This is a genomic window from Colwellia ponticola, assembly GCF_005885605.1.
Classification (GTDB): Bacteria; Pseudomonadota; Gammaproteobacteria; order Enterobacterales; family Alteromonadaceae; genus Colwellia; species Colwellia ponticola.
Window position 1 is genome coordinate 1 of record NZ_SZVP01000016.1, and the last position, 57,671, is coordinate 57,671.

At 37.2% G+C, this 57,671-nt stretch carries 49 protein-coding genes (1 of these 49 running past the window's edge); 24 read left to right on the forward strand and 25 right to left on the reverse strand.

Translation table 11 applies throughout. From position 1 onward, the window contains the following. Positions 1–949: 949 nt before the first annotated feature. From FCS21_RS13650 to zipA, 3 genes are all read right to left on the reverse strand, one after another. Positions 950–2,887 (reverse strand): BRCT domain-containing protein, encoded by a 1,938-nt coding sequence (locus tag FCS21_RS13650; protein WP_138624103.1) that lies wholly within the window; start codon positions 2,885–2,887, stop codon positions 950–952. Positions 2,888–3,158: 271 nt separating this feature from the next. After that, the gene (locus FCS21_RS17590; RefSeq protein ID WP_138624104.1) at positions 3,159–3,263 is read right to left on the reverse strand and encodes a hypothetical protein; all 105 of its coding nucleotides are present in this window, start codon (positions 3,261–3,263) and stop codon (positions 3,159–3,161) included. Positions 3,264–3,570: 307 nt separating this feature from the next. Continuing rightward, positions 3,571–4,686 carry a cell division protein ZipA gene (gene zipA, locus FCS21_RS13660; protein WP_138624105.1) on the reverse strand — a complete coding sequence of 372 codons (1,116 nt, stop codon included), beginning with the start codon at positions 4,684–4,686 and terminating at the stop codon, positions 3,571–3,573. 234 nt (positions 4,687–4,920) lie between these two features. Between zipA and cysZ the strand changes: the two genes are divergently transcribed. Further along, the gene (cysZ, locus tag FCS21_RS13665) at positions 4,921–5,682 is read left to right on the forward strand and encodes a sulfate transporter CysZ (RefSeq protein ID WP_138624106.1); all 762 of its coding nucleotides are present in this window, start codon (positions 4,921–4,923) and stop codon (positions 5,680–5,682) included. A gap of 77 nt (positions 5,683–5,759) precedes the next feature. Then, positions 5,760–6,212, forward strand: a complete 453-nt coding sequence (locus FCS21_RS13670) for a hypothetical protein (RefSeq protein ID WP_246047258.1) — start codon at positions 5,760–5,762, stop codon at positions 6,210–6,212. A 99-nt stretch (positions 6,213–6,311) separates the two neighbouring features. Here FCS21_RS13670 and FCS21_RS13675 read toward each other — a convergent pair whose 3' ends face one another. Together FCS21_RS13675 and FCS21_RS13680 are read right to left on the reverse strand one after the other, a co-directional pair. Next, positions 6,312–8,207: a M1 family metallopeptidase gene (locus FCS21_RS13675; protein ID WP_138624107.1), complete on the reverse strand. Its 1,896-nt coding sequence runs from the start codon at positions 8,205–8,207 to the stop codon at positions 6,312–6,314. Between the two features lie 245 nt (positions 8,208–8,452). Next, entirely contained in the window at positions 8,453–9,349 is an 897-nt protein-coding gene (locus FCS21_RS13680) for a flagellar protein MotY (protein ID WP_138624108.1), read from the reverse strand. Positions 9,350–9,748: 399 nt separating this feature from the next. Here FCS21_RS13680 and rnt point away from each other — a divergent pair, with 399 nt between their 5' ends. Next, positions 9,749–10,465 (forward strand): ribonuclease T, encoded by a 717-nt coding sequence (rnt, locus tag FCS21_RS13685; protein ID WP_138624109.1) that lies wholly within the window; start codon positions 9,749–9,751, stop codon positions 10,463–10,465. Positions 10,466–10,577: 112 nt separating this feature from the next. On the opposite strand, the gene FCS21_RS13690 is transcribed toward rnt, so the two are convergent. Together FCS21_RS13690 and FCS21_RS13695 are read right to left on the reverse strand one after the other, a co-directional pair. Further along, on the reverse strand, positions 10,578–11,183 hold the full coding sequence (locus tag FCS21_RS13690) for a peroxiredoxin (RefSeq protein WP_138624110.1): 606 nt from the start codon (positions 11,181–11,183) through the stop codon (positions 10,578–10,580). A 119-nt stretch (positions 11,184–11,302) separates the two neighbouring features. Next, positions 11,303–11,653, reverse strand: a complete 351-nt coding sequence (locus FCS21_RS13695; protein ID WP_138624111.1) for a Grx4 family monothiol glutaredoxin — start codon at positions 11,651–11,653, stop codon at positions 11,303–11,305. Between the two features lie 325 nt (positions 11,654–11,978). Here FCS21_RS13695 and sodB point away from each other — a divergent pair, with 325 nt between their 5' ends. Then, positions 11,979–12,560, forward strand: a complete 582-nt coding sequence (sodB, locus tag FCS21_RS13700; protein ID WP_138624112.1) for a superoxide dismutase [Fe] — start codon at positions 11,979–11,981, stop codon at positions 12,558–12,560. A 516-nt stretch (positions 12,561–13,076) separates the two neighbouring features. Here sodB and lolE read toward each other — a convergent pair. Genes lolE through FCS21_RS13715 form a run of 3 tightly spaced genes read right to left on the reverse strand, consistent with a single transcriptional unit; the run spans position 13,077 to position 16,440 of the window. Beyond that, positions 13,077–14,345 carry a lipoprotein-releasing ABC transporter permease subunit LolE gene (lolE, locus tag FCS21_RS13705; RefSeq protein WP_138624113.1) on the reverse strand — a complete coding sequence of 423 codons (1,269 nt, stop codon included), beginning with the start codon at positions 14,343–14,345 and terminating at the stop codon, positions 13,077–13,079. After that, positions 14,338–15,114 carry a lipoprotein-releasing ABC transporter ATP-binding protein LolD gene (gene lolD / locus FCS21_RS13710; protein ID WP_138624114.1) on the reverse strand — a complete coding sequence of 259 codons (777 nt, stop codon included), beginning with the start codon at positions 15,112–15,114 and terminating at the stop codon, positions 14,338–14,340. The genes lolE and lolD overlap by 8 nt, the downstream gene beginning before the upstream one ends. Positions 15,115–15,126: 12 nt before the next feature. After that, positions 15,127–16,440 carry an ABC transporter permease gene (locus FCS21_RS13715; protein WP_138624115.1) on the reverse strand — a complete coding sequence of 438 codons (1,314 nt, stop codon included), beginning with the start codon at positions 16,438–16,440 and terminating at the stop codon, positions 15,127–15,129. Between the two features lie 228 nt (positions 16,441–16,668). Here FCS21_RS13715 and FCS21_RS13720 point away from each other — a divergent pair, with 228 nt between their 5' ends. Together FCS21_RS13720 and can are read left to right on the forward strand one after the other, a co-directional pair. After that, on the forward strand, positions 16,669–17,289 hold the full coding sequence (locus FCS21_RS13720; RefSeq protein WP_138624116.1) for a PilZ domain-containing protein: 621 nt from the start codon (positions 16,669–16,671) through the stop codon (positions 17,287–17,289). Positions 17,290–17,523: 234 nt separating this feature from the next. Further along, positions 17,524–18,123 carry a carbonate dehydratase gene (gene can, locus FCS21_RS13725; protein ID WP_138624117.1) on the forward strand — a complete coding sequence of 200 codons (600 nt, stop codon included), beginning with the start codon at positions 17,524–17,526 and terminating at the stop codon, positions 18,121–18,123. Positions 18,124–18,300: 177 nt separating this feature from the next. Here can and hppD read toward each other — a convergent pair whose 3' ends face one another. Next, entirely contained in the window at positions 18,301–19,395 is a 1,095-nt protein-coding gene (gene hppD / locus FCS21_RS13730; protein ID WP_138624118.1) for a 4-hydroxyphenylpyruvate dioxygenase, read from the reverse strand. A 655-nt stretch (positions 19,396–20,050) separates the two neighbouring features. Here hppD and FCS21_RS13735 point away from each other — a divergent pair. The 3 genes from FCS21_RS13735 to FCS21_RS13745 are packed head-to-tail and all read left to right on the forward strand — an operon-like array spanning position 20,051 to position 24,868. Beyond that, the gene (locus FCS21_RS13735) at positions 20,051–21,985 is read left to right on the forward strand and encodes a PrkA family serine protein kinase (RefSeq protein WP_138624119.1); all 1,935 of its coding nucleotides are present in this window, start codon (positions 20,051–20,053) and stop codon (positions 21,983–21,985) included. 55 nt (positions 21,986–22,040) lie between these two features. Further along, positions 22,041–23,318, forward strand: coding sequence for a YeaH/YhbH family protein (locus FCS21_RS13740; RefSeq protein ID WP_138624120.1), 1,278 nt, complete (start codon positions 22,041–22,043; stop codon positions 23,316–23,318). Positions 23,319–23,332: 14 nt separating this feature from the next. Then, positions 23,333–24,868, forward strand: a complete 1,536-nt coding sequence (locus tag FCS21_RS13745; RefSeq protein WP_138624121.1) for a SpoVR family protein — start codon at positions 23,333–23,335, stop codon at positions 24,866–24,868. Positions 24,869–24,947: 79 nt separating this feature from the next. On the opposite strand, the gene fadR is transcribed toward FCS21_RS13745, so the two are convergent. After that, a complete protein-coding gene (gene fadR, locus FCS21_RS13750) occupies positions 24,948–25,661 on the reverse strand; it encodes a fatty acid metabolism transcriptional regulator FadR (protein ID WP_138624122.1) in 714 nt (237 codons plus the stop codon). A gap of 536 nt (positions 25,662–26,197) precedes the next feature. Between fadR and nhaD the strand changes: the two genes are divergently transcribed. Both nhaD and dsbB read left to right on the forward strand, forming a co-directional pair. Then, complete coding sequence (nhaD, locus tag FCS21_RS13755; RefSeq protein ID WP_138624123.1) at positions 26,198–27,598, forward strand: sodium:proton antiporter NhaD; 1,401 nt, start codon at positions 26,198–26,200, stop codon at positions 27,596–27,598. Between the two features lie 133 nt (positions 27,599–27,731). Then, positions 27,732–28,250 (forward strand): disulfide bond formation protein DsbB, encoded by a 519-nt coding sequence (gene dsbB, locus FCS21_RS13760; RefSeq protein WP_138624124.1) that lies wholly within the window; start codon positions 27,732–27,734, stop codon positions 28,248–28,250. Between the two features lie 141 nt (positions 28,251–28,391). On the opposite strand, the gene FCS21_RS13765 is transcribed toward dsbB, so the two are convergent. The 7 genes from FCS21_RS13765 to FCS21_RS13795 all read right to left on the reverse strand — a co-directional run bounded on the left by FCS21_RS13765 (position 28,392) and on the right by FCS21_RS13795 (position 34,369). Next, on the reverse strand, positions 28,392–28,913 hold the full coding sequence (locus tag FCS21_RS13765) for a YcgN family cysteine cluster protein (RefSeq protein ID WP_138624125.1): 522 nt from the start codon (positions 28,911–28,913) through the stop codon (positions 28,392–28,394). Between the two features lie 70 nt (positions 28,914–28,983). After that, positions 28,984–30,009, reverse strand: a complete 1,026-nt coding sequence (locus tag FCS21_RS13770) for a lytic murein transglycosylase (RefSeq protein WP_371287245.1) — start codon at positions 30,007–30,009, stop codon at positions 28,984–28,986. A gap of 29 nt (positions 30,010–30,038) precedes the next feature. Then, positions 30,039–30,320, reverse strand: a complete 282-nt coding sequence (locus FCS21_RS13775; RefSeq protein WP_113667299.1) for a YcgL domain-containing protein — start codon at positions 30,318–30,320, stop codon at positions 30,039–30,041. Positions 30,321–30,422: 102 nt separating this feature from the next. Beyond that, a complete protein-coding gene (rnd, locus tag FCS21_RS13780; RefSeq protein ID WP_138624127.1) occupies positions 30,423–31,562 on the reverse strand; it encodes a ribonuclease D in 1,140 nt (379 codons plus the stop codon). Positions 31,563–31,581: 19 nt separating this feature from the next. Continuing rightward, the gene (rluB, locus tag FCS21_RS13785) at positions 31,582–32,649 is read right to left on the reverse strand and encodes a 23S rRNA pseudouridine(2605) synthase RluB (protein ID WP_138624128.1); all 1,068 of its coding nucleotides are present in this window, start codon (positions 32,647–32,649) and stop codon (positions 31,582–31,584) included. Between the two features lie 117 nt (positions 32,650–32,766). Beyond that, positions 32,767–33,387 carry an L-threonylcarbamoyladenylate synthase gene (locus FCS21_RS13790; protein ID WP_138624129.1) on the reverse strand — a complete coding sequence of 207 codons (621 nt, stop codon included), beginning with the start codon at positions 33,385–33,387 and terminating at the stop codon, positions 32,767–32,769. A gap of 76 nt (positions 33,388–33,463) precedes the next feature. Then, positions 33,464–34,369: a PHP domain-containing protein gene (locus tag FCS21_RS13795; protein WP_138624130.1), complete on the reverse strand. Its 906-nt coding sequence runs from the start codon at positions 34,367–34,369 to the stop codon at positions 33,464–33,466. 586 nt (positions 34,370–34,955) lie between these two features. Between FCS21_RS13795 and FCS21_RS13800 the strand changes: the two genes are divergently transcribed. From FCS21_RS13800 to trpA, 6 genes are all read left to right on the forward strand, one after another. Beyond that, entirely contained in the window at positions 34,956–36,659 is a 1,704-nt protein-coding gene (locus tag FCS21_RS13800; protein ID WP_138624131.1) for an anthranilate synthase component 1, read from the forward strand. Further along, on the forward strand, positions 36,652–37,317 hold the full coding sequence (locus FCS21_RS13805; RefSeq protein WP_138624132.1) for an aminodeoxychorismate/anthranilate synthase component II: 666 nt from the start codon (positions 36,652–36,654) through the stop codon (positions 37,315–37,317). Before FCS21_RS13800 ends, FCS21_RS13805 begins: the two co-directional genes overlap by 8 nt. Positions 37,318–37,381: 64 nt before the next feature. After that, the gene (gene trpD / locus FCS21_RS13810) at positions 37,382–38,473 is read left to right on the forward strand and encodes an anthranilate phosphoribosyltransferase (RefSeq protein WP_371287246.1); all 1,092 of its coding nucleotides are present in this window, start codon (positions 37,382–37,384) and stop codon (positions 38,471–38,473) included. Positions 38,474–38,493: 20 nt separating this feature from the next. Continuing rightward, positions 38,494–39,963, forward strand: coding sequence for a bifunctional indole-3-glycerol-phosphate synthase TrpC/phosphoribosylanthranilate isomerase TrpF (gene trpCF / locus FCS21_RS13815; RefSeq protein ID WP_138624176.1), 1,470 nt, complete (start codon positions 38,494–38,496; stop codon positions 39,961–39,963). A 1-nt stretch (position 39,964) separates the two neighbouring features. Next, positions 39,965–41,242 (forward strand): tryptophan synthase subunit beta, encoded by a 1,278-nt coding sequence (gene trpB / locus FCS21_RS13820; RefSeq protein ID WP_138624133.1) that lies wholly within the window; start codon positions 39,965–39,967, stop codon positions 41,240–41,242. After that, positions 41,242–42,090 (forward strand): tryptophan synthase subunit alpha, encoded by an 849-nt coding sequence (gene trpA / locus FCS21_RS13825; RefSeq protein WP_138624134.1) that lies wholly within the window; start codon positions 41,242–41,244, stop codon positions 42,088–42,090. Before trpB ends, trpA begins: the two co-directional genes overlap by 1 nt. Positions 42,091–43,028: 938 nt before the next feature. Here trpA and FCS21_RS13830 read toward each other — a convergent pair. Beyond that, on the reverse strand, positions 43,029–46,070 hold the full coding sequence (locus FCS21_RS13830; protein WP_171035714.1) for an EAL domain-containing protein: 3,042 nt from the start codon (positions 46,068–46,070) through the stop codon (positions 43,029–43,031). A gap of 452 nt (positions 46,071–46,522) precedes the next feature. Further along, positions 46,523–46,909: a DUF3192 domain-containing protein gene (locus tag FCS21_RS13835; RefSeq protein ID WP_246047260.1), complete on the reverse strand. Its 387-nt coding sequence runs from the start codon at positions 46,907–46,909 to the stop codon at positions 46,523–46,525. Between the two features lie 192 nt (positions 46,910–47,101). On the opposite strand from FCS21_RS13835, the gene FCS21_RS13840 reads away from it, so the two are divergent. Continuing rightward, positions 47,102–47,479 (forward strand): hypothetical protein, encoded by a 378-nt coding sequence (locus FCS21_RS13840; protein WP_138624136.1) that lies wholly within the window; start codon positions 47,102–47,104, stop codon positions 47,477–47,479. Positions 47,480–47,500: 21 nt separating this feature from the next. Here FCS21_RS13840 and syd read toward each other — a convergent pair whose 3' ends face one another. Then, positions 47,501–48,100, reverse strand: a complete 600-nt coding sequence (syd, locus tag FCS21_RS13845; RefSeq protein WP_138624137.1) for a SecY-interacting protein — start codon at positions 48,098–48,100, stop codon at positions 47,501–47,503. A 53-nt stretch (positions 48,101–48,153) separates the two neighbouring features. Here syd and queF point away from each other — a divergent pair, with 53 nt between their 5' ends. The 6 genes from queF (at position 48,154) to FCS21_RS13875 (ending at position 55,186) form a co-directional block, all read left to right on the forward strand. Further along, the gene (queF, locus tag FCS21_RS13850; RefSeq protein WP_138624138.1) at positions 48,154–49,014 is read left to right on the forward strand and encodes an NADPH-dependent 7-cyano-7-deazaguanine reductase QueF; all 861 of its coding nucleotides are present in this window, start codon (positions 48,154–48,156) and stop codon (positions 49,012–49,014) included. Positions 49,015–49,491: 477 nt separating this feature from the next. Then, positions 49,492–51,138, forward strand: a complete 1,647-nt coding sequence (locus tag FCS21_RS13855) for a GGDEF domain-containing protein (RefSeq protein ID WP_138624139.1) — start codon at positions 49,492–49,494, stop codon at positions 51,136–51,138. Positions 51,139–51,247: 109 nt separating this feature from the next. Continuing rightward, positions 51,248–52,594: a nucleotide 5'-monophosphate nucleosidase PpnN gene (gene ppnN / locus FCS21_RS13860; RefSeq protein ID WP_138624140.1), complete on the forward strand. Its 1,347-nt coding sequence runs from the start codon at positions 51,248–51,250 to the stop codon at positions 52,592–52,594. Positions 52,595–52,596: 2 nt separating this feature from the next. Continuing rightward, positions 52,597–53,460, forward strand: a complete 864-nt coding sequence (xni, locus tag FCS21_RS13865) for a flap endonuclease Xni (protein WP_138624141.1) — start codon at positions 52,597–52,599, stop codon at positions 53,458–53,460. 2 nt (positions 53,461–53,462) lie between these two features. Next, entirely contained in the window at positions 53,463–53,858 is a 396-nt protein-coding gene (locus FCS21_RS13870; protein ID WP_138624142.1) for a DUF3192 domain-containing protein, read from the forward strand. Positions 53,859–54,178: 320 nt separating this feature from the next. Further along, complete coding sequence (locus FCS21_RS13875) at positions 54,179–55,186, forward strand: isocitrate dehydrogenase (RefSeq protein ID WP_138624143.1); 1,008 nt, start codon at positions 54,179–54,181, stop codon at positions 55,184–55,186. A 149-nt stretch (positions 55,187–55,335) separates the two neighbouring features. Here the strand turns inward: FCS21_RS13875 and rlmM are convergent, their stop codons facing one another. From rlmM to FCS21_RS13890, 3 genes are all read right to left on the reverse strand, one after another. Continuing rightward, complete coding sequence (gene rlmM, locus FCS21_RS13880; RefSeq protein WP_138624144.1) at positions 55,336–56,445, reverse strand: 23S rRNA (cytidine(2498)-2'-O)-methyltransferase RlmM; 1,110 nt, start codon at positions 56,443–56,445, stop codon at positions 55,336–55,338. Positions 56,446–56,569: 124 nt separating this feature from the next. After that, complete coding sequence (locus tag FCS21_RS13885; RefSeq protein WP_138624145.1) at positions 56,570–56,998, reverse strand: DUF423 domain-containing protein; 429 nt, start codon at positions 56,996–56,998, stop codon at positions 56,570–56,572. 51 nt (positions 56,999–57,049) lie between these two features. After that, on the reverse strand, positions 57,050–57,671 hold the 3' portion of the coding sequence (locus FCS21_RS13890) for an alpha/beta family hydrolase (RefSeq protein WP_138624146.1). 86 nt of this gene lie beyond the right edge of the window; the window shows 622 of its 708 coding nt (coding positions 87–708); the start codon falls outside the window, past its right edge; it ends in the stop codon at positions 57,050–57,052.

The following is a 57,671-nucleotide window of genomic DNA, read 5'->3' on the forward strand; positions in this document are numbered from 1 at the left end:
CGAAGGTGAAAGCTACCGTAAAAAACAAGCAATGAAACTAAATTCAAATACCGGCCAAGTTAATTGACGCTGACCGGACAAGTTAGTTGACGTCTGATACAATGCTGAGGTATGATATCTAAATAGTGAGCTGGCTAAAACAAGCAGTGGGAAGCTAAAGGCAAGCATTTTCCTTCCCCTTATTTGGGCACTTTTATGGATAATAGCCCTATAAATTAAGTATAACTTTAACCGAGTTCGGGTAATGTGAGACCAAGCTTTGGCTGCAGCCAAAGCCTTTTATACAGTAGCTCGATTAAGCCTAGGCTCCTCTATTGAGAGAGCGGTAACAAGTTAGACTGCTGTATAAAACTCCAAGCATTAAACTCGCTATAAAAACCTATACTGCCTATTTTTTGCCTCATAAACGGCAACGGATAAAGCTTGTTTATTTTTATCAGATAATTTAACACCTTGTGTATGATGTATATATTTTGTGAGCTAATATTTTGGTATTTATACAACATGCAGATTGGGTTTTATAATCGAACGTTTGACTGAGACGCTATTTCTCATTACGTCAGAGTTTTTGTTGTTTATGTTATGGGAGTTTGCTTTTAATGATGTAAGTAACATCACTTCAATTGATTAGAATGAGCACCGCGTTTGAGCCGCTCATGCATTTATTAAAGCGAATATCGAATGTCTGCAATTCCCTGTGAGTTCAATTAGTGGATGCAACGCTGTCCTTAATATTGTATACAGTGAATTGCCACCTATTAGGTATACTCACCCTAATCATATTTTTGAAGTCTATGTCAGCAGCACAGATTTTAGTCTCTGCTTAGGTAAAATAACCAATTTATCTTGTGTGACAAATGTTTGCAATTTGCTCATATCCATCTATCAGATTAAACCTCAAGCTATTAACAGCAGATATGAGCTACGACACATTAGAGCGAAAGTTAATTCACCCTATCAAATTTAGGTACTCTTGCTCTGTGAGAACTTTCACACCTTTATCTTTAGCTGCGTTAATTTTTGTCTCTCCAACTTTTTCACCTGTAACTAAGTAGGTAGTTTTACCCGTTACCGATTTGGCAACTTTAGCTCCTAGGGATTTAGCATATTTTTCCATATCTCCTCTAGAGCCTTGTTGCATCGAACCTGTAAATACAACAACTGAACCTGTCATTGCAGAAGATGAATTATCTTTCTCTGATCCCTTAGGGGTCTCTGCTAAATTAAAACCAAGTTCATAAACTTTAAAGAACTCTTCTTTAATATTTACTAGGCCCTCGACAATAGCTTCGGCACTTAGCTGAGCAAATCCATCTATTTTAACCATCTCTTCTGCGGTCAGCTCAAATAACTGAGTGATTGAATGGTGTTGAAGAAGCTTTTCACAATTACCACCACCTAACCTACTAACACCAAAAGCAGATAAGAAACGCCAATCTTCTATTTCAATTTCTCGACTCGCTTTGAGTTGGTCAAATAAGTTTTGAGATGTTTTATCTCCAAATCCATAACCTGCAAATTGATGTACTTTTATAGAGTAGATTTGATGAATATGTTTAATACCAAAGTTACTTAACTTTTCAATAACCTTAGGCCCAAAACCATCATTGTTACCTAATGTTTTGAAAAAGTGGATTAAAGTATTCTCTGTTTGAGCAGGACAGTCACTTTTATTCGGGCAAATGAGGTGATCTGATTCCCATAACAAGTGAGAATGACAACTTGGACATGAATCTGGTAGTTGAGGCTCAACCTTCTTAATCACTTTCTCAATCTTTGGAATAACTAAGCCACTTCTAACAAGCTGTACAACAGCTCCAGGACCGACTCCGTTTGTTTTAACCATATTATAATGATGTACTGTTACTCGGCTTATAGTGGCGCCACTTAGTTTAGTAGGAACCAATTCAGCAACAGGAGAGATACGCCCTGTTCTGGACGTTTGAGGAATAATATTTAACACTTCAACTTCAGCTGAGTCTTCATTTACTTTAAAAGCGATCTGCCATCTGTGATTTTTTCTTGTAGCGCCCATATGCTCTTTTAGAGTTGTATGAGTTGCTTCAAGAATAACGCCATCAATATCAAAATCTACAGCGCTCCACATTTCTTCTACGATTGTCTCAAAGTTTGAAATGATTTCAGAAAAGTGTGCCGTCTTATTTTTTATTAATGCAAAAGGATAAAAAACACATGCCCCATCGTCTATAGCCTTCTGTACATTTTTATCTACTTTTTTTTCTGCGATGATTGCTGCTTGAATGTTTCGTGAATTTTCAAAAATATCACTCAGCACTGTATCGAAGTAACTTTTCTTAATGACGATTTCACCGGGCCCTAAGCCTCGTTCACCATTGTCAGCAACTTTTAATCCTCTATCAAAGGCTCTTGTAATATCCTGCCCCCTGTAGCCATCTCCTCTGGTATACAAAGTTGTTCCATCATCAAATGCCGCATAGCCATCAAGTTTAGGAGTTACTCTTAACTCTATTTCCTCTTCTGGAATGTTAATCTCTTGCGCCGCCTTCAATATCCTTTTTAACCACTTTTCGATATCTTCTTTTGAATAAGCCTTCTCTGTTGAAAGCATTCTTTGTGGTAGCTCTACCGTTTTGGCTTCTGCCAGCACTTCAGGTTCAACTTGATTAAGGTATGGATGAAGATGATTTATATCTCTTAACATAGAAATATATAAATCATATTGTTCATCGGTTATGACTTGAACACCTGCTCGATAAAGAGCATTTGATGCTTTTAAAAGTTGAACTAATTTTTCTGAATCTAACTTGGGTTGATTAAAAAGACTCATTAACTCGTTTGGGTTAATTTCTTTATCGAACTTAATGAGGACTTCTAATTGCTCATTATTTAAATTGACTGTTAACATTTGACGGTTCCTATATGAGGTTAAGTAAACGACTTTTACTCCTCATTGGTATTAATTTATTTCGTACTTTAAAGTAACGCTTAATTTAGAGTAGTTTTATTTGTAAGTTCTTTGTATGCTCACTGACAAGATAAACAGAGTTTCGTATGATTCAGGGAAAAATTTTACCATCGCCACGTGTAGCCGCTTGTACTAAAGTAGCTTGCTCCTATCGTCAACTCACCGCTAAATAAAAAGACATTACCCAATGAGCGCACGGGTTGTTGATGCGTCACTTAAGTAACGATTTTAACGCTTCTCTTCCGACCTTTTGACTGGGAGACCCAAGCGTTTTAAGTGCCGGATTGGCTGTTTCTAACTCGATTAGTGCGTTCATTACTCGATCATATTACACATTAGGAATACTGGCAGATCTAGTACGTAATATTCATAATTATACTGATTAAATAACTGTTCTATTTGGGTAATTTTTTCTTTGGCGGTAGACATAAAATAATTCACTAAGCGTTAATAATAGACAAGCTATTAATAGGTGACATATAAAAAGCTGGAAATAGAAACGGGCAATAGCCCGTTTAATATATAAGATAACAATTATAAAGTAGTTTCTATAAAGTCAAAATATAAAGTGGAGGCGACATATTAACATTAACTGTGGTGATTACAGGCGTTATTAGCGTTAATTAGTTGGCTAACGCAATGCGACTTTTTCGATCAAATTCTCGTATTTTACTTAAGTAGTGTTGCTCGGTTTGTTTAGTCATAATATTACGTTTATCATCGAGAATTTGAGCATTAAACTCTTGTGCTAATTGCTTCGCCGCATTAAGCATGTTGTCAAAAACAACTAAAGGCTCTCCTTCATTGGGCAAGGTCATAAATAAAGTAACACCACGAGTAGCAAACGTCTCCATAGTATCTAAATCAAATGAGCCTGGATTCATTATATTTGCCAAACTAAAAGTGACTTTGCCGTTGCCAGCACTATCTTCATGGCGATGGAAAATATTCATATCCCCATATTTTAAGCCTAGGGTTAATAAACTAGGTAATAATGCTGCGCCAAGCATTTGTTGATTAGCAGGCATCACAACAGATAAAGCGACCACATCGGGCTCTGGTTTACTGGTGTTTTTTTCTGCAGCTACAACCTGTGTGCTATTAGATTTATCGAAATCAGTGCCTGTTGGTTCAGATGTTACCGAGGTGCTATTAGCTACCGCTTTTTCTGGTACGCTGCTTACTTTGCTACTTGGCGTTTGTGCCGGCTTATGTTGGGTAACAGGTTGTTCGTATAAAGGTTCTATGTAAGCGCGTTTTTTAGCCGTTGCTGTTAACTCATCACCTAAAGCACCTTGGGAGCTGTGCTTGTCGTTAAACCAGTTTGTTTCAAGAGTACTATCTAACACTGGCTCTGCACTGTTATCATGTTGTTCAATATCGAGTTTTGCCCTGTGCTTAGTGATATCACTTAATACATCATTTTTGATGAGTATTTGGCTTTTAGAGAGATCATCGGGTAATTCAATACCGGTACGTAAAATATGTTCGGCAACAGCCGCATCGTCAAGACTCGATTGCGACTCTTGACTACTTGGTTTCACCTTTACTTGACCTACGCCGTCTTGATCAAAGCCATTGCCATCAAAATCTCTAGTAATGGGATCCGATTTATCCTTTGATGTTTTTAACTTATAAGGATTTTTTTGTTTTCTAATTATCCATAAACCATGAATGAATATTGCAGTAATGACAATGGCACTAAGTATAATTAAGACGTTTCTAAAGTTTTCTTCCATTTTCTAGCCTATTTACTTTACTGATTGCAAGGGTGCAAGGGACTGGTGTTTTTGTGGTAAAGTGGTCTGCTAAAAACCAACAGTCTCTGTTTTCATGCGACTATCATCGCGATATATTAACAGGAAAGACTACCAGAAATGAGCAAGATTTGTAACAAGTTAATGTTTAAAAGCACGAAAAAAACTTTTATACTCTCACGAATAATATCAGTTACTTAGGAATACTTTATCGCCATGGAAAAACCCGCTAAACAAGTTAACTATAGTGCTATTAATCACAGTGGTGCTAGCTACTTTATGAAAGGCTTTAGCCTGATAAGGCGTAAAGGTATACGTCGTTTTGTTTTTATACCTTTAACAATCAATGTTTTATTGTTTAGTTTTGCTTTTTATTATATCTATTTAGAATTATCTAATTACATGACAAGCATTATGTCATGGCTACCAAGTTGGCTTGATTGGTTAAATGTAGTGTTATGGCCTTTAGCAGTATTAACTATTTTAGTTATTTTCTCTTTTCTGTTCAGTACTGTAGCGAATTGGCTAGCGGCGCCCTTTAATGGATTGTTATCTGAAAAAATGGAGGCTATTTTATCCGGTCAAAAAGCGCCATCAGGTGATATGCTAGATATTATTAAAGATATTCCTAGAACGCTTAGTAGAGAGTGGCAAAAGCTAAGTTATTACCTGCCACGTGCAATAGGCTTTTTTATTCTCTTATGGATTTTACCTGTTATTGGTCAAGTCATTTGGTTTCTTTTTGTTGCCTGGATGATGGCAATACAATACAAAGATTTTCCTTTTGATAATCATAAAATTCCTTTTGCCCAGATGAAAGCTATACTAAAACAAAATCAAAGTGTTAGTTATAGCTTTGGTATCACAGTAGCACTATTTTCAATGATCCCTATTGTTAACTTGGTGGTTATGCCAGTTGCTATTTGTGGCGCTACTGCGCTATGGGTTGACTATTATCAAGATAAAGTAGATGTATAGTCTATTAGTTATTGTAGCGATAACACCTGCTATAACATACTACATAGCGAAAGTAATCGTAAACGGAAGTGACTAAAATGAAACTAAGACAAACGATTCAATATTTATTATTTAGTATGGTAACTATCGGTGTTAGTGCCTGCTCTTCGACACAAAAGGCTGAAGAGCAAACGCCCTTAGTATTAGTCGACCCACCGATAATTGTAGAGCCAGAACAAGAACAAGAAAGTGTTAGTCCCCCAATAAATAATGGGCTGATTCATCTCCCCGTAGTAGACGATGCGCAAATATTTGCAGAGTTTAGTGATGCATTACCCGCTATAGTAAATTATTTTACTCGATTAACTGAAGCTGAGATCATAGACTTTTATCAACAAGAGTTTGGCTCTGCTTATTCCCAAGAGCGCAAACGCGATAGATTAACGTTAAAATACCAAAAGAATGATGAAAAAATACGCGTGGTAATTTCACCACAAAATAGAAAGCGTCAAGTAGATGTGATGATTGAAAGCAATACTTTATTACCTTAGTGTAAAACATTCAAAAGTGATAACAGACAAAAAAGGGCGTAATGTTAAAAACATTACGCCCTTTTAATTGACTATTTCATGACCAAACACATCGCAGTTTTATTTCAAAATACTATCAATAGTACCTTGTGCTAAACCATGATAACCAGGTCGTGCTTGTTGATATACCTTAATAGCCCAAGCTTTACTGTCTTCGTTTTGAGCAAGCTCTTTATATAAAGGCACAATGAGTTTACGACGGCCAATATTAGTTAAATATTGAGCCATTGCAGGGTAAACGTCTTTGTAACCTACACGTACCGACAATAAGTACCAAGCATGAGCAATTTCAGCATTATGGCTATTTGTTAAGTTAAACGCTTTATCTAAATTGACCATACGTTGATAAGTGGTATCTAGCGGTAAGTTATTAATGAAATGCAACCATTCGTGCAATGTCCATTTCGTTGTAGGTAATTGCGCTAGCGTTAATTCGTTAGCAATAAGTTGCTTTATTTGCTTATCAATCACAGTAAAAGCATTAGAGGTAGGTTGCGGCGCATAACTTGGCAAACCTGGATTAAAGATCCATTCATTTATTTCACTATCACTAACAATATTTGGGTACTTATCGATTAGATTAGCTTTTAAGTAGCTAATAAAGTTATCAGTACCTAAGCTTTGAAATGCATGGCTGTCAAAATAGGCTAAAACAAACGCATCAAAACGTTCACGACCAAATTTTTCTTCTAGATAAAGTAAAAATAACTGCCCTTTAACATAAGGGACTCCAGAGAACGCATCATCAGGATCTCGACCTTTTAGATCAATGTAAAGCTGAGTATCACCTGCATCAAGTTCACGCATTTCAGCATTAAGATCTTGTGCGCCTAATGCTTGTTCCATTACTGCTCGGTCTCGACCAAAAACAGCTTCCATAATACGGTTTTCAACATAACTGGTAAAACCTTCGTTTAACCATAAATCACGCCAGCTTTCATTGGTAACTAAATTACCTGACCAGGAATGAGCAAGCTCATGGGCAATTAAGTTAACTAAGCTTTTATCACCGGCAACAACGGTTGGCGTGATAAATGAAAGACGTGGATTTTCCATGCCACCAAAAGGAAAGCTCGGTGGCAACATGAGTAAGTCATAACGACCCCAGCGATATTTTCCATACATTTCTTCCGCTTTATCAATCATCGCTTGCGTATCATCAAATTCAGCAACGGCGGCATCTAAAATGTAAGATTCAGCATAAATGCCAGTTTGGTGACTCATGGCTTTAAACTGCAAATCGCCAACACCGATAGCAATTAAATAAGGGGGGATAGCTTGCGGCATTGAAAAGAAGTAATCGCCATCACGAGCAGTACCTGGTTCATTATTGGCACTCATTACCGCTAATAAGTCTTTATCGGTTGTTATGCGCGCAGTGTAAGTGACTCGCACGCTTGGTGTATCTTGAATCGGGATCCAAGAACGCGCATGAATAGCTTGGTTTTGACTGAATAAGAAAGGTTTCTCTTTACCAGCAGTTTGCTCGGCAGATAACCACTGCAAGCCTGAAGCTTGTTCGGTTGAATGATAATAAACTCGTACTTTTTCAGCATTAAAGGGGGTGTTGATAGTTAATTTACTACCTAAAACATCATCACGCTTAGCTAAATCATAACTTACTTTTATCCACTGTCCTTGTTTGTTTTTCGCCATAATGCTGTGAATAACAAGGTCACGCGTATCAAGAATTAAGGGCGCTTTGTGATGAGTTAACCAGTTAAGTGATAACTCAGCAAAACCAGTTAATGATTTTTTATCAAAATCAACCTTTAAATCAAGATAGAGATGAGTCGCTTTTACTTGGTCATAATTAGCATACGTTGTCTCATCGGTTAACTTAGCTGTTTTGTGCTGAGCAGTTAACTGGTGTCCAGTGTTATGTGCCCAAGTAACAGGCGCTACCGATACAGCAAAAGCGCTGAGCAGTAGACAAAGTGTTGAAATGTTTCTCATTCGATTTTATACCTTAAAATTAAATAGTCGTACTTATGATGATTACTCATTACTGATTATTTCTACGGGTTAGTTCTACTGATTGTGGTAAGTTGAGCACAAATAAAAAGACCTGTAGATTACTGTGAATCAACAGGCCTGTTCAATAGGTTAACTAATATTTATTTAATTTGTTATAGCATTAATAGCAACTATTATTTACAGCACTTTAATTAAGTCTTTTAAGTGCTGTATTTATAAATAGGCTATTGCTTTTGCATTTGAATAACCACTCGTCGGTTTTTCCCTCTACCAAGGGTTGTGTCATTAGAGGCAATATGACGTTTTTCACCATAACCTTTTGCTTCAATTCGACTTACATCAATACCATTTTGTACAAAATAATCTCTTATTTTTTCTGCACGTCGCTCAGATAGTTTTAAGTTAGACCAACGGCCACCGTAACTATCTGAATAAGCATCAACCAAGACTAGTTCTAAATCGGGATCTAAGCTTAAATATTCGCGGATCATTTCAATACGCCTTTGCGATGCTTTAGTAAACTTATCACTGCTTGATTGATAATTAAGCACGGTATAGGAAATATCCTCAAAGCTGTAATTTAATAAATTACCCACACAACCAACAAAGTCTCGATAGGCCTTTTTAAAACGGGCAGTAGATAGCCCAACCGATATTTTATCTTGTTCGCTATACCAGTCATTATAATAAAAGGTTGGGCTCATACCCTGCTCTAATTCATTTAACATAGTCCAAGCGACTTTCTTAGGTAAGCTAGGATTAAACTGCTTATGTAATTTCATATTTGCTAAGGTACGTGAACCACTACCGGGTTGCCAATTAGGTGCAACGCTGCGTACTTCAGCTAATGAATAATTATCAGGCAATAACATCATATCTAACTCAAATTCCATATTTAACTTGCGATTAGCTTTTGCTGAAAAACGCGCTTCGCCATAACGAGGGATTTGGTGTGACAAGGTACACTGTAGGCGTGAAGCATTAGAAAGTTGCCAGTTTGAGGTATGAATATCTGCGCTATATTGACGAATTCCCGCTTGAACATCACTGACAGACAAACTAGTCATTAAGCCAGCTATGACAATAAAATAAGTACTCACTGATAAGACTATTTTTTTCATAATATTATTGCACAATATTGATTGATAGCAGTAACAGGACTAATCGCGCTTATATATGACGCTTATGTTAACGTTTGCCTGTATAGGATATTTATAGTATCGCCCTAAATTAAAATAACTTTAGCATTTTATCGATGAAATATCGATTTTCATCTTGATTATAGGCTTATACCTATTTGATTAAATTTCTTATACGCTCCGATCTCCGCTTAATAACAAGGTAAAGGCTTACATGCGGCGTTATTTATTTTAACAAGGCCACTACACGGGGTTAGCTCAGTAGGAAAGAATTTAATCGACTTGCTATTATTAACGTATAAGTAACTTTCACTATCGTTTTTAAATAGACTTTCTGCGATAATCACCGCTATTACTCATCCCTTTATTACTTAGTGACCAATGTCTGACTCCAGTGCTATAGATACCCAGAAAAATCCCCCGCTTACTGCTGAAAAAATTAACCATGATTTTTCTCAACGATTTCGCGGATATTTCCCCGTTGTTATAGATGTAGAAACAGGTGGTTTTAATGCTCAAACGGACGCGTTACTTGAGCTTGCCGCATCGGTACTGCATTTAAATGAAGACACGGGTGATTTCTCTATTGATGAAACAATACAATTTAATATTGAGCCGTTTGAAGGTGCTAACCTTGAACCTAAAGCGCTAGAGTTTACCGGTATAGACCCAACCAACCCATTACGTGGCGCGGTAGATGAAAGTGAAGCTTTAAAGAAGCTTTTTAAACTGGTTCGAAAGAAAATGAAAGCAGCGGGTTGTCAACGCGCAATTATTGTTGCTCATAATGCCTCTTTTGATTTAGGCTTTTTAAATGCGGCTACTGAGCGCTGTAATATAAAACGCAGTCCGTTTCATAGTTTTGTTAGTTTCGATACTACCACGCTTGCTGGTCTTGCTTTAGGGCAAACGGTGTTAGCTAAAGCATGTGTTGCCGCTAACATAGACTTTAATAATAGCGAGGCTCATAGTGCCTTGTATGATACTGAGAAAACAGCTGAGCTATTTTGTTACATCGTTAATCAATGGCGCTCTTTGGGTGGTTGGCCGCTAGCTAATACTGAAACAGAAGAAATAATAGAAAGTAATGAAAAGTAGATGTAGCAAAACAATCGAATTTCTCGCTATATTTTAAAGATAAAAAAACCGCTAAATAGCGGTTTTTTTTTATCTTCTAAGTTAAACAGCTAACTTAGATTAATAGCGACAATTATAACTTGTCTGCGTTGTCACTAAGGTAAGAAGCAACACCTTCTGGTGATGCAGTCATGCCTTTATCGCCTTTATTCCAACCCGCTGGACAAACTTCGCCGTGGTCTTGGTGGAATTGTAGTGCGTCAACCATACGTAACATTTCATCTACATCACGACCTAGTGGTAAGTCGTTGATTACTTGATGACGTACATTGCCTTCTTCGTCGATCAAGAATGAACCACGAAATGCAACGCCCGCTTCTGGATGCTCAACATCGTATGCTTTACAAATTTCATGTTTAGTGTCAGCAACTAAAGTGTATTGTACTGGACCAATACCACCTTGATTTACTGGGGTGTTACGCCATGCGTTATGTGAAAATTGTGAATCGATAGAAACACCAATAACTTCAACGCCACGGTTTTTAAATTCTTCCATACGGTGATCAAAAGCTAAAAGCTCAGATGGACAAACAAAAGTAAAATCTAATGGGTAGAAAAATACTACAGCTTTTTTACCTTTAATTGCTTGGCTTAATGTAAAGCTATCTACAATCTCACCGTTACCTAACACTGCTGCTGCTGTGAAATCTGGTGCTTGACGACCAACTAATACGCTCATTTTATGCTCCGTTATCTATATTAATATATTAAAAAATTTATTTACCTATCTACATCAATGGTGACAGATATTAAAATATCAATCAGTTAAGTGATATTTATTATACTTTAGCTAATTTACTATGCTTGTGCTGAACTGTCTTGTGCTGAGGCATTTTTTGCCGCTGCTGCTTTAACCAAGGTTTGTAACTCACCTTGTTGAAACATTTCCATAATAATATCACAGCCACCAACTAACTCGCCTTCAACCCAAAGTTGTGGGAAAGTCGGCCAATCAGCGTACTTAGGTAATTCGGCACGAATATCAGGGTTTTGTAAAATATCAACATAAGCAAATTTTTCTTCACAAGAAATTAATGCTTGTGATGCTTGTGATGAAAAACCACAACTAGGTAATTTAGGAGACCCTTTCATATATAGCAAGATTGTATTTTCGCTAATTTGTTCTTTAATGCGTTCAATTGTATCCATAGTACCCTCTATTAATTAATGCTTATTCTATTGTGTTGTTCTACTTAAGCGAAGTACGCTAGCGCCTTGGGCTATCCGTTAGCTATTTCATCTTCTTAACTGTTACATATGGAGATAAAAAATAAATTATCAACTCTTTTTAATACAACATAATGGAATAAGTACTATTATCTAAAACAGCTTAACTATTGATTTTAAAATGTATAGCCTTGATAATCAGCTACTCAATACCAATATACAAATAATACTTGAGTATTTTACTCAAGTTTATATGAAAAAACACCCATTTTTGGTGAAAATTTACAATTACAACTAGGAGAGCATAATGTCAATCGAATTACCTGCATTACCTTACGAGCAAAATGCATTAGAACCACATATTTCAGCTGAAACATTATCATTTCATTACGGCAAGCACCACAACACTTACGTGGTAAAACTGAATGGTTTGATTGGCGGTACAGAATTTGAAAATAAAAGCCTAGAAGAGATTGTTAAAACGTCTTCTGCTGGTATTTTCAACAATGCTGCACAAATCTGGAACCATACTTTTTACTGGAACAGCCTTAGTCCAAACGGTGGCGGTGAGCCAACGGGTGATTTACTAGCCGCTATTAATAGCAGCTTTGGTTCTTTTGCTGAGTTTAAAGCTAAATTTACAGATAGCGCTATCAATAACTTTGGCTCTAGCTGGACTTGGTTAGTAAAAAATGCTGACGGTAGCTTAGCAATTGTAAATACTTCAAATGCAGCAACACCATTAACTGACGAAGGTGTTACACCACTAATTACTGTAGATTTATGGGAACATGCTTACTACATTGATTACCGCAACGTAAGACCTGATTACCTTAACGGTTTTTGGGAATTAGCTAACTGGGATTTTGCACAAGCAAACTTTAGCTAATAAAACCCACTCGGTATAATATTAAACCGAGTAAGTTACCTATAAACCTAACAAAGGATAGTATTCTTTGTTAGGTTTTTTTATGACTACTTTTTAGGAAAAGCGTAACGCATTAGCCATAAAGCCTTTGTGTCGAGGATACAAGATAGAATATAAGATTTTTAGGAGGCGAAAGGTAATTGTTAATAACACGCTAATTCGGATAAGTTTTTCTAATGCGAAAGCTATACTTTTTCTAGCTTGTCGAGCTAATAAAATCACCTTATTATAACGAGGTACTCTGAATTAACCCGATGATTTTGCTCTTTCTCCAGAAGCGCTATCATTAACTAGACTACGCTGAAATGATAGAATGTTATCTTTTCTCTCTGGCATGTTTTGGGAATTTATCTTCCTTACTTCAACTTATTATTAAAGTTGGCCCGCACTCAGTCTGCGGGCTTTTTTTTGCTTTTACTTTCATTAATTAATCGACAAAATTTAGTGTCGGCTATAGTCTCAACCAAGGAGTTAGGGCTATAACTGACCTAGCACTTTCGCAGGTTCTATTTTAGTGGCTCGCCATGCAGGATATAAAGTCGCTAGCAGACTCATTATTAATGCGGTAATAACCGTGGCATAAACATCGCTTACCTGCAGTACACTAGGTAAGTAATCTATAAAATACACATCACCAGATAAAAAGGTAATACCCATTAATTGCTCTACCCAACTGATAATAGCGGTAAGGTTTAGCGCTAAATAAACGCCGCACAAAGCCCCCAACAAACTGCCAACAATACCATTAACCAAGCCCTGCACAATAAAAGCTAACATTATAGTTGTTGAGCTTGCGCCCATGGTTTTTAAAATAGCAATGTCGCCTTGCTTTTCATTAACCGCCATAATTAATGTTGAAACAATATTAAAACTAGCCACCGCTATCACTAACACTAAAACAATAAACATCACCATACGTACTAATTGAATATCATTAAATAAATGTCCTTGGGTGCGAGTCCAGTTATTAATATAAACGTAGTGATCAAAACTATAGGCGACTTGCCGAGCAATTTTAGCGGCTGAAAAAACATCATTAACACTGAGCCGAATGCTTTGTGTTTCGTTGGTTTGATAACCCATAACATCACTAGCTAGCGATAAAGGAATATACGCTAATGTCTCATCAATAGTGCCTCCAAACTTAAAAATTCCAACCACTTCAACTTGCTGCGTGATAGGCGCTGAAAATAGTTTTTTTACATCATGGCTTTGTTGTGGCGGCGGTAATAATAGCTGTATTTTATCACCAAGCTTTACCGAGAGTTTTTTAGCTACACCACTGCCAATAACAATGGTAGGTTTACTTAACTTTTGACTAGCTAATCCCTGCCACTTGCCCGCAATAATATAATCACTAATACTGGAGACTTGCTGTTCAAGCTGGGCATCTACGCCACGCACCTCTACAGCTTTTAGTTTTAAACCTTGTTGTAGCATACCGGTTAATTTAATCACTGGTGCTGCGCTAATAACGTTTGGCTCTGCTTTTAACTTTTGAATACTTTGTTGCCAATTTTTTATCGGCTCATTAACACTAATTAGCTCAACATGGGGCACAATAGAGAGCAATTTTTGAGATAACTCTCGCTCAAAGCCGTTCATCGCGCTCAGCACGACAATAAGCACCGTTACTCCTAAGCCAATACCAATAGTAGATGAAGCGGAAATAAACGCGGAGAAACCATTACCATGTCGACTACGCACATAGCGCCAGCCTAAAAAAACACTTAATGGTTTAAACATCTAGCTTACTACCTAGTACCGAAGAGTCATCACCATAAGTTGCTGTAAAGTGCTGAGTCGCCTCTCTTTTATCACCTTCGCCACTCTTATCTGCCAAAGGTAACAACTTTCCTTGTACCAATTTAACCTGTCTGTCCATACGGTTAGCTAAAACTAAATCGTGGGTAACAATAACAAAACTCGTATTCGCGCTTTTATTTAAGCTACGGATCAATTGATAAATTTGCTCTGCAGTATCACTATCTAAATTACCGGTTGGCTCATCAGCTAAAACCAATGAGGGTTTAGTCACTAAAGCACGGGCAATAGCTACACGTTGGCGCTCGCCCCCTGACAATTGTGAAGGCCGGTAATCAATTCGATGCGATAGACCCACTTGCGCGAGCATTTCTTTTGCCGCTAATAAAGCTTTTTTAGGTTTTTCTCCTTGGATCATTAATGGCATAGCTACGTTTTCTTGTGCACTAAACTCCATCATTAAATGATGAAATTGATAAATAAAACCAAGGTGTTGGTTTCTAAATTTCGCTCTTTCTTTATCTGATAATAGATGAATATCGACACCATTAATAAGTACTTGCCCAGCCGTAGGTGAATCTAACGCACCGGCAAGATGTAAAAAAGTGCTTTTCCCACAGCCTGAGCTACCCACAACAGCGAGTAGCTCACCTTTATCAACACTGAGCTCTAAGCCATTTAATACTTGAGTTTCAAGATTACCTTGTTGGTAAGATTTTGACAGTTCAATACATTGCAATACTTTACTCATTAACTTATCGCCTTATTCATTTCGTAATACCTGTGCTGGCTGAGTAGTAGAAGCTTGGTATGCTGGGTAAAGTGTCGCTAAAAAGCACATGACCAATGCTGAGCATATAATTGTAAACACATCGAGTAGCTCAAGCTTTACCGGTAATTTTTGCATACCAAAACCAAATAAATGAACCCCTATTACCGACATTATATCGTTCAAATTAAGTGCTAATACCACACCAATGAGTCCACCTAAACTAACACCCCATAAGCCATTAACCATACCTTGGGTAATAAATATTTTAATGACCTCGGTGCGTGCTAAACCTAATGTTTGCAATATGCCAATTTCTGCCTGCTTTTCAACCACAACCATTACCAAAGCAGAAACAATATTAAAAGCAGCAACGGCAACAATTAAACTTAGCATTAGCCACATCATATTTTTTTCCATTTTCACCGCAGAAAATAACGCGCCTTGGCTTTGATCCCACGTACTAAATTGTGCAGAGTGTGTAGCCGTATTGCTCGTCGCAATATCACTTTGTGTGGTAGAGCTTACGCTCGTATTTTGTAATCGCTCTTGTTGCCTTTGCTCAAGCGCTTGCACCACGTATTTAGCGTTAAAGGCATCGTCTAAATAAAGGCGTAATTTATCAATACCATCCCCTGTTCGCCTCAATAATTTAGCGCCATAATGGCTATCAACATAAACCATGGCATCATCAACCTGAGAGCCTATATTAAAAATACCCACAATAGTAAAAACGCGTTGTACTGGAATACGGCCCATTGGCGTAAAAACACTTTTATTAGGTAAAACTAATCGTACTTCATCTCCTTGAATAACCTGTAAACTATTCGCTAAGGACTGGCCTAAAATAATGCCATAACGCTGCGTTGAAAGCATGTCAATATTGCCAGAAACCATATGGGTATTGATGATATTACTTTGTTCATATTTTGGCATTATGCCTTGAACTAAGACACCTTGAAGCCCTGAAGTTGACTGGATCAACGCTTCACTTTCAAGGAAAGGAGTGACTTGTTGTACGTGAGGATGGTTTAGTAATTCGTCTCGCAACGCTAGCCAGCGCTGACTGGGTAATGTGGTAACGTCTTTATCGATAAAATCACTGACAATAACGTGAGGAACAATACCTAAAATACGTTTTTTTAATTCACCTTCAAAACCATTCATCACCGACACAACGGTAATAAGTGATGCCACGCCGAGTAAAATACCTACGGTGGAGAAAAAGGTAATAAATGAAATAAAACCGCTATGGCTTTTACTGCGACTATAGCGCAGCCCGATGAAGATACTAATAGGTTGAAACATTAGGTATTATTATTTTGTCTGGTACTAATTTAGAATATTCGGTAGCATAACACAGTCACTATAATTGTCTGTGGTAATCTCAGGTAAATAGTCTCGACTATAATTTTAGTTACGGTTATTTTAGTGATCACTATGATGACCCGTTTTTTTATCGCTACAATGACAACATCGTAACTATTGCATACGTAAAATGCATCACTTAAAAAGTTTCTATCTGGAATAACACTCATGAGTTCTCTTTCTCTTGAACAAAAGCTAGCTCAATACCATGATTTTTTTGCTATTGAACATCAATTCTCAGTAAATATCATGCCTATTGATAACAATGAAGCGCACAGCTTTGATCAGTTTATCGCTAGTATACCCATGCCCTTTAAACTAGCGACGGATATGAGCGCGATTGATCAATCAGCATTGCGCTCCTTGCAAAACTTAGGTAGCAGCGCGACTCAATTAGTTAATTTTTTAAATCAGCAATCACAAAAAATTGATTTACTTATTGGCTATATTCTTAGTCAACAAGACGAAGTACAACATAGATATAAAGGGTTAGAGTTTGGTGGTGGTGGTATTAAATTCATTACCGAACAAGCCTTTAAAGTTGGTCAGTTACTTGAAGTTAAAATATTTTTACTGGATAGTCATTGTGCTATGTATTGCTATGGCGAGGTGGTAGACGTAATATTAACTAATGAACAGTTTGTTCATAAGGTTATTTTTCACTTCATTAGAGAAGAAGACAGGGAGGTGTTAGTACGTACTAGCTTACACCAGCAAGCTAAGCAACTACAAAAACTCGCTAAACAACGCGATCAAGAGAGTAAAAGTAATGCCGCGTTAGATAAGTAAGATAAAGTACAAAAATAACCTCCTCCATCTCTTGTAAGGCTTAACGTCGCTAATCATTTTTACTAGCGTATATACTGTACATAGTAGCTACGCTTAGGCTATCAGCTAGACTACTTTTATAAGCAATGATTACCTCAATACAGTAAATAACATAAAAATTTAAAATTTTTCTTTTACTTAACTTTTCCATGACATAAAGTGTCCAGCATTTAACGACCAATATGACTTAAAGCTATGACAACTATTCAACACTTGTTTGATAATAATAAACAATGGGCAGAACAAACCACCAAAGAAGATCCAAATTTCTTTAAAAACTTATCAGAGCAACAATCTCCCAAGTATTTATGGATCGGTTGTTCAGATTCGCGTGTACCTGCAAATGAATTATTAGGCATGCAACCAGGCGAGGTTTTTGTACACCGTAATATTGCTAATCAAGTGATTCATACCGATCTTAATTGCTTATCGGTTATTCAATATGCTGTTGATGTCCTTAAAGTACAGGACATTATTGTTTGTGGTCATTATGGCTGTGGTGGTATTGGCGCAGCGCTTGATAATAAAAGTCATGGTTTAATAGATAACTGGTTACGACATATTGAAGATGTTTACCGTTTTCATAAAGAAGAAATGGATGTGCTTACTGATGAGAAAGAACGTATTAATTTACTATGTGAGCTTAATGTTATAGAGCAAGTAGCCAATATATGTAACACCACAACATTGGTTAACGCTTGGAAAAACAAGCAAAATACTACTGTACACGGCGTAGTTTATAATGTGCATGACGGTATTTTAAAAGATTTAAATGTATCGACTAATCGTCAATAATAACGTGCTTTCTTAACACGGTTAACTTAACACTATTAATGTGTATAGAACAAATAGCTTGACTTTGCTAAGCTAATCGACATGATTAAAAAGCCAACAAACTAAATAAGTTTATTGGCTTTAGCTAGCATTGCTTATCATCAACATCGACTTAACTTTAAATCTGTAGTGACACTTTTACAAAACACCACGTTCCATTTGATTGAGCTCAATCGATTTAAATAAAGTGGAAAAGTTGCCTTCACCAAAACCTTTATCATCAACGCGCTGGATCATTTCAATGAAAATAGGTCCAAACAAATTCTTAGTAAATATTTGTAATAAATATGAATTTTCACCTTGGCTATCCACTAATATTTGATGTGCTTTAATACGCTCTTTATCTTCTTTTACCCAAGGTACGCGATCAAAAATATCATCATAATACTCTGGTACTATATTAAGGGTATCCACAATAGAGCGGTCTAGTTTATCAAGTGAAGCAACTAAATCATCAGTTATAAATGCTAAATGCTGCACCCCTGGGCCATTATATTCACCAAGGTATTCATCAATTTGATTATTAGTGCTGCCCTTCCCCTCATTAATTGGAATACAAAATGTGCCACAAGGTGATTGTAATGCGTAAGAAATTAATGCTGTTTTAACACCTTTAATATCAAAGTATCTCACTTCAGTGAAACCAAATATTGTTTTATAAAAGTTAGCCCACTTATCCATAGTCCCTTGATAAACATTATTCGTTAAATGGTCTACAGCTAAAAAGCCTTTCTCTTCTGTTAAAACAGGATCAACAATATCTTCAAAATCAATCTCATAAATTAAACCTTTATTAATACCCGTTTTTGAAAAGTCTTCAATAAAATAAATCAAGCTATCACCAATCCCAAAAATAGCCGGGTAAGGAAGTTTATTATTTTCGTGCTCAGCAGATCTTGCCCCACGCTTGATCGCTTCATTAAAGGCAAAGTCAGCATTCTCAAAGCGCCAGCCCATAGAGCAAATGGCAGGTCCATGACGTTTAGCAAACGCTTTAGAAAAGCCTGACTTCTCGTTATTTACTAAGAAATGAATATCATTTTGATTAAAGTATGTTATATCACGCCCTTTCATTTTCTTAGTTTTTGAAAAGCCAAAGCCATAGAAAATTTTTTCCATAAAATCTGAATCTGGCGTAGCGTATTCGATAAACTCTATCCCACATAATTTTAACGGGTTTTTATTATCAGACTTTTTATTATCAGACTTTTTATTATCAGGTTCAGCGCTCATGGTAATCTCTCTTCATTCAAGATTTATCTGATAACTATTATCAATGGCAAATCAACGAAGCGAAAGAGTGTCGATGACGAGCGCTTAAAAAAGGTTGTAACATAAGTTGTACAATTATCCCGCGTCAAAAGTAATTGGCCATTAACAAAAGCGACGCTATGGCTGATTGTTAGGTGTACACAAATGTAAACATCTGATCATTAGTCTCTTTATATTCACGCTATGGGCGTGAGCATTAATTAACATAAGCGTTAGCAATCTGTTGGTTGAACAATAAAGAAATGTATATTACTTCACCTAACGATCTAAAAAGTATATTACAACGTATGTACTTAAATATTACACACTAAACATTACTAATAGTTAAGACCAATAGTTAAGTTTCTCATTGCTCCAGCTGTGTTAAATAAATAATTATAATATTTGTTAGCAAAATCAGTCAGAGCAACTAACCTTAAGATAAAGCAGTACTTTTAGCTTTACTTGCGGTGAACAAATTACGAACAAACAGTTACAATTTATTGAACAATGATTAACAATCAACTACTAGCGAGTTATAACTGATTACTATTTTATAAGATGATTTACTGCACATGAGTACTCGCTTGAACTGATTTTATTTTAATGAAGATATCCTATTTTTTTGGAGGTAGTTATGAGTATTTTCCAACATTATCAAACACGATACGAACAAGCTCAGCAGGAAGAGTTTGGCTTACAAGAATTCTTAACTATCTGTAAAGAAGATAATCTAGCTTACGCTAGTGCATCTGAGCGTTTACTTAAAGCCATTGGCGATCCAGAAATGGTCGATACCGCCAACGACCCTAGCCTCAGTAGAATATTTTCTAATAGAGTGATTAAGCGTTATCCTGCTTTTGCTGAGTTTTATGGTATGGAAGAAGCCATAGAGCAAATAGTGTCTTATTTGAAACATGCATCACAAGGATTAGAAGAGCAGAAACAAATCTTATATTTATTAGGACCTGTTGGTGGAGGCAAGTCGTCAATAGCAGAGAAACTAAAATCGCTCATGCAACAAGAGCCTATTTATGTATTAAGTGCCAATGGTGTGCGTAGTCCAGTTAATGACCATCCATTTTGTTTGTTTGATGCCCACTCAGACGCCCAGATCCTTAAGGAAGAATATAATATTCCTGAGCGTTATTTAAATAACATCATCTCACCTTGGGCTGCAAAACGCTTACATGAATTTAAAGGCGATATAGCGCAATTTAAAGTGGTTAAGGTATATCCTTCTATTTTAGATCAGATTGCTATCGCCAAAACAGAGCCAGGTGATGATAATAACCAAGATATTTCAGCGCTGGTCGGTAAAGTAGATATAAGACAACTAGAGCATTTTGCGCAAAATGATGCTGATGCTTATAGTTACTCTGGTGCATTATGTCGAGCTAACCAAGGTTTAATGGAGTTTGTTGAAATGTTCAAAGCTCCCATTAAAGTGCTGCACCCATTACTAACGGCTACTCAAGAAGGTAACTACAACCCAACCGAAGGTCTTTCAGCCTTACCATTTAATGGTATTTTATTGGCTCACTCAAATGAATCTGAGTGGCAAACCTTTAGAAATAACAAGAACAACGAAGCATTTTTAGATCGCGTTTATATTGTGAAAGTGCCTTATTGTATGCGTGTCTCTGAAGAGGTGAATATTTATAAAAAACTTCTTGAACACAGCGAATTAAAAACCGCTCAGTGTGCACCAGACACGTTAAATATTCTTGCTCAATTTGCTGTCTTATCTCGGTTAAAAGAACCTGAAAATTCAAGTATTTATTCAAAAATGCGCGTTTACGATGGCGAGACTCTCAAAGATACCGATCCAAAGGCAAAATCTTATCAAGAGTATCGTGACTATGCAGGCGTTGATGAGGGGATGTCAGGACTGTCTACACGCTTTGCCTTTAAAATTTTATCCCGAGTATTTAACTTCGATAGTGTTGAGGTCGCGGCAAATCCCGTACATTTGTTTTATGTACTAGAACAACAAATTGAACGAGAACAACTACCTAAAGAATTAACAGAACGCTACCTAGAGTTTATCAAAGGCTACTTAACTCCTGAATATATAGAGTTTATTGGTAAAGAAATTCAAACAGCTTACTTAGAGTCATACTCTGAGTATGGACAAAATATTTTTGACCGCTATGTGACCTATGCTGATTTTTGGATTCAAGATCAAGAATATAGAGACGCTGAAACAGGACAGTTATTTGATAGACAATCATTAAATGACGAGTTAGAAAAAATTGAGAAACCCGCAGGTATTAGTAATCCTAAGGATTTTCGTAATGAAATTGTTAATTTTGTTTTAAGAGCAAAAGCTAATAACAATGGTAAAAACCCCGTTTGGACTAGTTATGAAAAGTTGAGAACAGTTATTGAGAAAAAAATGTTCTCTAATACCGAAGATTTATTACCTGTTATTTCTTTTAATGCAAAAACATCAAATGATGATCAGAAAAAACATGATGATTTTGTACAACGTATGATGACCAAAGGCTATACCCAAAAACAAGTACGCTTATTATCAGAGTGGTATTTACGGGTTAGAAAGTCTTCTTAAAACGGCACCTCTTAGGTAATAAATAAGTAGTACCGCACAAGAGAGTGGAGGATATATGGCCAACTTTATTGATAGACGACTTAACAGTAAAAATAAAAGTACTGTTAATCGTCAGCGCTTTTTAAGGCGTTATAAGAATCAAATTAAGAAGTCTGTTACTGATGCCGTTAATGAACGTAGCGTAACAGATATTAATTCGGGCGAAAGTATCATTATTCCCAAAAAGGACTTGTCCGAACCGACATTTCACCAAGGTGATGGCGGCATAAAAGATAGAGTTCATCCTGGAAATGATCAATTTTCAACTGGTGATAAAATACCTCGTCAGCCTAAAAAGCAAGGACAAGGTGCTGGTGAAGGTGATGCTAGTGATAACGGTGAAGGTGAAGACGACTTTACTTTTTCAATATCTAAAGAAGAGTATTTAACACTTCTCTTTGAAGATTTAGAACTACCTAACCTTGAGAAAAATCAATTAGACAAGCTAATTCAATACAAGACAGTGCGCAGTGGTTTTTGTGCTGAGGGGGTTCCTGCTAATATTGATATTGTCAAATCGCTACAAGGCTCAATTGCCCGTCGTATAGCAATGACATCATCAAAACGCAAACACTTAAAAGCGCTAGAAGAAGAGCTATTAATATTATCGAATGATAAATACGATAATATTCAACAAAAGCGTCGTTTGATAGCAGAAATTAACGACCTAAAAGAAAAAATAGCCAAAGTTCCTTTTATTGATACTTTCGATTTACATTTTAGAAACTACGCTAAGCAAGCTGTACCTACCTCTAAAGCCGTTATGTTTTGCTTAATGGATGTTTCAGGCTCTATGGATCAAGCGACTAAAGAGATGGCTAAACGTTTTTATATTTTATTATATCTATTTCTTAGTCGTACCTATAGCAATATTGATGTCGTCTACATTAGACATCACACTCAAGCTAAAGAGGTTGATGAAGAGGAGTTTTTTTATTCACAAGAAACTGGCGGAACGATTGCTTCAAGTGCGTTAACATTAATGAATGACATAATAAGTGAGCGTTATGATGATAATCAGTGGAATATTTATGGTGCTCAAGCATCAGATGGTGACAACTGGGCTGATGACTCACCTCGATGTCAGTCTATTTTAGAGCAACATATATTACCTAAGAGTAGATACTTTAGCTATATTGAAATAACCCAGCGCGCTCATCAAACATTATGGCAACACTACAAGCATGTAGAAGATTCGCATAGTAATTTCGCCATGCAACACATTAAATCTGTTGCTGATATTTATCCTGTATTTAGAGCACTTTTCAAAAAAAATACACACAATGCTGCTTAATAAAAGGGTGATTAATGAAACATAATAATGAAGCAATTAAAAACACCAAGGTTACGCCATTAAATGATACTCCTGATTGGACGTTTGACTTGCTCAAACAGTATCAACACGAAATAGCCCGAGTAGCGGATTTTTATCGCCTAGATACTTATACTAATCAAATTGAAGTGATAACAGCAGAGCAAATGATGGATGCCTATGCTAGCGTAGGTATGCCTATTGGTTATAATCATTGGACTTTTGGTAAAAAATTCATTCAAACAGAGCAAAACTATAAACGTGGTCAAATGGGCTTAGCTTATGAGATTGTTATTAACTCAAGCCCTTGTATATCCTATCTGATGGAAGAGAACACCCTCACTATGCAAGCCTTAGTAATGGCACATGCTTGTTATGGACATAATTCTTTTTTTAAAGGCAATTATTTATTTAAATCTTGGACAGATGCTAGCTCCATTATAGATTACTTATTATTTGCAAAAAATTATATTGCACAATGTGAAGAGAAATATGACATAAGCGACGTTGAAGCGACCTTAGATGCTTGTCACGCTTTAATGAGCCATGGCGTTGATCGTTATAAAAGACCACAAAAAATATCCTTAGATGAAGAACTAAAAAGGCAGTCTGAGCGCGCTGAATATTTACAATCACAAGTTAATGCGCTTTGGCGCACTGTACCTAAAAAAGCGCAACTAGATAATGAAGCGAAATACCAATTCCCCTCAGAGCCACAAGAAAACATTTTATATTTTATTGAAAAAAATGCGCCATTATTACAGCCTTGGCAAAGAGAAATAGTCAGAATTGTACGTAAAATATCTCAGTATTTTTATCCGCAAAAACAAACACAAGTTATGAATGAGGGCTGGGCCTGTTTTTGGCATTATACTATTTTAAACCATTTATATGATGAGGGTTTAGTGACAGATAAATTTATGCTGGAGTTTTTACATCACCATACTAATGTTGTTGCACAACCTGAATATAATAGTAAATACTATTCTGGCATTAATCCTTATGCCTTAGGGTTTAATATGTTTATTGATATTAGACGTATTTGTGAGCACCCTACTGAAGAAGATAAGGAGTACTTCCCTGATATAGCTGGCAGTAACTGGGTAGATACTTTACATTTTGCTATGGAGAACTTTAAAGATGAAAGTTTTATTAGCCAGTATTTATCACCTAAATTAATCCGTGATTTTAAATTATTTCACATTCATGATGATAGTGATAAAGACTATGTGGAAATTGGTGCTATTCATAATAAGCAAGGCTATCAAAAAGTACGTCAGCAGCTCGCTAGTCAATACAACCTGAGCAATATAGAAGTAAACATTCAAGTAATAGATGCTAATATTGATGGCGACAGAGCGTTAACGCTAAGATATACCCCGCATAATGGTGTGGCATTGGGGAAATCAAAAAATGAGGTATTAAAACACCTGCATTATTTATGGCAATTTGACGTAAAAATCATCCAAGCTACTGAATCAGGTAAAGATAATGTTATCGCTAGTTGCCCACCGCAAACCAAAGACGAGTAACGGATTGTTACTGAGCTTACCTTGACTGCTAACTAAAGCGTTAGCAGTCATTTTTTGGGGTATCAAGGTTCAACAAAAACTAGTCTTCAGATAACTCTTTAAATACATCTTCTTTTAACTCAGACCAAAGAATACCTGAGTCAATACCATATTTACGAACTGCCAATATAGCACGATCAAATTCATTATTTTGTGCCAAGTCTATTAGTGACTGATAATACGCGCGAGTTATTTCACGCCCTTTGGGGTGGCCAAAGTATAAATTACCAATACGAGAATAAAGACCACTCAAACCATTGAGGATCAATAAATAAATAGAGTTACCTGATGCAACAACTAAATCTTTATTAAGCTGATAGTCAAACTGAGAAAAAGCCTCGCCAGTATCTTCAATCGTTAAATAACCTTTTAAATTTTCTATCGTTTTTTCTGGGTTATTTTTAATGGCGCCACGAATATAAATAGCGCTAATATTAGTGCGTGCTGACAGTAAATTATCAACCAAGTCTGGAATACCTTCTTGGTCTAGTTGTGCTAACGTTTCTAAAATATTTAAGCTGGAGGTTTCCCAGAAATTATTTACTTTAGTCGGCTTACCATGCTGAATGGTTAACCAGCCATCTCGGGCTAAACGTTGTAAAACTTCTCTAAGTGTCGTGCGAGTTACACCAATAAGCTCTGATAATTCACGCTCAGCGGGCAATATAGAACCCGGCGGAAAACCACCATTCCAAATAGACTCAACAATATATTGTTCAGCAAATCCTGCTGGGCTTTTCGCTTTTATAACCATTGATCTATTACCTGATAATATTGTGAAGAAGGATGAATTTCGCAAGAGATTGTACCAGATGTATGCTCATGCACAAGCACCATTAATAATGGGTACATTAAAAATAAATACCGACGGCTAGCTTAATATAAATAAAGATGATGGCGAGTATCAACAAAACAACCTAAAATCAACCGCATTTTTGTGTCAATTCGTATGGATTTTGATAGAATTCATGCCGAATAATAATCACTTAACTAGCATAGATACCAATCAGACTAATTTATTGCTCACTGAAAGAGAATTAAAAAGCTTAAAGACAAAGCATTGGTTGATGAGAATGATTATTCACTTGTCAAAGTCAATAATGCCGTATGTAAGCTTTGTAGACTCGTCCTGTGGGAGAGCAGTAGCAAACTGTTAACATCACAAAATGTATCACCCATAGCCTGTCTATGCTGACTATATTTTGTTTGTTCTAATTTGCTACTGAAGCCCTAAGTTGGTCAATATATCAATCCGTTTGGTATAACCTCACAGTCAATTTAGAGAGTAATATGAAAAAACTTCTATACATTTTACTGGCAATATCAGCGGTACTTTCTCCAAGCATAGCTTTTGCTTCAGAGGCAGCACCTTTAAATATCGATTTAACGAATCATTGGATTGGCTATACCGCCATTGCGATATTTGTATTGGCATACTCACTCGTTATTTTAGAAGAACAATTACACCTAAGAAAATCAAAACCTGTATTACTTGCTGCTGGCCTTATTTGGATTTTAATCGCTGCTTATTATAGTGCCAACGGTATGCCCCACGTTACTGAAGTAGCCATTCGGCATAACTTTCTTGAATATACTGAATTATTCTTTTTCTTATTAGTGGCGATGACTTATATTAATGCGTTATTAGAACGCGATGTATTTGACTCACTGCGAGACTGGTTAATACAAAAAGGATTTAGTTATAAAGCATTGTTCTGGATAACAGGTATTCTAGCCTTCTTTATTTCACCTATTGCCGATAACTTAACAACGGCATTAATTATGTGTGCGGTTGTCTTAGCCGTCGGTAAAGATGAACCTAAATTCATTGCTATGAGTTGTGTTAACATAGTAGTAAGTGCAAACGCTGGTGGTGCATTTAGTCCGTTTGGTGATATTACTACCTTGATGGTTTGGCAAAAAGGCATTGTTGAATTTACCGAGTTTTTCCAGCTATTCTTACCTTCTCTTGTTAATTTCATTATTCCTGCTTTTATCATGCAATTTTTCTTACCCCATGGTCACCCAGTATCAGATTCAAGTGGTATAACCCCAATAAAGAAAGGTGGTTTAACTATTGTTGGCCTGTTTATTTTAACAATTATCACTGCCGTTTGTTTCCATAACTTCCTACATTTACCGCCAGTATTTGGCATGATGTTAGGTTTAGCTTACTTAAAATTCTTCGGTTATTATATTCGCCAGACAGGGTTTGGTGAGATTGATCACTCAGACTCTCCAACAAGTCATGTTGTTGAAGATAACTTTGATATTTTTGATAAAATAGCGAAAGCCGAATGGGATACTTTATTCTTTTTCTATGGTGTTATTCTTGCTGTTGGTGGTTTGGGCTTTTTAGGCTACCTTGGTATGGCGTCAGAATTTATGTACGGTGAACTTGGGGCAACTAATGCCAATATTTTAGTCGGTATATTATCGGCAATTGTTGATAACATTCCCGTTATGTTTGCAGTATTAACCATGAATCCTGAAATGTCTCATACACAGTGGTTATTAGTGACCTTAACGGCAGGTGTTGGTGGTAGTTTATTATCTATCGGCTCTGCTGCCGGTGTTGCTTTAATGGGTCAAGCAAGAGGTTATTACACCTTCTTTAGTCACCTAAAATGGACTCCAGTAATTTCATTAGGTTATGGTGCCAGTATTTACGTACATTTACTAATAAACTAGCTATCGTAAACCCTTAACTCATAATGTTCATTTACCATAAAGTAATAATTCATTGGTAATCACATCATGTTATTGTATAAAAGCCTCTTATTCGTTAGAGGCTTTTTTATTGGAAATTTTCAGAGGATTTTTTTTGAACTATTTAAGTGATATTACCACCAAGCGCACCCCCTGGTTATTGTTAACCTTGTCGGCATTAGCATTAGAGCTATCGGCCTTATATTTCCAGTACATATTAGGTCTAGCACCGTGCATCATGTGTGTGTATCAACGACTGGCCATTTTAAGTATCTTTTTTGCAGGTGCTATAGGTACTGTTGGACATAATAATTTATTAGCAAGGTTATTCGCTTATGTACTATGGGGAATAGGTGCAATTTGGGGGCTGCTCATAGCATTAGAGCATGTAGAAATGCAAGAAAATAGTGGGTCACTATTTTTTAGTTGTGAATTTATTCCTAACTTTCCTACTTGGGCGCCATTGCATGAATGGCTACCCTTCTTATTTGAAGCTACTGGAGATTGTGGTGATATTGCGTGGCAATTTTTCGGCTACAGCATGCCACAATGGATGGTTGTGGTGTATGCATTGTACACAATAGTCTTTGCCGTGGTATTGATGAACCGTTTAGTCTGTAAAAAGACATTGTAGACGCTAGGTTTAAGTACTAATTCTAGCCACTCACTTGAATCACTAAGATAATAGCCTCGAGATTATTATCTTAGTGATGTGATTAACCATATATTTACTCACTTATTTAAGGCTAACAAGAGCGAGTACTCATATTAGTACTTAATCAATATCACTTAATGGCCAAATAACAATGTGATCTTCAAACTGCTCAAGACTAACCTCATTGTCTTTAACAATTTTTCCTCGCACTGACATACCCGCTTTATGCATAGCTGATTTTTTGCCTTTATGTAGCAATGGATGCCATGAAGGAATACCGCGCCCTTCTTGTAAGCGGCGGTAAGTACAGCTTGGTGGCATAAAAAATACTGCATCAATATTTTCTTGTGTTAAACGCACACAATCAGGCACTAGTGTTGTTCTTTGCTCGTATTTAGAACATTGACAGGTTTTTTCATTTAACAAGTGACAAGCAATATTAGAGTAAAAAATTTGCTCACCTTCTTTGATATGATCGGTCGGGAGAAGCTCGGATGCTTCATCGGTAGCTTCATCATCAATAAACTTGTTTAAACAACATTTAGCACAACCATCACACAATGACTCCCACTCAGCGCGCGTCATTTCTGTTAACGTTTTACTCTGCCAAAAAGGCTGCTTTTCAATTTTTTCATTAACCATATATCACTACTTATTTTACTACTGTTTTGATGACTTCAATGACGAATCCCACCGTTAAAAGGCTAATCAACTACTTTATCGGAGGAAACTTAATATGATCAGATAAATGACCGACTGAGCTGACAAAATAATAAGACAAATTCCAATGCATTAAGCTTTTATAATTATCATAAGCAAGGTAAACGCGACCATTTTTATCATCAGGCAGCACTAATGCCGCCTTAATATCAACACTGGGTAAATTAGTGCCATCTGAGCGTCTTACCCCCAGCGCTTGCCACTGCGCCAAGGTTTTTTCTGTTTTAGCCCATGCTTTTAACCAGTTTTGTCGATTACCTGTATTTTTAGGAATAGCTAAATTATAATCAAAATTTTCTGGTAACTTAACCTGACGACCCCAGGTAAATTCATCATCCCAACCTACCTTACGTAAGTAATTGGCCATAGAGGCAAAAACATCTGCTTGGTTTTGCCAAATATCTTTTTTACCATCACCGTCTCCATCAACAGCATAGCTCAAAAAAGAAGTTGGCATAAATTGATTTTGTCCCATTGCTCCAGCCCATGAACCTTTCATGTTGTCATTGCTTATATGACCTTCCGCTAAAATAGTCAGGGCTGCCATTAATTGCTTTTTAAAAAAAGTTTCACGGCGTCCTTCATAAGCTAAAGTTGCTAAAGCCGATATCACATTATAACCACCAGTGTACTGGCCAAAGTTAGTTTCAAGTCCCCATAAAGCAACAATAAAGCGCGGTTGAACTTGGTATTGTTCTCCTATTTGGTTTAACAATACTTGATGCTCTTTATACAAGGCTCTCGCTTTATCTACTTTCCATTTAGGTACCCGTTTAGGTAAATAAGTATCAAGTGTTTCTATGTTTTCAGGCTGACTTCTATCTGCTTTAACGGCACGTTTATGAAAGGTCACCTTAGCAAAACTTTTATTAACTAACGCCTCGCTAAAGCCATTGGCTATTGCTTCCGTTTTTAAGTTGACTACGTACTCAGCAAAGCCTTCTTCACTCAATGCCCCCTTTGCGGCAGTTGACTGTGACATTATACCAAGCATAATCAACACTGCTAAGGTGATTATGTTCGTTAAAAGTTTCATTAAGGATCTCCTTACTCTTGTTTAGTTTTCATAGCAGCTTTATGCTCTTTTAATAAGTCTTCAGTCGGCGGCGGTAACTGTAAATAAAAGCCTTCTTCAAGCAGGTTTGTTTTTACTTTTTCTAAATCAGCCATACCTAACTTATCTTTAGTCGCCAAATTAATAATGGTTACTAAATTGGGAGTACCAAAAACTTTCATCAATTGTTCTGGAACGCTAGAAAAATCATCTCTTTTTTTAACAAAGAGATATGTTTGTGCTTTTCGAGCACTCTTATAAATGGCACATAGCATAATGAAAACCTATAGATAGTAAAAAAGAATGTTTTGATAAGCATATAACATACTTATCAAAACATTGAATCTGAGTGGTGTACTGAGTTGTTGATAACCTTGCTATTTGTCACCTTGCTTAGCAAAGTCTAATAGTGATTGACCAAACAATTGCTTACGCCAGCTTGATAACAATTCAACTTTATTTTTGCTATTACGCCCGCCGTTTAAGTCAAAATACCAAGTTAAAAATTGATTAATTTGTTTTTTAGAAGCAATATTTTCTATTGCTAAGTCATTTTTTTTGGCTGTATCCACTAAAAAAGACTTCACTTGTTTAAAGGTTTGTTTGTAACCTGGGTACTCATCTAAACGGATAATCTTTTCTGGGTAAGTACTCTCATCTGCTTTATCGGCTTGATTTAATACTGCCAGCATTGCTTTACCTTTATGGCGAATATCAAGGGTTTCAACACCTTCAAGTGTTGTCATAGCACTTACACTGTCTGGGTTGCTTTGTGCTAAGGCGAGCAAGGTATTATCTTTTGCGACAAAGCTAACAGGTAAATCACGTTTTTTAGCTTGTTGAAAGCGCCAACTTGCCAAATATTTTAATAAATTTAGCTGCTTAGGATTTAATCGCCAACTCATTTTAATATTAAGATAAATCTCGTTTTCATTAACAGGGGTAAACTTTTTATCAATCATGCTTTGTGTTTCTAACTTTGCATACGTTAAAAAGCCCAGCTCCGTTATTTCAGCTAATAGTGTAGGATAAATAGCAAACAAATGGTCAACATCCGCACTAGCATACGTTAACTGCTTTTCAGTTAACGGTCTTTTAGTCCAATCGGTACGTGACTCAGATTTATCTAATACAATACCCGTAAAGTGTTCGACCATAGCCGCATACCCCATTGATAAACCGTGTCCTAAAAAGGACATCATAATTTGACTATCAATGACATTGACTGGCTTGCACTGCCCTGCGGTTAAAAAAACCTCTAAATCTTCAGAGCAAGCATGCAGTACTTTAGTTATATTAGCATCGGTAAGTAACGCCCAAAAAGGACTTAAATCATCAACAGCAAGCGGGTCAATAAGCGCTAATTGCTTGCCATCACAAACCTGAAGCAAGCCTAACTTAGCATAGAAAGTGCGCGTTCGAACAAACTCAGTATCTATGGCTAACACATTAGCTTTAGCTAGTTGCAGGCATAATTGTTCTAAACTGTTTTGATCTTCAATAAGTTGATAATGCATAATGTAAATTCTATTGCGACTATTTGTGACGACGACGATTACTTTGTTGATTACGTTGCTGATGTTTTTTAACAGAGCGACGAATTCGACGACTTTTCGCATTATCCATAGCTTTTTCATCAACTTTCACTTTACTGACGGCTTCAGAAGGTAAATCAACTAATTGGCGATAGTAATTCACTTCTTTTAACGCTAACTCTCGCCAGCCACCCATAGGTAATTGTCGCTGCATTTCCATATCACCATAACGCACTCTAATTAGGCGACTTACTTGTACATCTTGGCTTTCCCAGAGTCGACGAACCTCGCGATTACGTCCTTCAGATAACACCACATGGAACCAATGATTTCGGCCTTCACCACCGCGATAAGTTATTTTTTGAAAACGTGCATGGCCATCTTCTAACTTAACCCCTGTACGTAATGTTTGTAACATTGCTTCGTTAATTTCACCAAAAACGCGTACGGCATATTCACGTTCAACTTTTTTTGATGGATGCATTAATCGATTCGCTAATTCTCCATCAGTAGTAAATAACAACATACCGGAAGTATTAATATCTAAACGGCCAACAGCAACCCAACGACCTGTTTCAAGCGGAGGTAGACGATCAAAAACGGTTGCTCTTCCTTCAGGGTCTTTGCGTGTACACATTTCACCTTCTGGCTTGTTGTACACTAATACTCGACAAATATCTTCGTCTTGCGCAGTTAATTTTACATGATGGCCATCTAAACGAATTTGCTCTGTACCGGTTATTCTATCGCCTAAAAAGGCAACTTTCCCGTCAATGCTAACGCGGCCTTCGCTAATCATAGTTTCCATTTCACGACGTGAACCTTTACCCGCTCGCGCTAATACTTTTTGTACTTTTTCAGAGTCTTTATGCGTCGCTTTTTGAAAGTTAACCTTTTCTACTTTTTCAGGTTCTTTTTTGTGATGACCTTTTTTGCCCACCACTTTTTTAGCTGCGTCGCTTTTGCTTAAGCCTTTTTTGGCACTGCCTTTTTTCTCAGTACCACGCGTGCCATATTTTTTATCAATAGCTTGCTCTTTTCTCGCTTGCTTTTTCTTGTCAACCGTCATTATTTTTTACTCTGTTACGTCAGTAGCAGCTCCCTAGTAGCTAACTTCTGGCTCATTTTTCGGTTCAGTTATCTAGCAAACAGCTGTTAAATAAGTACTGCTGTATTATTTTTGCTATTACTGAAATGGAGAAGGGTCACCTTCACCTACGCGTACTATTTCAATATCGTCATTAGAAAAATCGATAACTGTGGTTGGGTGCTCACCTAAATGACCACCGTTAACAATCAGATCAACCTGATGCTCTAATAAATCTCGAATTTGTTCAGGATCATACTCTGTCACCTCGTTGCCAGGCATAATCAAACTGGTAGACATTATAGGCTCTGCTAGCTCAGTCAACAAGGCTTGTGCGATGGTATTATCTGGAATTCTTATGCCGATTGTTTTCTTTTTAGGATTCAACAATCGTTTAGGTACTTCTTTACTGCCTTTGAAAATAAAGGTGTAAGCACCTGGGGTGTTATTTTTTAATAAACGATAAGCGCTGTTATCTATACGGGTATATTCTGATATTTGTGATAGATCTGTGCATACTAATGTAAAGTTGTGATCTTTGCTTATATTTCTAATTTGACAGATACGCTCTAATGCTTTTTTATCACCTAAATGACAGCCTAATGCGTAACCTGAATCGGTAGGGTATACAATAACCCCACCTTGCTTAATAATGTCTGCCGCTTGCTTCATTAAGCGACCTTGGGGGTTATCTGGGTGTACATAAAAAAACTGACTCATGAGACTTTCCTTTTTTGTAAAAATTTATTTTTTATAATTAACTTACTGCTCACTTGTATTCATTTTTAGTACCTTGTTACTGCCATTGTGCCCAAATAGGTTTCGCGCCCACCGGCATAGTAAGATTACGACCAATATCACTCCATTTATTAGGATGATGAAAATCAGAGCCCATCGAGGCATATAAATCGTACTCTTGACAATAAGCCAACATTTTTTTTCTTTGCTCAAGGTTCATTTGCGGTAGTACAATTTCTAAACCATCGCCAGCAGCTTCACTAAAATCAACAATTAAACGTCGTAACCATTTAGCAGAAAGATCATACCGGATAGGATGCGCCATTACCGCACTGCCTCCTGCTTGATGTATCGCTTGAACCGCCTCCTCTATACTGCACCAATTAGGTTTTACATAAGCGCGCTGGCCTTTTGAGCCTTTTTTGCCAATATACTTATCAAAGGCTTGTTGCATAGTACTAACATGCCCTTGTTGATGCAGCACTTTAGCAAAATGAGCCCGAGTAATTGAGCCCTCTCCTGCGAGTTCTTTAGCATCATCATAAATAGTCGTAAAACCACACTTTGCCAGTTTATCTCCCATGGAAATCGCGCGCTGCTCTCTTGCTGCTTGTTGCCAAGTAATCAGATTTTGTAGATCAACGTTATTTTTATCAATATTTAAACCAACAATATGAATTTCAAAACCTTGCCATGCGGTTGATATTTCAATGCCTGAGATTAATCTTAATGGAATTTTTTTATCGTCTATATGCTTTTGCGCTATATCAAGACCAGCGACAGTGTCATGATCAGTAATCGCTAACACATCAATTTGAAAGTTCGCCGCTCTATCTATCAAGCTTTGCGGCGATAAGCTACCATCTGAACAATGAGTATGACTATGTAAGTCGATACGTTTATGAGCAAAACCTTCGGTTTCTACTATCAAATGTGGGAAATCAGTGGTTGACAGCAACGCCATAATAAGGTCTTCTATAGGGGTAAAACTTAGTGTGATGATAAGTTTACTAATATCATGTAAATAATGATACTTTTTCCGCTATTTCATTTACTATTTTATTGGTAAGCACGGTAACTGTTAATTTGTGTAAGATTGACTAAAGCTCGTTAGAGTCGGCTAAAATAAGCTACGCAGTTAAGAAGCAAACTCAATAGCGCCAACACTAAGACTAATTAACATATAACTCGTAAATTAAAGGCACATCAATAATGAACACAGCAAAGACTAATATTACATTCATTTGGTGGTGGCATAACTCGACATAATTGGGTTGTGATAGTTGCGTGTCTCTTAAAAAAGAGTAAACATATTTCAAAAACCCGCCCTTATCAGCGGGTTTTTCTCGTTAAAGCGCGCCACATATTTTAACTTGGTGCCTTAGCAATAAAATCAACAAGCTAAAGAATAGAAAAATACAATACTCATAAAATTATCTTAATAAAGGATTGACAATGAACAAGACAAAAACATGGTTTATTTGGTGGCTACTGCCTATTTACGCAGGATGACAAAGTACCCTTAAATAAACTCTATAGAAGTATTCAACATGACTAAAATATTATCACCTAGAACCGTATCACCTAATAATTTATCTGATAAAAACAGTACTACAACAGCTGTGCATACCATTGAAGATAGTAGTGACTATCAAAATGATCCATTAAGCGTTTACCAATTATTATGTCACCAAAAACAACATAATCTCTTATTAGAATCAGCCGAAATAGATAAAAAGCATTTGTTAAAAAGCTTATTATTAACCGATGCGGCCGTTAAAATTGTTTGTAATGGCCACACGGTCACTTTTTCTGCTTTATCTCTTAATGGCGAAAACGCTCTCGATTTTGCCGCAGCTCAACTGCAACCTCATGCTACATTAACTATAGATGATGAGGGGAAGTCATTTACGGCAACCTTTAGCGAAGTCGCTACCGACCTTGATGAAAAAACACGCTTAAGTGTTACTAATCCATTACACAGTTTACGCTTATTTAATCAACTCACTGATGATAAAAGTCACCCCTTTGCGGTATTTTTAGGCGGCGTTTTTGCTTTTGATTTAATGGCAATCGCTGAGCAGTTACCAGAGGTTGATGACGGTGATAATACTTGTCCAGACTTTGTTTATTACTTAGCTGAAACGCTAGTGATTATTGACCATGAAAAACAAAGCACTGATATCATAGGTAATATTTTTAATTGCAGTGATACTGAAAAAGCTAAGCAAAGCAAGTTGACGATCACTAACCGTGTGGCACATATCAAAAAAACACTCGCTAGCGCAATAGATGCTCAGCAAGTATCCCCCTTAAGCCCTTCATTTGCTGATATTACTAATGAACAGGCCTTTAATGAACAACTACAAGTTGATATTAGTGATCAGCGCTTTTGTGACATTGTTGAGCAACTAAAAGAAAACATTCGCGCTGGCGATATTTTTCAAGTGGTGCCCTCTCGTACCTTTAGCTTACCTTGTTTTGACTCAATCGCTGCTTACAAGGCACTTAAGCTTAGCAATCCTAGCCCTTACATGTTTTACCTCCAAGATAGTGATTTTTGTATTTTTGGCGCCTCACCAGAATCAGCCTTAAAGTATCAGGCCAGTAGTCGCCACGTAGAGATTTATCCAATCGCAGGCACGCGCCCGCGAGGCTTCGATCAACAGGGAAATATTGCTTTAGATTTAGACAGCCGCATTGAATTAGAACTAAGACAAGATAAAAAAGAGTCGGCTGAGCACATTATGCTGGTTGATTTAGCACGAAATGACATTGCGCGTGTTTCACAGCCAGGTACTCGCTACGTAGCGGAGTTACTAAAAGTTGATCGTTACTCTCATGTTATGCATCTAGTTTCTAGGGTCTGTGGTACCTTACAAACCGATTTAGATGCATTGCACGCTTATCAAGCCTGCATGAACATGGGCACTCTTTCAGGGGCACCTAAAGTTAAAGCCACCTCACTTATTCGAACGGTAGAAGGCAAAAGACGCGGTAGTTACGGCGGCGCTGTTGGCTACTTAACCGGCACGGGTGAAATGGATACCTGTATTGTTATTCGCTCAGCTTTTGTTAAAGATAATATGGCGCAAGTACAAGCTGGTGCCGGCGTAGTTTTTGACTCTGACCCCATCAGTGAAGCCAATGAAACCAGGCAAAAAGCACAAGCAGTAATTAGTGCTATTGTAACGGCTAATGCTACCGCAAAAACATTAGCTAATTCCCCAGCAAAGGAGCAAGTTCATGACTAAATTATTTATGCTCGATAACCTAGATTCCTTTACTTATAACCTAGTTGATGAGTTTCAGTGCTTAGGCTTTGAGCCAAGTGTTTATAGAAACACGCTCAGCGCAGATTTTATTTTTGAAAAAATGCTTACCCATACCGAGCAAACAGCCGAGCCGGTATTACTTGTTTTATCGCCAGGCCCAGGAGAGCCAAGCAACGCTGGTTGCTTAATGGCGCTGATTGAAAAATGTATTGGCCGTATTCCTATGCTAGGTATTTGTTTAGGTCATCAAGCCTTAATAGAGCATTATGGGGGGAAAGTAGACCGAGCAGAAGAAATTGTTCACGGTAAAGCATCAAGTATTACTCATACTGGCTTTGGTCCTTTTGAAGGTATTAAAAGCCCTTTACCCGTTGCCCGTTATCACTCATTAATAGGCACAGATATACCCACAACGTTAGAGGTTATTGCCGACTATAACGGCATGTGTATGGCTATTAGTAATGACAAGGATGCGGTGTTAGCGTTTCAATTTCATCCTGAGTCAATATTAACCACCTTTGGTACACCGTTATTATCACAAAGTCTACAGCATCTGCTGGCGTTAGCACCTTCACTTAGTACAAGTCTTAATACTAATCATAGTAATAGCGTTAGTGCTAACGTTAGCGGGGAGTAGCATGACAAATTTACACGTAACAAGTTCTTCACCAATGAGTTCATCGACAATGGACAGCTCTGTAATGAATAGCAACAATATAGACAAAACTGATATAAAAAATATTTTACCCGCCTTAGTAGACGGTATTGATTTAAAGCAGGCACAAAGTCATGATTTTTTTCAGCAAGTACTGCAAGGTAATATAGCGCCAGCGTTAATGGCTAGTGTATTAACAGCACTTAAAATAAAAGGTGAAACACCGGAAGAAATTGCTGGTGCTGCCATCGCTATTCGAGCGGCCGCTACGCCATTTCCTCAATACGGCAATGATGAAGATGCACCAGGCGAGATTATTGCTGATTGTGTAGGTACTGGTGGTGATGGTGCTAATACGATTAATATTTCAACAACAGCGGCTATTCTTGCTGCAGCTTGTGGCTTAAAAATGGCAAAACACGGTAACCGAAGTGTTTCAAGCATGTCTGGCTCTGCTGATTTACTTGAGGCATTAGGTGTTAACTTATCGATGTCACCTGAGACAGCAAAAGATTGTTTAACGCAAACTAATTTATGCTTTTTATATGCGCCTGCTTATCACTCTGGCTTTAAACACGCAGCGCCTGTAAGAAAGGCGATGGGCATTCGCACACTATTTAATATTTTAGGACCGCTAGTTAACCCTGCAAAACCGTCGATTATGTTATTGGGCGTGTACACACCTGAGTTATTAACCCCCATCGCTCAAGCATTACAACTTACGGGTGTTAAACGTGCTTTTGTCGTTCATGGTAGTGGTCTTGATGAAATTGCCTTACATGGTAAGACCCAAGTCGTTGAAATTAAGGATGGTCTGTTAATTGAGCGAACTATTGTTCCACAAGACTTTGGCTTAGACAGCTATTCTCTTAATGATATTAAAGGCGGTACGCCCAGTGAAAATGCCAATATCATTAAAGACATCTTATCAGGTCAAGGAAAAGAGGCACACAACGCTGCTGTTATCATTAACTGCGCCGCATTACTTTATTTACATGATAAGGCTGACTCACTGGCTCAAGCTGCGCAACAAGCTGCTAAAGTGCTCGCTTCAGGTAAAGCCATGGTGACATTATCGTCATTAGTAGCACTTTCAAATGAAAATCCTAATACGACAACATACGACAATAAAGGTTGAAAAATAATATGCACTCAACTATGAATACTTCAACGATAAGTACATCAACGCTAACTACTTCGGCAACTAACGCTGAAAAGAATATTTTAGAGCAAATTGTTGATGATAAGCGCATTGAAATCGCCGCATTAAAGATAGCTAAACCTTTAACAAGCTTTATTGATGACTTAGTCCCTACCACGAAAGATATGTATGCTGCTTTAACCAAAACAGCGGATAAACCTTATGCTGGTTTCATTCTTGAATGTAAAAAAGCATCGCCGTCTAAAGGTTTAATTCGCGCTGATTTTGATGTCAAAGCCATCTGTCAAACCTATGATAAATACGCCGCGGCTATCTCAGTGCTAACCGATAAAAAATATTTCCAAGGTGATTTTGACTATTTAAAAACCGTGACTCAGTCAGTAAAGTGCCCGGTACTCAATAAAGACTTCTTTGTTGACAGCTATCAAGTTTACTTGGCCAGACATTATGGCGCTGATGCGGTTTTACTTATGCTGAGTGTGTTGTCCGATGAAGAATATATTGAGTTATCGGCTGTGGCCAAGCGATATAATTTAGCTGTTTTAACCGAAATATCTACCGAAGAAGAGCGTGACCGAGCTATTAGGCTCAACGCCAAAATGATTGGTATCAACAATAGAAACTTACGTGATCTTAGTACTGATATAGCACGTACCTTTGACTACGCACCGACATTACCTGACGATACCATTATTATTTCTGAATCGGGCATTACCACCAATGCTCAAGTACGAGAATTAGCGCCAGCAGTAGATGGATTTTTAGTGGGCAGTTCGTTGATGGATCCGCAAAACAATCGGTATCAAGATATTGATTTAGCCTGTCGAAAACTCATTTATGGTAATAATAAGGTCTGTGGTTTAACGGATAAAAAATATGCTAGTGCTGCCGCTGATGCTGGCGCACGCTTTGGTGGTCTTATTTTTGCTGAGAAGTCACCACGTTATGTTACTAAAGCACAAGCAGCAGACATTATTAAAGCAACACCAAAATTAGAGTACGTGGGTGTTTTTGTTAACCATGATCGCGCGACAATCATCGATTTAGTAAAGAGCCTTAACTTAAGCGCTGTTCAGCTTCATGGTAGTGAGGATAGCCAGTATATTGAAGCGTTAACCGCTGAACTTAGCGCTAACAATTGTAATTTTTGCCAAGTATGGCATGCCAGCCCTGTAATACAAAGCGCTCCCTTGCTTGCTGCCAATGTCAGTCACCATGTACTTGACGGACAAAGCCCTGGCAGTGGTAAAGCATTTGACTGGCAAATATTAGCGTTAAGCGAGCAAAACTTATCAACTAGCTTTTTAGCCGGTGGCTTAAACAATGACAATATTGCCCAAGCGCTCATACAGTTAACTCATCTAGATTTATTTGGCTTAGACCTAAATTCAGGTGTAGAAGATAGCCCTGGCATTAAATCAAGTGAAAAGTTAACACAAATATTTTCGAAAATTAGGAATTATTAACATGTCTGATACAAAACAGAACACTTCTCAAGAGAGCATACAAGTGAATAACTCAACTAAACAACGCTTACCCGCCTATTTTGGTGAGTTTGGTGGTATGTATGTTGGTGAATTATTAGTACCTGCACTAGAGCAATTAGAGCAAGCTTTTATCGAATCTCAAACCGATGAAGCTTTTTTAACGGAGTTCAATAATTTATTAACAAACTATGCTGGTCGACCAACACCATTAACCCTGTGTCGTAATATTGTTAAAAACCCTCTCGCTAAAATTTATTTAAAACGTGAAGATTTATTACACGGTGGCGCCCACAAAACTAACCAAGTATTAGGTCAAGCCTTGCTCGCTAAACGCATGGGTAAGACTGAAATTATTGCTGAAACAGGCGCTGGTCAGCACGGCGTAGCAACTGCCATAGCGTGTTCATTACTAGGTTTGAAATGTAAAGTTTACATGGGCGCAGTGGATTGTGCGCGACAACAGCCGAATGTTTTTCGTATGAAGTTAATGGGCGCAGAAGTTATTCCTGTCACTGCGGGCTCAGGCACACTAAAAGACGCCGTCAATGAAGCGCTACGAGACTGGTCTGCTAATTATGAAAAAGCACATTACTTACTCGGTACTGCTGCCGGGCCTCACCCTTTTCCAACTATCGTACGTGAATTTCAAAAAATGATTGGTGAAGAAGCTAAAGCACAGCTTTATAAAGAAGAAGGTCGCTTACCTGATTACGTTATTGCCTGTGTTGGTGGTGGTTCAAATGCTATTGGTATGTTCAACGACTTCATTAAAGAAGAAGGCGTAAAGCTTATTGGCGTTGAAGCGGGTGGTAAAGGTATTGATACTAGCCAACACGGCGCTACGCTTGTAGCAGGCACCAAGGGCATGCTACATGGTAACTACACCTATATTATGCAAGATAAATCGGGGCAAATTGAAGAGTCTTATTCTGTTTCAGCGGGTCTTGATTACCCTGCTGTTGGTCCGCAACATGCCTTTTTAAAAGATACTAACCGCGCACAATATGTGCCCATTAATGACGATGAAGCTTTAGCAGCATTTCAAGCATTAGCCTTAAATGAAGGTATAATCCCTGCGCTTGAGTCATCACACGCGCTTGCTCAAGCACTAAAAATGGCCGAATCTGCTACCCAAGAAACTATTTATTTAGTCAACCTTTCTGGTCGTGGTGATAAAGATTTAGCCCATGTACACGCTATTCTTTCCCCAGAAGACGCCTTATCAACTAACAACGTTAAACACAGAGGAGAGGCATAATGTCAAACTCAACTATTGCACAAGCAGGTGCGCGTTATCAAACATCTTTCGCTGCTTTAACAGCAAAAAATGAAGGGGCTTTTATCCCTTTTGTCATGATAGGCGATCCTAATGCTGAGCAATCATTTGCCGTAATAAAAAGTTTAATTGATGCCGGCGCAGATGCATTAGAGTTAGGCATTCCTTTTTCTGATCCCAGTGCTGATGGCTTAACTATTCAACATGCCGCGCTACGCGCTTTAAAAGCTGGCGTTAACACCGATACTTGTGTTGATATATTACAGCAAGTGCGCGCCTATGCCCCGCACATCCCCATTGGTTTATTACTTTATGGCAACTTAGTTTTTGCTCGTGGTATTGATACTTTTTATCAAAATATGAGTGACGCTGGCGTCGACTCGGTTCTAATAGCCGATATCCCTTTAAGAGAAAGTGAGCCCTTTCGTCAAGCGGCATTAAAATACGGCATTGCCCCTATTTTTATTGCGCCACCTAATGCCAGTGATGAAACATTACGTAGCGTAGCGTCATATTCTCGTGGCTATACTTATGTATTAAGTCGCACCGGCGTAACCGGCGTAGATAGTGCTAAAAGTCCACAAGACACAGTGGCTAACACGGCAAATACCTTAATTGAACGTTTAACACAATATCATGCCGCACCACCCGTTTTAGGCTTTGGTATTTCAACACCACAGCAAGTGAAAGATGCACTTAACGCTGGTGCATTAGGGGCCATTAGTGGCTCTGCTGTTGTTAAAATTATTGAAGATAACCTAGCTGACCATAATAAAATGCTCAGCGACTTAACCTGCTTTGTTGGTGAGATGAAAGCGGCAACCAAATAAGGCGTGGTTTTATACTGACCATGAGTAAGCAAAAGGGGCAACTATACTGCTCCTTTTTTGTGAGCTTTTTATATTTTGAGCTCTGAAAATAAAGTGTCAGATATAAAAAATGCGACTCATTGAGTCGCATTTCTATAACTAGCTTATACGGTGCATCCTGCACACATACTTAATGCTCTCATCTCTTCCCTGAACAACTATCCCTAGCATTTCCTTTATATCCGTTATGAGCCCATTCATATGCTCACTTAATCCTTTTAGGTAACGATTAGCTTCCCTGTCTATCATCCATAATAGTGTATTCCTGACTTTGGTTTTCCTCACCAAGCCGCATCCCTGTTTATTATCCCTAGTGGCATCCTACCACTTAGCTTTATCCTTAAAGCCTCCTTGTTAAACCTTTTTTAAGTAATACCTTAATACTATTTAAAAATAAAACATCCTGCTTTAGGTTTTAGCGTCTAGCTGTTATTAAAGTACATATCCTTTTGCACTTTCTTCGATACCTTTACTCAGTACCTTATTTAGTACAAGTATCCTTACCTGCCTCTTCCATGAATAGCATCCATACCTCAAGCTTTATACATCCACTGTAACTAACGCTTGCTAAGTTATTATTACCGTCCTCGGTAAATCCTACTGTTACTAAATATCCTTTAAGTAACTATTATGTCCTTATGTGCACAAAAAAATATGCTGAAGCGTCCTGCCTCTTGTCTTCCTAACATTATTAATAATACGCTAAATATCTCTTATAGGGTCTTGTTACCAGTCAAAACAATAATGTAAATAGAATGTAACTTGGTGTTTTTTTTATTTGCTGTTATTAATCAATAGGTTATTTTTATAATTCACATAACAAGCTTATAAATGCCAATATATCTCACAGCAATGTAAGACATGTCTTACAAAAAAAATAGCATTTAGCTAGTTCTGCTTTATTGCCATGTTCTGGTTACCTCACTCATCTCATCAAACGCTAATTCAAAATCAACTAAAATAGCCTGTGTAGTGTGCAAATCCCCCTGTTGATAGTGTGACTTTATAGCATGGGCAATTGAATGAACTTTATGATGAACTTGTTCTAATCGTTCAATACCTTCCCTTGCAAAAAGTTGCTTTGTTTTTTCACGTGCTATCCAATTACCACAGTGACAATAATGACTATCAATAATAGGCCAATATGTAACACCATCAGATCCCTCTGATACTTTTTCAGTTAACTTGTCTTTCCATTGTCGACTCAATATTTTAAATATGGCTAAACTATTTTCTTTATTACTACGAGACTTATTGCCACAAAGTAGCCAGTCTTGGTTAGCAATATAGTGTCGTAACCAGTAACTAAACTCACTAGCAGGCATAGGCGGCGCAACCTCATAGCCTTGCGCTTGTTCGCAGCCCATCATTAATAACATTAAACCATGATTTTTACTTTCAACACCTTCAGCAATCACATTACGGCTAAATGATTGAGTTAAGGCAATAACGCCCTCAATAATTGAGTAATCACTGGGATCATCGAGCATATCCCGAACAAAGCTTCGATCAATTTTAATGGTATCAACGGGTAAACTTCTCAAGTGAGTCAACGATGAGTAGCCAGTACCAAAGTCATCTAAGGCAAAGCTGACGCCCAAACGCTGTTGGCAGGTTTTAATAATGTCAGTAATAATAGAAATATCGCCTAAAGTCGAGCTTTCCAATATCTCTAATTGTAAGTATTGACTATCAATAGTGGGATATTTAGTTAAATTATTTTTAAGTACGTCAAAAAACATAGGTGACAATAAATGGTTTGATGAAATATTAATACTCATTTGAATAAGGATATTATGCTGCTGCCACTGAGTAAGTTGCTGTAGTGCTTCATTTATAACCCATTCACCAAGCTTGTTTTCTAATGGTGTATCATCAATAAAGGGTAAAAAGTCGAGTGGTTGAATCAGCCCTTTATCAGGGTGAAGCCAACGTATTAAGGCTTCAACGCCAAAAACATCACCGGTAGTCATATTAACTTTGGGCTGATAATACAGCTCAAACTCATTATTAGCTAACGCCTGTTCAATTTCTTCAAGTTGGCTATTTTTTTGAATAATAAGTTGGTCATAATCAGGATTATAAAGCTGAGTACGATGTTTACCTGCCAATTTAGATTGATACATAGCATGGTCAGCATGACGCAATAAAGTGTCAATATCGCTGTTATCAGAAGGATATAAAGTGACGCCACTAGAAGCGGTAATATTATGTTGAACACCATCAATATCATAAGGTTGTGCTAGTGATTGGTGAATACGATCCATAGTCACTTCATATTGTGATGCTGATTTTAGATCATTAAGTAATATGGCAAACTCGTCGCCACCTTGACGTGAAACGGTATCCTCTTCCCTAATGCACTCGGTAATTCGCTTTGCAACTTCAATTAACAAACGGTCACCAACATCATGACCATAGTTATCATTGACGGGTTTAAAATCATCTAGATCTAAAAAACAAATAGCGAGTTGATGACCCGTACGTATACTATGAGCAATAGCATGGTGAAAACGGTCAACAAATAATGCACGGTTAGGTAGTTTAGTCAATACGTCATAATGAGCCATTAATTTGAGTTGCTCTTGCTGACGTTTTAAATCGGTAATGTCAGAAAAAAGGCAAATATAATGCGTTACTTTACCCTCATCGTTTTTTAATGATGAGATAGAAAGCAGCTCGGCATAAAGATCGCCTTGCTTTGATTTGTTCCATACTTGACCTTGCCAATGACCTTGCTCCGTAACCGCTTGCCACATTGCTTGATAAAAGTTAGCACTGTGCTTACCTGATCTTAAAACGTGTGGTGTTTTACCAATCATCTCCTCACGGTTATAACCGGTTATATCACTAAAAGCTGGATTAACATCAACGATAACCTGTTCTTCGTTAGTGATCATAATAGCCTCATGAGTATTATTAAAGACCCTAGATGACAGCTGTAGTTTTTCTTCGGCCAACTTTCGTTGATTGATTTCTATTCTAAGCGCTGTAGTTGCTTCACTTATTTTCTCTTTAAGCTTACGAGGTCTATCCATAAGAGAATAACAAAGCAGCGCGGCTATTAGACTACTAGGTAGAGTTAACCCCCAATACCAAGATGAGTGAAAAAATCCCGCGATATGATTACTTTTTTTTTCAGTAACCGCTATTTGCCATTGTGCATTAGGTAATCGTATAGTGCTTTTTGCGATAGGATTTTCAAAAACTGCTGCCTCACCAAAAAAAACATCTCCTTGTGCGCCTAAACCATCCTTACCTCGTATAGCTAGGTTAAAATCTTTCATTAAATTAACAACTAATGTATCTTCTAATAAGGATTTAATATCAATTAATACCGTAGCAAATCCCCAAAAATTTGCTTGTTGGTCATTAATCCCAGGAAAAAAAATAGGTCGCCTTGCCGTAATAGCCTGCCCTCCCTGGATCAAATCCATTGGTCCTATAATAAGATAGCTATTATCTTGAATAGCTTTTAAAGCCAATTGACGACGTCTAGGATCGGTAAGTAAATTGTGTCCTATGACTTGTTTATTAAATTCAACATCCGTGACATAAGTCACAATACCGTCTGGAGCTAGTTGAAGGCTGACAATACCTGTTAAATCATTTAAAAGTAATGAAGTGAAATTATTAAAGTCTTCAACTGAAAATGTTTTATGGGTGTAAACAAAAGCACGTAAACTACTTGTTAAGTTTAAGCGAACTTCCATTGAAGAAGAGATAACACCGGCAATATCGTTAATTCTTTTTTCTGCCGTAGTGCTACGTGATTGTAAAGCAGACTTTAATTCAACGTGATAGAGCCAAAAAGCCACAAAAAAAATCAATGAGAAACAGCATAAAGCGCTAATTAATGGCAGAGCATGTAAACCAAAAAAGCGCTTTTGCTTTTTGCTTTTACACTGGTTAACTGCATTGTTATTTTTTTTAGCTTGCATATTCATCCTTAAGTAACTTAATAGTGAATATATTTTTTAATGGTTACCCTAAACAAGTGAATAGAGCATCAAAGATCCATTTATGCTTAATTTGTTACTATGAATAATTCCCCTCTAAAAAGCAAATTAGTCATTTAATAACATTGATGAGCGATGTTAGTTACCGTAATGTTAACGCTATTTTTATGCTTAGCTTTAATTAATTTTATAAAGAAGCGTTAACTAAAGTTAATTAGTTTAGCTGGTTTAGCTGTATTAACTATGTTGTCAGCATAGTTAATTTTAGCAGTAAAAGAGAAGCCGCGTTTTACCCTGAAAGGATTAATAGTGAACACAGCAACTAATGTAAAGTTGCTTTGCTAAAGTAGATGGGAATAAATACAATCGAGACTTATCTACTCAGTTATGACTTATTTATAGCCATTAAATGCATGCTAATTGTGGTAATGTTATTATTTTGAATAGTCCTCACCATTACCTGTTTCAGCTAATTTACCGTTAATAAACTGTAAAAACGTACACTCATCTTTAGTCGTTAAACCATCTTTATGTTTGCGTTGCGTTCGATAATATAAAACACGTATGGTGTTTTCTGCTTCAGCATACGTTTCAGAAAAATCAGCCACACCGAGTTGCTCTTGTGTATCGATAAAAGAAGTACCCAATTGTATTTGCGCTATTTTTTTACGATTTTTATAAGCTCTGTCTTCACTATCACTCACAAAGCCATTCTCTATGCCATCATCATTTATTTTAATAACACACCCAGATAATGTCATTGCTAATGGCGTTACAATCAGTAAAGCGATCATCGTCTTTTTAATCGTTAATTTTTTCATGGTCAATCTTCCTTAGCTGTACAATGTAATTGTTATAAAAAGTAATCTTTTTCATAACAGCAAAAAACTAGCCATAATCATAAGTCATTGAAAAATAAACAACTTAAAAAGCAGAGAGAGGAATTACAAGACATCGTTAGTGATATTGGCTAAAATATAGTTAAATTAATTAACATTATAATAGTAACTAAAATGACAATTACCGATGAAATTTTAATCTGCGCCAATCAATTAGCCAACACAGGCAAAAAGCCAACCGTTGCCTTAGTTAAAGCAAAATTAACGCAAAAAGTGCCATTAGCCACGTTAATTACTACACTTAAAAATTGGCAACATCAGCCAGATTTTATCGCCTCTGATACCCCTGATACGGCCGTTAACGAAGGTCAGGCTATAAAAGACAGCGCAGTGTTACTTCAGCCTGTACTTAATGCTTTACTTGCCAATAATAGTGTAATAGAAAAAATGATTCAGCAATCACTAACCGCTGAGTTAATCACGATAAAAAATGAGCTCAGCGAAATAAAGTCATTGGTACATAGCTTAACCGAGCAACTTGCTAAGCAATAATTCAACTTTATCATACGCTCATTAGTTAGCGCTCATTAAGCAGTATGGTGTTAATTGACTAATAAAATCAACAAGTGAATCGCTGAGTTTTTTATGCGGTTTACAGCCTACTTGTTCAACCCAAACCTCACCGCTATGGTTATCAACCGAAATAATCATATCTTCTTCATCGGTTACCGCAAAAAAAACCGTTTCAGCTTGCTTGAGCCGTTGCTTCATTAAAATATGGCCAATGATGTTCTCTTGTAAACGTGCAAAGTCATCTTTATTCCAAGCAAAAAGCAGTGATAACTGTCCCTCATCACAACTAGCTTCAATATCACCACTAAATATAGTAGTAAAATAGGTTTTAATATCTGGGTGTAACTCCAGGTTTAATGCCGACTCAACATTGGCAAAAGACAATTCTTCGTCATTAGTCTTGGTTAATAAGTCTGGCGTTATAGCCACTGGCTGCCAATAATAGTGATGCTCATCGTGTTGACCTTGTTCACAAGGTGATAGCCACTGCTTATCATGCTCTGTTGTAGGTAGGTGTCCAACTTGTGCAATATACTGCTGGCTATAGTTGTTACTAAAGGTTAAAAGCATTTGCGTTAAAGTTTTATTTGTAGCTGTCATATAAAGAAAAATCCTTTAAAATAGCAAGATACTAGCTCACTACTGAAAAAATTATGGCCAATTATCAAAATGCGACTGAACTCAGTAATTTAACACTGGGTAAAAACACACAATATTGCAGCGAATATACCGCAGATTTGCTACAAGGAGTACCTAGAAGTTTAAATAGGGACGACTTAGCGCTAAATCAAAGTAACTTACCTTTTCTTGGTGAAGATGTTTGGTATGGCTATGAGCTTTCTTGGCTCAATGAGAAAGGTAAGCCAGTCGTTGCCGTCGCTGAATTTCGTTTTGCTTGCACCAGTGAAAATATTGTTGAGTCAAAGTCGTTTAAACTGTATTTAAATAGCTTTAATCAAACTCGCTTTAACAGTGTAAAAGAAGTAGAAGAGCTGTTAATTAAAGACCTGTCTGCCATCGTGGGTTCTCCAGCAAGGGTAAGTTTATTTGGTGTAGATCACTGCCCCGCTTTAGAGCTTGTTAAAAGTAACGATAAGCATATTTGTATTGATGGGGAAGATATTAGCATTGAGAATTATGAATATAACTCACAATTACTCGCTACCGCACAAAACAAAAAAGAAGACACGGTTATTGAAGAGCACTTAGTGAGCCATTTATTAAAATCTAATTGTTTAATTACCAATCAGCCCGACTGGGCAAGTGTCTACATTCATTATCGTGGCAAAGCGATAGATCATGGGACATTGTTGAAGTACTTGATCTCTTTTCGCCAGCATAATGAATTTCATGAACAATGCGTTGAAAGAATTTACTGCGACTTACAGCAACTTTGTCAGCTCGATGAATTAACCATCTTCGCCCGCTACACCAGACGCGGTGGCTTAGATATTAATCCATTTAGAAGTAGTCATATTGAACAAGCTCCGTTTGCTAGAACATTGCGTCAGTAACTTATCGCAAATTTTTAATACACAAAAGATGCCTAAGCTTACTTACTATGTTTGGGCGTTTTTATTAATAGATTTACTGGATTCATTTTTGCGAAAAATAGACTCCGTCTAGCCTTACAATTTTTTCTGAGAATTGGCCTTCACTAGGTATAATTCTGAACTTGTTTATAGGTAATTCTACCCTAATATTATCTTCATAGCGTATGAATACTATATAGAGTCCGCATGAAACCATACATAGAACAATAAAAGTTAAATAAATTTATATCTATCACTGATAAATAACGTTTTTATGTTATAAATTGTCTTATACTAAGAAAAATAAAAATGGTAAAGGCGTTATCTAGATAATTAGCAAAATAAAAAGAGCGCGTTAACAAATCACTCGTTTTTATTCTCTCACTTTTTATTGACATATTTTTATTACCAGACTTTTTATTAACAGATGATGTTATAGCTTAAGGATTAATAGGTTTTATGAATGATAGTTCTGTGGCCCAAAAGCAACTAGAGGCCCTAAAAAGAAAGCTTGATAACGCTATCGAGTCTCGTAGTTCATTAGAAGATAGCTTTACTGTGCAATCTACACTGCTCATTCAATTTATTAGTAAGCTATCGCTTATTTCTAAAGGTATAGACCTAGAGTTAGACAATCGTTTAGCGCAATTAAGAACCTTATTCACTAAATCAGCGCCCTTTACAGAGATAGAAGAAAAAGTCACTGCTATTACTAAGTTATTACAACAACATAGTGTCACCAATCAACAAAAGATCGCTCAGGTACACCAGCAATTTACCCAGTCAGGCGAAAGTTTACAAAAAATAAAGGGCTTACCTGATAATTTACGCAGGGATTTACGCCAATTATTGCAAGAAACAAAAGACAGTAAAGATGTATTAGTACAATACATGCCTTTACTGGGTCAGTTGTTAAGTTTTTATCAGCAAGCATTAACAGCAAAGCAAACACCTAAAATACAAGGTCTATTGCAAACGCCACCCGCTATGACAAAGCAAGATAAGTCGTCAAACGATCAGTCAACGGAACTGCTAACTAAAACAGCGAGCACAGCAGGTGCAATAATATTTGATAGTAATATCATTGAAAAAATATCAGTATCGTTAAATTCATTACCCTTATCTAAAGAGCATACTAATGATTTATTGGTCATTAAAAGAAAGCTAATCGCGGGACAATCAAATGATGAAATACTTCATCATTTAGTAGAAATATTTGATGTTATTGTCGCTGATTTTAAAAATGAAAAAAACAGCGCTGAACGTTTTTTAACGAGCTTGAGTGCAACATTAAGCACAGTTCAAGGTACAGTAAAAGAAACAATTGCGGCACAACAAGATTCTGAACTGATTCATAAAAAGATTAATCATAAGTTACATAATCAATTAGCAGATATGAACACTAGTGTTGAAAAAGCGCTATCCTTAAATCAAGTAAAAGACGACATTAACGAGAAGCTGCAATTTATTGTCAGTACGTTAGAGCAAAAAACAAAATTTGAACAACAAAATCATAATAATTTAGTTGGTAAACTCAATAACATGTCTACAAAAGTTCAATTACTTGAGCAACAAAGTAAAGTATTTGAAGAAAAACTTGCTGATCAAGAAAGAAAGAGTATGCAAGATGCGCTAACCAAACTCGCTAATAGAGCCGCTTTTGATGACTACTTTGCTAAATCCCTAGTTAGCTTTCACCGCAAGGTTTTTCCACTAGCTATTGTAGTGATCGATATTGATGACTTTAAAAAAATTAACGATACCTACGGCCATGCTGCTGGTGATAAAACATTACAAGTCATAGCCAATTCACTGGTAAAAAATGTTAGTAAAGACGCTTTTGTAAGCCGTTATGGCGGCGAAGAGTTTGTCTTAATTTATTCAACCACCGAACAAGAAGCATTAATAGCCGAACTGAACTTGCTGAATAACTATGTGGCTCGTTTACCCTTTAAGTTTAAGAATAATAGAGTGAGCATAACGCTATCAATTGGCGCTACGCATATCAAGCATGATGATAATATTCACCTCGCTTTTGAGCGCGCTGACCAAGCAATGTACACAGCTAAAAAACAAGGCAAGAACCAAGTCGTTTATACACAATAATCACTAAATCAACTCTTGTGCAAGCGCTTGTTGAATCAGTGCTTTTCACGCATCAAAATTTATTGTACTCGTCCCCATATATAGATATATAGCATAAAAGGAGTAAGTTATGCATATCCAAATAAACCCCGTTGGCAACATGAATCTACTATCACAGTCTGAAGTAGATCAGTTACAACACTCTGTTAGTAGTGCATTATATAATCTTTACCGTAGTTGCTCTCTTGCCGTACTTAATGCCGGCTCAAACACTGATGATGCAGAAGCAATTCATCAACAATACCACTCGTTTGAAATACACGTATTAAGACGCGAGCGTGGCGTTAAACTCGATTTGATAAACCCACCAACAGATGCCTTTGTCGATGATAAAATTATTCGAGGGATCCGAGAGCATCTTTCAGCGGTATTACGCGATATTTTATTTATGCATAGCCGCTATAAAACGATGCCAACCTCGTCACAAGGTATAACCGACGCGACCTTTGATATATTAAGAAACGCTAATATTATTTTACCTGAAACAGAGCCTAATTTAGTAACATGTTGGGGCGGTCATTCAATCAGTCATGATGAATACAAATATACTAAGGCGGTAGGTTATCAGCTAGGTTTACGCGGTTTTAATATCTGTACGGGTTGTGGTCCTGGGGCGATGAAAGGCCCAATGAAAGGCGCAACTATTGGTCATGCTAAACAGCGTATTAAAGATGGCCGCTATATTGGTTTAACAGAGCCTAGTATCATTGCCGCAGAGCCTCCAAACCCAATCGTGAATGAACTGGTGATAATGCCAGACATTGAAAAGCGCTTAGAGGCTTTTGTGCGTATATCACATGGTATTATTATTTTCCCTGGCGGAGCGGGCACTGCTGAGGAGTTACTTTATATTCTGGGTATTTTACTGCACGAAAAAAATGCGGTTCAACACTTCCCTATAATTCTTACTGGTCCAGCTAATGCGATTGAATACTTTAATGAAATAGATGCTTTTATTGGTGCTACGCTAGGAAAAAAAGCGCAATCGTTATATAAAATAGTGGTTGATGACCCGGTGAAAGTTGCTCAATTGATGAAGAGCGATCTTGATCAAGTACTTGCGCACAGAAAATCAACAGGCGATGCTTTTCATTTTAACTGGTCACTTGTGATCGCTGAGGATTTTCAACACCCTTTCGAACCATCACATGATAATATGGCTAACTTAAATATCAGCCATGAACTCCCTACCGCTGAACTTGCCGCTAATTTACGCCGCGTTTTTTCAGGTATAGTCGCTGGTAATGTCAAGTATAGCGGTATTAAAGCAATACGTGAATTTGGCCCTTTTCATATTTCTGGAGATAAAAAAATCATGGCATTAATGGATAAACTACTGGCTTCATTTGTAAGTCAACATCGCATGAAGTTGCCTGGGAATAAGTATATTCCTTGTTATAAAGTAATAGAGCATTAACATTGAGCGCTCACTTACTACTTATTGATGCGCTGAATCTAATACGTCGTGTATATGCAGTGCAAGAACGTCCTTTTATGCAAATAAAACGACAAGATAATGATGAGTTATCAGCGAGCACCCAAGCCCAAGTACTTTTTAATACCCAAAACAATTGTGTCAACGCGTTAATAAAGATCCTCGGTCAGCATAAACCAACGCATGCGCTAGCCGTATTTGATAGTCAACAACCTTGCTGGCGCTATCAATTGTTTGAAGGGTATAAACAAGGCAGAAAAAAGATGCCTGAACACCTAGCTGATAAATTAGTCGACATACAAGATGCCTTTATGGAACAAGGTGTTGACTCGTTAACCTCTGATGAAGATGAAGCAGATGATCTTATTGCTACCTTAGCAGTAAAAATGGCGCTTCATGGTCAAAAAGTCACTATTATCTCTACTGACAAAGGCTTTCTCTCATTACTTCGCCCTAACATTCATATTTATGATTACTTTAGTCGTCGTTACTTGGACGAAGCATATGTACAAAATAAATTTAATGTAAAGTCTGCTCAACTCATAGATTTCTGGACATTAACTGGCGATAATACCAATAAAATTGAAGGTGTTAGTGGTATTGGCCAGGTCAATGCAGCTAAATTACTTAATCAATATGGCTCATTAAAAGCAATACTTAGCGCGACAGATTTAAAAACGTCTATTAAAAACAAGCTACATGAAAGCTTAACGCAAATGAATTTAGCAACAACCTTATTAACCTTAAAACAAGATATCCCTTTAGGCTTTAATTTGAAGGATATTCGCTTCACAGCAACCGCTCAAAATCATGACAATATCATTGCTATTAATACGCAAAGACGCTAACTATGAATAATAAAGTAATCATCAAAGTACTATTAGCGCTACTTTTTTATGGCTTTTTTGTTGCGCTAGTGGTTATTTTTTATGATGACAGCCCTGATAAAATGACATGGAATGATAGAGAAGCTTATAATCGCCAATTTATTGCAAAAATAAAAATAGACACATTTACTTTTGAAAAGGCACTATCTCATTTGGGTAGCCCCGATATAACCGAAGCGATAACGATAGATAACATAAATTATCAAGTGATGTTTTACCGCACCCAGCATGTAAAATCAGATGGCATTACTACACAAGATGAGTGTACTTTTTTATTCTTTATTAACGGTATGCTCAAAGAAATTGGCTTAGGTAATAATTATCCTAAGCAATGGGGTATTATTACTCACCATCATTAACACAGCTTAGCAAGCGCGGCAATTATAGACTAAAGTCAGATTGATACTCACTCAGTAACTCTCTACTATCATCTGTAAAATTATAAGTAGAGGCACTTGTCGCTGCTATATTAATAAGGTTCAAGCTCGCATAGATAGGGTTGCCATGATATAAAGCACACCAAAATAAAGTACTGGCTTTAATCGCTAGACTTTACTGGAAAATATTTTTCTTACTATGCGTTACAGGCATATCGTCGTTAAAGAAGTACAACATTAACTGACGATGTATTATTTTACAGTAATACTTCAAAGTATTATGACATAACAAGGTGAACTTAATGACTAAACAAACCATCACGGTAATTCCTGGCGACGGTATCGGTCCGAGCATTATTGATGCAACTATTCAGGTGTTAGATAAAGCAGGCTGTAATTTTGCCTATGAATATGCAGATGCGGGTTTAACCGCTTTAGAAAAACATGGCGAGTTGGTACCAGAAGAAACAATTAAGCTAATTGAAAAAAACAGAATCACCTTAAAAGGCCCGTTAACAACACCCGTTGGCGAAGGCTTTACCTCAATCAACGTCACCTTACGTAAACAATTTAAACTGTACGCCAACCTACGTCCGGTATTATCGTTTAAAGGCACTAAAGCGCGTTATGAAAATATTGATATTCTCACCGTACGCGAGAATACCCAAGGTATGTATTCAGGTGCAGGTCAAACAACATCTGAAGACGGTACCGAAGCGCACGCCATGAGTATTGTTACACGTGAAGGCGCTGAAAAAATATTAACCTTTGCTTACGAAACAGCAAAAAAAGAAGGCCGTAAAAAAGTAACCGCTGTTCATAAAGCGAATATTTTAAAATCAACATCGGGTTTATTCTTAAAAGTAGCACGAGAAGTAGCATTACGTTACCCTGAAATTGAGTCAACAGAGATGATTGTTGATAATTGCTGTATGCAGTTAGTGATGAACCCTGAGCAATTTGACGTGATTGTAACCACTAACCTTTTTGGTGATATTCTATCTGACTTATGTGCTGGTTTAGTGGGCGGCCTTGGTATGGCACCAGGCGCAAATATTGGCGATGATTGTGCAATTTTTGAAGCAGTACATGGCAGTGCTCCAGATATTGCAGGTAAAAACCTTGCTAACCCAACTTCTGTTATTCTGGCTGCTATTCAAATGCTTGAATACCTAGATATGGGTGATAAAGCCGAAAAAATTAGAGCGGCTATTACTGATGTTATTGCCACAGGTGATAGAACTACTGGTGATTTAGGCGGTACTCATGGTACTACCGACTTTACTCAAGCAGTACTTGAGAGACTATAAACGTTAAAAACTTATCGTTGTGAAGATCAGCTTATACAGAAAAGGCCGTTAAGTTTATTCATAACTTAACGGCCTTTTTATTTTGTTTATTGAGTCAATAATTTATTAAAGTAACAGTCTATTAGGTAACGACACCCTAATTTAACTTATTATGACTCTTTATTGCTAAGTGGCGCTGGTGATAATAAACGTGCGTGCACCGTCACTTCTTCACGATCATAGTAAAGGTGTTTTGCATACAGTTCATATCTCACGTTATGTAAAGCAAAAGCATCTTTGATTGCTTGTAAATCATTGTTAACTTGCTGATAACGCCCTTTCATTGGTAGCTTTAAGTTAAACATCGCTTCTTTACAATGACCATGTAATAACCACTCGCTCATCAGCTTAGCAACACGTTGTGGCTTTTCTATCATATCGCACACTAACCAATGAACATTTTGCTTCATAGGTTTGTATTTAAAACCATCCATCATCTTATGCTTTACTTGCCCTGTTTCCATTAGGGATTCAGCCATTGGACCGTTATCTATTGCCGTTACCATCATACCACGGCGTACTAATTGATAAGTCCAACCGCCAGGAGCAGAGCCTAAATCAACCGCATTCATGCCCGATGTTAAACGTTCATCCCATTCCTCTCGCGGGATAAAGTGTAAAAAGGCTTCATCTAGCTTCAGTGTTGAGCGACTGGGTGATGCGCTGGGGAATTTTAATCGAGGAATCCCCATCACATGAGGTGAACTATTACGTGCTAATGAAAAGCCTAAAATGACTTCTTGTCCGCTGAGAAATAACGCATGTAAAATAGCGCCTTCAGGATCATCTGCTGAATTATTAGCTTTCTGGGTAAGCACTTTGTTCTTGCGCAACGCTTGACGTAAAGGGACAGATAACTTTCGACAAAACTTACTTAACGACTTGCCATCATTATCATCAGCCATTTCCATACGTAAATCGCTGTATTGCCAATCATTACCTAATACTTCAGTAATAGCTTCAACTCGATTGTAATCTGGCAAGTCTATTTTATCCGTTACCGTGACAAACCACTGGCGAGCAAAAACAAGTCGCTTAAGCGGCAATTTATTCATTAAGGCTTCACCATGTTCGCTGACATGTAAGTGAAAAAAAACTAACCCTTGGTTTTTCTTTAGCTCTAAATAGCCATACATTTCGTTCCAAGCAGCTTTTTCTTGGATTTCTGCACCACACTCTTTTTCAAAGCCAGGTCGACAGAATAATACAATGGAGGTCATATGTTGTTTTACCTTTTCTAGCTAACGCCATCCTTTAATAAGATATGAACGTCAGCGTATTAACACGATAACAGTGCCATTAAAAACAGTGCGTTTAAAACAATGTTATTTAAAAGCCGTATCGTTAAAAATTATTTTTACCTTCTACCGCTAGCAACAGCCATGCAAATGCAAAAGCAATGCCACCAAAAGGTGTTAACTTGCCAATAACGGCCAGTTCAAAAAAAGACTTAATATATATTGTGCCGCAAAAGCATAGAATACCCATGACAAAGGCAATACTTGCCGCAATTAATACCGTAGAAGGCTTAGTAGTTTTCAACCAAACTAAAGTAGCTAATAACGCAAGCGTATGAATAAATTGATATTGTAACGCTGTTGCTAAACTAGATTGCACAGTAATAGGCAATGCTTGACCACCATGGGCGAGCCAAGCGCCGAATAGTACAGAAAAACAGCCACTGATACCAACAATAATCATCATAGTGTTAAGTAAAATAGACTGCACAGCTGATTTTATATGTTGAGGTTTATTGTTCTGTGTAGAATTCATCGTGTTTTCTCATGTTAAATGCTCTAATTAGTGACTTGTTATCTCTGCTTCTCAATGATTAACAGCCAATGAGTCAATAAAACAAACTATTTCTGTAACAGCTCTTTTCATATGTGCAGAGTAAGTAAAACCAGATTTAACCCTTGGTTTAAAGCTATGATCGCCGTCTTCTAAAAAAAAACATTGGCAGTGTTTTGGCAGTTGATACTCGCTAATTTCAGCTTTATTGCCTAGAGTATCACGATCACCTTGAACAATTAACACCGGCTTTTTAGCATCAAATAAAGGTTCAAGCCGATGTTTTTCTGGTTTTTTCGTTGGATGAAAAGGATAACCTAAACAAAAAACTGCAGAAATTTTAGTTAGCACGTTAGCGGGTAACAAGGTAGCATCGGCAACTAACATGGCCGCAACGCGAGACCCCATCGACTTACCACCAATAAATAAAGGTAAGTCTGTATCTAAGTGCTCAATAACATAATGAATAATAGTTTGATAACACGTTAATAGTTTAGGCATTCTATCAGGAGGGTATTTTTTACCTGTTAATCCCCTTTTATCCATAAAAGGGAAATTAAAACGTATAACATTAATATCCGATTCATTAAGTTGTCGTGATATTTCATTCATAAACTCATGCGACATATTAGCGCCCGCGCCATGGGCAAAGATA

Coding starts and splice junctions, on each gene's coding strand:
- hppD (WP_138624118.1), bottom strand. CDS start 19,395: ATGAGCGCTGAACCTGATAATAAAAAGTCTGATAATAAAAAGTCTGAT.
- queF (WP_138624138.1), top strand. CDS start 48,154: ATGGCCAATTATCAAAATGCGACTGAACTCAGTAATTTAACACTGGGT.
- FCS21_RS13870 (WP_138624142.1), top strand. CDS start 53,463: ATGAATAATAAAGTAATCATCAAAGTACTATTAGCGCTACTTTTTTAT.
- FCS21_RS13830 (WP_171035714.1), bottom strand. CDS start 46,070: ATGCAAGCTAAAAAAAATAACAATGCAGTTAACCAGTGTAAAAGCAAA.
- trpD (WP_371287246.1), top strand. CDS start 37,382: ATGAATAGCAACAATATAGACAAAACTGATATAAAAAATATTTTACCC.
- FCS21_RS13680 (WP_138624108.1), bottom strand. CDS start 9,349: ATGAAAAAAATAGTCTTATCAGTGAGTACTTATTTTATTGTCATAGCT.
- FCS21_RS13885 (WP_138624145.1), bottom strand. CDS start 56,998: ATGAATTCTACACAGAACAATAAACCTCAACATATAAAATCAGCTGTG.
- rnt (WP_138624109.1), top strand. CDS start 9,749: ATGTCTGACTCCAGTGCTATAGATACCCAGAAAAATCCCCCGCTTACT.
- cysZ (WP_138624106.1), top strand. CDS start 4,921: ATGGAAAAACCCGCTAAACAAGTTAACTATAGTGCTATTAATCACAGT.
- lolD (WP_138624114.1), bottom strand. CDS start 15,114: ATGAGTAAAGTATTGCAATGTATTGAACTGTCAAAATCTTACCAACAA.
- FCS21_RS13650 (WP_138624103.1), bottom strand. CDS start 2,887: ATGTTAACAGTCAATTTAAATAATGAGCAATTAGAAGTCCTCATTAAG.
- FCS21_RS13805 (WP_138624132.1), top strand. CDS start 36,652: ATGACTAAATTATTTATGCTCGATAACCTAGATTCCTTTACTTATAAC.
- FCS21_RS13765 (WP_138624125.1), bottom strand. CDS start 28,913: ATGGTTAATGAAAAAATTGAAAAGCAGCCTTTTTGGCAGAGTAAAACG.
- lolE (WP_138624113.1), bottom strand. CDS start 14,345: ATGTTTAAACCATTAAGTGTTTTTTTAGGCTGGCGCTATGTGCGTAGT.
- FCS21_RS13695 (WP_138624111.1), bottom strand. CDS start 11,653: ATGGATACAATTGAACGCATTAAAGAACAAATTAGCGAAAATACAATC.
- trpCF (WP_138624176.1), top strand. CDS start 38,494: ATGAATACTTCAACGATAAGTACATCAACGCTAACTACTTCGGCAACT.
- FCS21_RS13690 (WP_138624110.1), bottom strand. CDS start 11,183: ATGAGCGTATTAGTTGGTCGTCAAGCACCAGATTTCACAGCAGCAGCA.
- FCS21_RS13790 (WP_138624129.1), bottom strand. CDS start 33,387: ATGAGTCAGTTTTTTTATGTACACCCAGATAACCCCCAAGGTCGCTTA.
- zipA (WP_138624105.1), bottom strand. CDS start 4,686: ATGGAAGAAAACTTTAGAAACGTCTTAATTATACTTAGTGCCATTGTC.
- trpB (WP_138624133.1), top strand. CDS start 39,965: ATGTCTGATACAAAACAGAACACTTCTCAAGAGAGCATACAAGTGAAT.
- trpA (WP_138624134.1), top strand. CDS start 41,242: ATGTCAAACTCAACTATTGCACAAGCAGGTGCGCGTTATCAAACATCT.
- can (WP_138624117.1), top strand. CDS start 17,524: ATGACAACTATTCAACACTTGTTTGATAATAATAAACAATGGGCAGAA.
- rluB (WP_138624128.1), bottom strand. CDS start 32,649: ATGACGGTTGACAAGAAAAAGCAAGCGAGAAAAGAGCAAGCTATTGAT.
- rlmM (WP_138624144.1), bottom strand. CDS start 56,445: ATGACCTCCATTGTATTATTCTGTCGACCTGGCTTTGAAAAAGAGTGT.
- FCS21_RS13795 (WP_138624130.1), bottom strand. CDS start 34,369: ATGGCGTTGCTGTCAACCACTGATTTCCCACATTTGATAGTAGAAACC.
- FCS21_RS13735 (WP_138624119.1), top strand. CDS start 20,051: ATGAGTATTTTCCAACATTATCAAACACGATACGAACAAGCTCAGCAG.
- FCS21_RS13740 (WP_138624120.1), top strand. CDS start 22,041: ATGGCCAACTTTATTGATAGACGACTTAACAGTAAAAATAAAAGTACT.
- syd (WP_138624137.1), bottom strand. CDS start 48,100: ATGACAGCTACAAATAAAACTTTAACGCAAATGCTTTTAACCTTTAGT.
- FCS21_RS13675 (WP_138624107.1), bottom strand. CDS start 8,207: ATGAGAAACATTTCAACACTTTGTCTACTGCTCAGCGCTTTTGCTGTA.
- rnd (WP_138624127.1), bottom strand. CDS start 31,562: ATGCATTATCAACTTATTGAAGATCAAAACAGTTTAGAACAATTATGC.
- sodB (WP_138624112.1), top strand. CDS start 11,979: ATGTCAATCGAATTACCTGCATTACCTTACGAGCAAAATGCATTAGAA.
- FCS21_RS13840 (WP_138624136.1), top strand. CDS start 47,102: ATGACAATTACCGATGAAATTTTAATCTGCGCCAATCAATTAGCCAAC.
- FCS21_RS13875 (WP_138624143.1), top strand. CDS start 54,179: ATGACTAAACAAACCATCACGGTAATTCCTGGCGACGGTATCGGTCCG.
- FCS21_RS13835 (WP_246047260.1), bottom strand. CDS start 46,909: ATGAAAAAATTAACGATTAAAAAGACGATGATCGCTTTACTGATTGTA.
- FCS21_RS13745 (WP_138624121.1), top strand. CDS start 23,333: ATGAAACATAATAATGAAGCAATTAAAAACACCAAGGTTACGCCATTA.
- FCS21_RS13855 (WP_138624139.1), top strand. CDS start 49,492: ATGAATGATAGTTCTGTGGCCCAAAAGCAACTAGAGGCCCTAAAAAGA.
- fadR (WP_138624122.1), bottom strand. CDS start 25,661: ATGGTTATAAAAGCGAAAAGCCCAGCAGGATTTGCTGAACAATATATT.
- FCS21_RS17590 (WP_138624104.1), bottom strand. CDS start 3,263: ATGAACGCACTAATCGAGTTAGAAACAGCCAATCCGGCACTTAAAACG.
- nhaD (WP_138624123.1), top strand. CDS start 26,198: ATGAAAAAACTTCTATACATTTTACTGGCAATATCAGCGGTACTTTCT.
- FCS21_RS13720 (WP_138624116.1), top strand. CDS start 16,669: ATGAGTTCTCTTTCTCTTGAACAAAAGCTAGCTCAATACCATGATTTT.
- ppnN (WP_138624140.1), top strand. CDS start 51,248: ATGCATATCCAAATAAACCCCGTTGGCAACATGAATCTACTATCACAG.
- FCS21_RS13670 (WP_246047258.1), top strand. CDS start 5,760: ATGAAACTAAGACAAACGATTCAATATTTATTATTTAGTATGGTAACT.
- FCS21_RS13800 (WP_138624131.1), top strand. CDS start 34,956: ATGACTAAAATATTATCACCTAGAACCGTATCACCTAATAATTTATCT.
- FCS21_RS13775 (WP_113667299.1), bottom strand. CDS start 30,320: ATGCTATGTGCCATTTATAAGAGTGCTCGAAAAGCACAAACATATCTC.
- FCS21_RS13715 (WP_138624115.1), bottom strand. CDS start 16,440: ATGTTTCAACCTATTAGTATCTTCATCGGGCTGCGCTATAGTCGCAGT.